At 41.9% G+C, this 57671-nt stretch carries 60 protein-coding genes and 1 pseudogene (2 of these 61 cut by a window edge); 2 read left to right on the forward strand and 59 right to left on the reverse strand.

Annotated features, from left to right (window positions below):
- From ACFRAK_RS05205 to flgB, 19 genes are all read right to left on the reverse strand, one after another.
- Positions 1–415: the 5' portion of a flagellar biosynthetic protein FliO gene (locus tag ACFRAK_RS05205; RefSeq protein WP_394571388.1), read on the reverse strand. 245 nt of this gene lie to the left of the window's left edge; 415 of the gene's 660 nt are visible here — the first part of the coding sequence; its start codon is at positions 413–415; its stop codon lies off the left edge, out of view.
- Between the two features lie 15 nt (positions 416–430).
- Complete coding sequence (gene cheY, locus ACFRAK_RS05210) at positions 431–793, reverse strand: chemotaxis protein CheY (RefSeq protein ID WP_387599900.1); 363 nt, start codon at positions 791–793, stop codon at positions 431–433.
- 17 nt (positions 794–810) lie between these two features.
- Positions 811–2028, reverse strand: coding sequence for a flagellar motor switch phosphatase FliY (gene fliY / locus ACFRAK_RS05215; protein ID WP_260284258.1), 1218 nt, complete (start codon positions 2026–2028; stop codon positions 811–813).
- Positions 2018–3016, reverse strand: a complete 999-nt coding sequence (gene fliM, locus ACFRAK_RS05220; RefSeq protein WP_260284257.1) for a flagellar motor switch protein FliM — start codon at positions 3014–3016, stop codon at positions 2018–2020. The genes fliY and fliM overlap by 11 nt, the downstream gene beginning before the upstream one ends.
- 52 nt (positions 3017–3068) lie before the next feature.
- Complete coding sequence (gene fliL, locus ACFRAK_RS05225) at positions 3069–3497, reverse strand: flagellar basal body-associated protein FliL (RefSeq protein WP_260284256.1); 429 nt, start codon at positions 3495–3497, stop codon at positions 3069–3071.
- Positions 3494–3709 (reverse strand): flagellar FlbD family protein, encoded by a 216-nt coding sequence (locus ACFRAK_RS05230; RefSeq protein ID WP_076367895.1) that lies wholly within the window; start codon positions 3707–3709, stop codon positions 3494–3496. Before ACFRAK_RS05230 ends, fliL begins: the two co-directional genes overlap by 4 nt.
- A 48-nt stretch (positions 3710–3757) precedes the next feature.
- Positions 3758–5023: a flagellar hook protein FlgE gene (locus ACFRAK_RS05235; protein ID WP_387599895.1), complete on the reverse strand. Its 1266-nt coding sequence runs from the start codon at positions 5021–5023 to the stop codon at positions 3758–3760.
- Between the two features lie 35 nt (positions 5024–5058).
- Positions 5059–5223 carry a hypothetical protein gene (locus tag ACFRAK_RS05240; protein WP_394571444.1) on the reverse strand — a complete coding sequence of 55 codons (165 nt, stop codon included), beginning with the start codon at positions 5221–5223 and terminating at the stop codon, positions 5059–5061.
- A 269-nt stretch (positions 5224–5492) separates the two neighbouring features.
- Positions 5493–6128: a flagellar hook assembly protein FlgD gene (gene flgD, locus ACFRAK_RS05245; protein ID WP_394571389.1), complete on the reverse strand. Its 636-nt coding sequence runs from the start codon at positions 6126–6128 to the stop codon at positions 5493–5495.
- A gap of 8 nt (positions 6129–6136) precedes the next feature.
- Positions 6137–7441, reverse strand: a complete 1305-nt coding sequence (locus tag ACFRAK_RS05250; RefSeq protein WP_387599887.1) for a flagellar hook-length control protein FliK — start codon at positions 7439–7441, stop codon at positions 6137–6139.
- 25 nt (positions 7442–7466) lie between these two features.
- Complete coding sequence (locus ACFRAK_RS05255) at positions 7467–8084, reverse strand: MotE family protein (protein ID WP_387705800.1); 618 nt, start codon at positions 8082–8084, stop codon at positions 7467–7469.
- A 4-nt stretch (positions 8085–8088) separates the two neighbouring features.
- Positions 8089–8535, reverse strand: coding sequence for a flagellar export protein FliJ (fliJ, locus tag ACFRAK_RS05260; protein ID WP_387599881.1), 447 nt, complete (start codon positions 8533–8535; stop codon positions 8089–8091).
- 2 nt (positions 8536–8537) lie between these two features.
- Positions 8538–9857, reverse strand: coding sequence for a flagellar protein export ATPase FliI (gene fliI / locus ACFRAK_RS05265; protein ID WP_387599879.1), 1320 nt, complete (start codon positions 9855–9857; stop codon positions 8538–8540).
- A gap of 2 nt (positions 9858–9859) precedes the next feature.
- On the reverse strand, positions 9860–10624 hold the full coding sequence (fliH, locus tag ACFRAK_RS05270; RefSeq protein ID WP_394571390.1) for a flagellar assembly protein FliH: 765 nt from the start codon (positions 10622–10624) through the stop codon (positions 9860–9862).
- On the reverse strand, positions 10617–11636 hold the full coding sequence (gene fliG, locus ACFRAK_RS05275) for a flagellar motor switch protein FliG (protein ID WP_260284247.1): 1020 nt from the start codon (positions 11634–11636) through the stop codon (positions 10617–10619). The genes fliH and fliG overlap by 8 nt, the downstream gene beginning before the upstream one ends.
- Positions 11637–11649: 13 nt before the next feature.
- On the reverse strand, positions 11650–13248 hold the full coding sequence (gene fliF, locus ACFRAK_RS05280; protein WP_387599873.1) for a flagellar basal-body MS-ring/collar protein FliF: 1599 nt from the start codon (positions 13246–13248) through the stop codon (positions 11650–11652).
- Between the two features lie 90 nt (positions 13249–13338).
- Positions 13339–13647 (reverse strand): flagellar hook-basal body complex protein FliE, encoded by a 309-nt coding sequence (fliE, locus tag ACFRAK_RS05285; protein ID WP_483878283.1) that lies wholly within the window; start codon positions 13645–13647, stop codon positions 13339–13341.
- Positions 13648–13670: 23 nt separating this feature from the next.
- Positions 13671–14129 carry a flagellar basal body rod protein FlgC gene (gene flgC, locus ACFRAK_RS05290; RefSeq protein ID WP_387599871.1) on the reverse strand — a complete coding sequence of 153 codons (459 nt, stop codon included), beginning with the start codon at positions 14127–14129 and terminating at the stop codon, positions 13671–13673.
- Positions 14129–14524, reverse strand: coding sequence for a flagellar basal body rod protein FlgB (gene flgB, locus ACFRAK_RS05295; RefSeq protein ID WP_192204018.1), 396 nt, complete (start codon positions 14522–14524; stop codon positions 14129–14131). Before flgB ends, flgC begins: the two co-directional genes overlap by 1 nt.
- A 1025-nt stretch (positions 14525–15549) precedes the next feature.
- Here flgB and ACFRAK_RS05300 point away from each other — a divergent pair.
- Positions 15550–15898, forward strand: a pseudogene (locus ACFRAK_RS05300) (transposase); the annotation flags it as partial.
- A gap of 306 nt (positions 15899–16204) precedes the next feature.
- On the opposite strand, the gene codY reads toward ACFRAK_RS05300, so the two are convergent.
- From codY to ACFRAK_RS05475, 35 genes are all read right to left on the reverse strand, one after another.
- Complete coding sequence (gene codY / locus ACFRAK_RS05305) at positions 16205–16984, reverse strand: GTP-sensing pleiotropic transcriptional regulator CodY (RefSeq protein WP_057278408.1); 780 nt, start codon at positions 16982–16984, stop codon at positions 16205–16207.
- 109 nt (positions 16985–17093) lie between these two features.
- Positions 17094–18503, reverse strand: coding sequence for an ATP-dependent protease ATPase subunit HslU (gene hslU / locus ACFRAK_RS05310; RefSeq protein WP_387599865.1), 1410 nt, complete (start codon positions 18501–18503; stop codon positions 17094–17096).
- A 12-nt stretch (positions 18504–18515) separates the two neighbouring features.
- Complete coding sequence (gene hslV / locus ACFRAK_RS05315) at positions 18516–19043, reverse strand: HslVU peptidase proteolytic subunit (RefSeq protein WP_048684874.1); 528 nt, start codon at positions 19041–19043, stop codon at positions 18516–18518.
- Between the two features lie 20 nt (positions 19044–19063).
- Complete coding sequence (gene xerC / locus ACFRAK_RS05320) at positions 19064–19966, reverse strand: tyrosine recombinase XerC (protein WP_394571391.1); 903 nt, start codon at positions 19964–19966, stop codon at positions 19064–19066.
- A 59-nt stretch (positions 19967–20025) separates the two neighbouring features.
- Positions 20026–21333 carry an FADH(2)-oxidizing methylenetetrahydrofolate--tRNA-(uracil(54)-C(5))-methyltransferase TrmFO gene (gene trmFO / locus ACFRAK_RS05325; RefSeq protein ID WP_394571393.1) on the reverse strand — a complete coding sequence of 436 codons (1308 nt, stop codon included), beginning with the start codon at positions 21331–21333 and terminating at the stop codon, positions 20026–20028.
- Between the two features lie 426 nt (positions 21334–21759).
- Complete coding sequence (topA, locus tag ACFRAK_RS05330) at positions 21760–23835, reverse strand: type I DNA topoisomerase (protein WP_387599861.1); 2076 nt, start codon at positions 23833–23835, stop codon at positions 21760–21762.
- Positions 23836–24099: 264 nt separating this feature from the next.
- Positions 24100–24966 (reverse strand): DNA-processing protein DprA, encoded by an 867-nt coding sequence (dprA, locus tag ACFRAK_RS05335; protein ID WP_394571395.1) that lies wholly within the window; start codon positions 24964–24966, stop codon positions 24100–24102.
- Between the two features lie 119 nt (positions 24967–25085).
- Positions 25086–25988, reverse strand: coding sequence for a succinate--CoA ligase subunit alpha (sucD, locus tag ACFRAK_RS05340; RefSeq protein WP_192204013.1), 903 nt, complete (start codon positions 25986–25988; stop codon positions 25086–25088).
- 18 nt (positions 25989–26006) lie between these two features.
- Complete coding sequence (gene sucC / locus ACFRAK_RS05345; RefSeq protein WP_076366553.1) at positions 26007–27167, reverse strand: ADP-forming succinate--CoA ligase subunit beta; 1161 nt, start codon at positions 27165–27167, stop codon at positions 26007–26009.
- Between the two features lie 475 nt (positions 27168–27642).
- Complete coding sequence (locus ACFRAK_RS05350) at positions 27643–27915, reverse strand: EscU/YscU/HrcU family type III secretion system export apparatus switch protein (RefSeq protein WP_387599854.1); 273 nt, start codon at positions 27913–27915, stop codon at positions 27643–27645.
- Positions 27912–29831 (reverse strand): hypothetical protein, encoded by a 1920-nt coding sequence (locus tag ACFRAK_RS05355; protein ID WP_394571396.1) that lies wholly within the window; start codon positions 29829–29831, stop codon positions 27912–27914. The genes ACFRAK_RS05350 and ACFRAK_RS05355 overlap by 4 nt, the downstream gene beginning before the upstream one ends.
- A gap of 12 nt (positions 29832–29843) precedes the next feature.
- Positions 29844–30626, reverse strand: coding sequence for a ribonuclease HII (locus tag ACFRAK_RS05360; protein ID WP_394571445.1), 783 nt, complete (start codon positions 30624–30626; stop codon positions 29844–29846).
- Between the two features lie 138 nt (positions 30627–30764).
- Entirely contained in the window at positions 30765–31637 is an 873-nt protein-coding gene (ylqF, locus tag ACFRAK_RS05365) for a ribosome biogenesis GTPase YlqF (RefSeq protein ID WP_076366559.1), read from the reverse strand.
- 17 nt (positions 31638–31654) lie between these two features.
- A complete protein-coding gene (gene lepB / locus ACFRAK_RS05370; protein ID WP_260284235.1) occupies positions 31655–32215 on the reverse strand; it encodes a signal peptidase I in 561 nt (186 codons plus the stop codon).
- Between the two features lie 218 nt (positions 32216–32433).
- Positions 32434–32781 (reverse strand): 50S ribosomal protein L19, encoded by a 348-nt coding sequence (rplS, locus tag ACFRAK_RS05375; protein WP_034313702.1) that lies wholly within the window; start codon positions 32779–32781, stop codon positions 32434–32436.
- 130 nt (positions 32782–32911) lie between these two features.
- Positions 32912–33646, reverse strand: a complete 735-nt coding sequence (gene trmD, locus ACFRAK_RS05380; protein ID WP_387599846.1) for a tRNA (guanosine(37)-N1)-methyltransferase TrmD — start codon at positions 33644–33646, stop codon at positions 32912–32914.
- Entirely contained in the window at positions 33646–34164 is a 519-nt protein-coding gene (gene rimM / locus ACFRAK_RS05385; protein ID WP_394571398.1) for a ribosome maturation factor RimM, read from the reverse strand. The genes trmD and rimM overlap by 1 nt, the downstream gene beginning before the upstream one ends.
- Positions 34165–34174: 10 nt before the next feature.
- Positions 34175–34561 carry a YlqD family protein gene (locus ACFRAK_RS05390; protein ID WP_034313711.1) on the reverse strand — a complete coding sequence of 129 codons (387 nt, stop codon included), beginning with the start codon at positions 34559–34561 and terminating at the stop codon, positions 34175–34177.
- Between the two features lie 221 nt (positions 34562–34782).
- A complete protein-coding gene (locus ACFRAK_RS05395; RefSeq protein WP_048684915.1) occupies positions 34783–35013 on the reverse strand; it encodes a KH domain-containing protein in 231 nt (76 codons plus the stop codon).
- Positions 35014–35026: 13 nt separating this feature from the next.
- Positions 35027–35299, reverse strand: a complete 273-nt coding sequence (gene rpsP, locus ACFRAK_RS05400) for a 30S ribosomal protein S16 (protein WP_034313715.1) — start codon at positions 35297–35299, stop codon at positions 35027–35029.
- 153 nt (positions 35300–35452) lie between these two features.
- Positions 35453–36793, reverse strand: a complete 1341-nt coding sequence (ffh, locus tag ACFRAK_RS05405) for a signal recognition particle protein (protein WP_192204007.1) — start codon at positions 36791–36793, stop codon at positions 35453–35455.
- Between the two features lie 11 nt (positions 36794–36804).
- Positions 36805–37137: a putative DNA-binding protein gene (locus ACFRAK_RS05410; protein ID WP_192204006.1), complete on the reverse strand. Its 333-nt coding sequence runs from the start codon at positions 37135–37137 to the stop codon at positions 36805–36807.
- Positions 37138–37357: 220 nt separating this feature from the next.
- Positions 37358–38374, reverse strand: coding sequence for a signal recognition particle-docking protein FtsY (gene ftsY, locus ACFRAK_RS05415; protein ID WP_394571399.1), 1017 nt, complete (start codon positions 38372–38374; stop codon positions 37358–37360).
- 27 nt (positions 38375–38401) lie between these two features.
- Positions 38402–41965: a chromosome segregation protein SMC gene (smc, locus tag ACFRAK_RS05420; RefSeq protein WP_394571400.1), complete on the reverse strand. Its 3564-nt coding sequence runs from the start codon at positions 41963–41965 to the stop codon at positions 38402–38404.
- 24 nt (positions 41966–41989) lie between these two features.
- Positions 41990–42730, reverse strand: a complete 741-nt coding sequence (gene rnc / locus ACFRAK_RS05425; protein WP_192208199.1) for a ribonuclease III — start codon at positions 42728–42730, stop codon at positions 41990–41992.
- Between the two features lie 265 nt (positions 42731–42995).
- Positions 42996–43229, reverse strand: a complete 234-nt coding sequence (locus ACFRAK_RS05430) for an acyl carrier protein (protein WP_034313729.1) — start codon at positions 43227–43229, stop codon at positions 42996–42998.
- Positions 43230–43286: 57 nt separating this feature from the next.
- Complete coding sequence (fabG, locus tag ACFRAK_RS05435; RefSeq protein ID WP_387599837.1) at positions 43287–44030, reverse strand: 3-oxoacyl-[acyl-carrier-protein] reductase; 744 nt, start codon at positions 44028–44030, stop codon at positions 43287–43289.
- Positions 44027–44974 carry an ACP S-malonyltransferase gene (gene fabD / locus ACFRAK_RS05440; protein ID WP_387599834.1) on the reverse strand — a complete coding sequence of 316 codons (948 nt, stop codon included), beginning with the start codon at positions 44972–44974 and terminating at the stop codon, positions 44027–44029. Before fabD ends, fabG begins: the two co-directional genes overlap by 4 nt.
- A gap of 27 nt (positions 44975–45001) precedes the next feature.
- Positions 45002–45988, reverse strand: a complete 987-nt coding sequence (gene plsX, locus ACFRAK_RS05445; RefSeq protein WP_387599831.1) for a phosphate acyltransferase PlsX — start codon at positions 45986–45988, stop codon at positions 45002–45004.
- A gap of 24 nt (positions 45989–46012) precedes the next feature.
- The gene (fapR, locus tag ACFRAK_RS05450) at positions 46013–46570 is read right to left on the reverse strand and encodes a transcription factor FapR (RefSeq protein WP_098371041.1); all 558 of its coding nucleotides are present in this window, start codon (positions 46568–46570) and stop codon (positions 46013–46015) included.
- A 118-nt stretch (positions 46571–46688) separates the two neighbouring features.
- Positions 46689–48740: an ATP-dependent DNA helicase RecG gene (gene recG / locus ACFRAK_RS05455; RefSeq protein WP_387599827.1), complete on the reverse strand. Its 2052-nt coding sequence runs from the start codon at positions 48738–48740 to the stop codon at positions 46689–46691.
- Positions 48737–49621 carry an L-serine ammonia-lyase, iron-sulfur-dependent, subunit alpha gene (gene sdaAA / locus ACFRAK_RS05460; protein WP_387599824.1) on the reverse strand — a complete coding sequence of 295 codons (885 nt, stop codon included), beginning with the start codon at positions 49619–49621 and terminating at the stop codon, positions 48737–48739. The genes recG and sdaAA overlap by 4 nt, the downstream gene beginning before the upstream one ends.
- Before the next feature lie 37 nt (positions 49622–49658).
- Positions 49659–50321 carry an L-serine ammonia-lyase, iron-sulfur-dependent subunit beta gene (sdaAB, locus tag ACFRAK_RS05465; RefSeq protein WP_387599821.1) on the reverse strand — a complete coding sequence of 221 codons (663 nt, stop codon included), beginning with the start codon at positions 50319–50321 and terminating at the stop codon, positions 49659–49661.
- A gap of 206 nt (positions 50322–50527) precedes the next feature.
- Positions 50528–52198 carry a DAK2 domain-containing protein gene (locus ACFRAK_RS05470; RefSeq protein ID WP_394571401.1) on the reverse strand — a complete coding sequence of 557 codons (1671 nt, stop codon included), beginning with the start codon at positions 52196–52198 and terminating at the stop codon, positions 50528–50530.
- 19 nt (positions 52199–52217) lie between these two features.
- On the reverse strand, positions 52218–52580 hold the full coding sequence (locus ACFRAK_RS05475) for an Asp23/Gls24 family envelope stress response protein (protein WP_048684651.1): 363 nt from the start codon (positions 52578–52580) through the stop codon (positions 52218–52220).
- A 253-nt stretch (positions 52581–52833) separates the two neighbouring features.
- On the opposite strand from ACFRAK_RS05475, the gene rpmB reads away from it, so the two are divergent.
- The gene (gene rpmB / locus ACFRAK_RS05480) at positions 52834–53022 is read left to right on the forward strand and encodes a 50S ribosomal protein L28 (RefSeq protein WP_034313767.1); all 189 of its coding nucleotides are present in this window, start codon (positions 52834–52836) and stop codon (positions 53020–53022) included.
- 185 nt (positions 53023–53207) lie between these two features.
- On the opposite strand, the gene spoVM is transcribed toward rpmB, so the two are convergent.
- From spoVM to pknB, 5 genes are all read right to left on the reverse strand, one after another.
- A complete protein-coding gene (gene spoVM, locus ACFRAK_RS05485) occupies positions 53208–53288 on the reverse strand; it encodes a stage V sporulation protein SpoVM (RefSeq protein ID WP_034313769.1) in 81 nt (26 codons plus the stop codon).
- Between the two features lie 122 nt (positions 53289–53410).
- Positions 53411–54064, reverse strand: coding sequence for a thiamine diphosphokinase (locus ACFRAK_RS05490; RefSeq protein ID WP_387599813.1), 654 nt, complete (start codon positions 54062–54064; stop codon positions 53411–53413).
- Between the two features lie 102 nt (positions 54065–54166).
- Complete coding sequence (rpe, locus tag ACFRAK_RS05495; RefSeq protein ID WP_342615354.1) at positions 54167–54814, reverse strand: ribulose-phosphate 3-epimerase; 648 nt, start codon at positions 54812–54814, stop codon at positions 54167–54169.
- A gap of 1 nt (position 54815) precedes the next feature.
- On the reverse strand, positions 54816–55697 hold the full coding sequence (rsgA, locus tag ACFRAK_RS05500) for a ribosome small subunit-dependent GTPase A (protein ID WP_394571402.1): 882 nt from the start codon (positions 55695–55697) through the stop codon (positions 54816–54818).
- 23 nt (positions 55698–55720) lie between these two features.
- Positions 55721–57671: the 3' portion of a Stk1 family PASTA domain-containing Ser/Thr kinase gene (gene pknB, locus ACFRAK_RS05505; RefSeq protein ID WP_260284225.1), read on the reverse strand. The gene runs 83 nt beyond the window's last position; 1951 of the gene's 2034 nt are visible here — the last part of the coding sequence; its start codon lies beyond the right edge, outside the window — the gene reads right to left on this strand; its stop codon occupies positions 55721–55723.

Genomic DNA, 57671 nt, shown 5'->3' on the forward strand with positions numbered 1-57671 from the left:
GAATGTTTTCGCCAACCCCGATCACCAATATTCGCCCGCCTACTTTAACAAGCTGGACTGAACGATTTGCCCCAAGGCCCGTACCGCCTAAATTCTCCACTGAATTTGCCTTTTGATACGATTTATTTTTTTTATTGATGAATTTCAATAGGATATATAGAAGGGCCACAACAAAAATAGTAGCAAATATCATCCTCAGAAACTCCCAAACGGTTATCCCCACTTTATCATGATTAGAAGCCTGTCCGGTAGATTTCGAGTCTATTGATTCATCTTTATCCACCTTTAAATCATCTGGCTGCTCATAAACATCCTTCACTGTTTTACCAGGGTCTTCCGCATGGGCCTGTATGGCCCCAGAGAAGAATACTGCTATCAACAGTGAGACCTGAAGCCATTTTTTTATTAAAAACAATATGAAGACACCCTCTTAACTTAATGCTTTATTTATGGCTTCCAATACCCGGTCTGCCTGGAATGGCTTCACGATGAAGTCTTTTGCCCCCGCCTGGATCGCATCAATGACCATGGCTTGCTGCCCCATCGCAGAACACATAATGACCTTGGCTTGAGGGTGTACCTTTTTAATTTCCTTTAACGCCGTAATCCCGTCCATTTCAGGCATGGTAATATCCATCGTTACAAGATCCGGATGGGTTTCTTTATATTTTTCCACTGCTTGGGCGCCATCTGCTGCTTCCCCGACTATTTCAAAACCATTTTTAGAAAGGATATCCTTTATCATCATTCTCATAAATGCTGCATCGTCCACAATTAAAATTCTATTAGCCATTATTCTCGTCCCCCAAATTATCTTATATTATTTAATCGTTCACTTTGACTCATGATATCCGTAACACGTACCCCGAAGTTTTCATCAATCACCACTACCTCACCTTTTGCTATCAAGCGGCTGTTTACCAGGATATCCACTGGCTCTCCTGCTAATTTATCCAATTCAATGATCGATCCGGAGGACAGCTCCAAAATATCCTTTACGGAGCGTTTCGTTCTTCCAAGCTCCACAGTTACTTGCAAAGGGATATCCATCAGCATGCTGAGGTTTTTCGTTTCAGACTCCTGAAGCTGATAAGGCTGAAAACTAGTGAAACTGGCAGGCTGAACATTTACCGGCTGTCCTGTTGGTACGGATGAAACTCCAAAATGTTGCGGAACATTCGGCATTTGGTTCGCAGGTTGGGTTCGGTGACCGCCTTGTCCATAAATTTCGTTTGCCGATCGATCTGGCCTGGTGTCCTGGAAGGATGCAGGCTCCTGATTTGGAATGTTTATTACTGGATCACTTAGTACTTGTTGCGTTTTAATATCGGTAGGCTGGCTTTCGCTCGTCCCATTTAATAATTCAGAAACTAACCCTTTAGCAAACTCTAACGGCAACAATTGCATAATACTGGAGTCAATTAAGTTTCCGACACGGAGGCGGAATGAGATTTTTGCAAATAAATCCTCGTCAGGTATCGCATTTTCACCTACACCATTTAAAAAATTAAGTAAGTCTATGCTAGGTGGAGAAATATCCACTTTTTTACTGAAAATGGTCGACATGGATGTCGCAGCAGAACCCATCATTTGGTTCATTGCTTCCTGAACAGCGCTCAATTGAATTTCCCCAAGCAGGTCAGAAGGATTCTCCCCATCTCCTCCAAGCATCAAATCCGCAATGATAGCAGCATCGCTCTGCTTGATGACCAGCATATTTATACCTGAAAAACCTTCTGTATATTGCACTTGAATCGCTACATACGGATGCGGGAATTCTTCCGCGATCTGTCCCCTTTCAATTAAAGAAACCGTCGGGGTGGTGATATCCACTTTCTGATTCAATAAAGTGGATAGGGCAGTGGCCGAACTTCCGAAGGAGATATTACCAATTTCACCGAGGGCGTCGAGTTCCATCATTGATAAATAATCGTCAATCGAGAGAGGGAACACCTCATCCTCTATATCACTTGTACCTTTTAAAAGGGCATCTATCTCGTCTTGTGAAAGCATTCCATCACTTACCATCTTCGTCTCCCCCTTTCAAAATATCAAGAATCTGGATAGCATGTTTTTTTCCTACTTTTCCTGGCTGCCCACTGAATTTTGGAATCCCCCCAATTGTAATCGTCAAAGGTTCATCGATTGCCTTATTCAAATCGATGACATCGCCAACATCAAGCAGCAAAAAGTCCTGAATGGTGATATCCGTAGAACCAAGTTCGGAAATAATGGGAAGATCTGCGTTTCGGATACGCTTTTCCAAAATCATGATTTCCTCTGGGATTTTTTCCTTTTGGGAATTTTCCATCCAATAATGAGCGGATAACTTTGGTATGATCGGTTCCAATACGACGTGAGGGATGCAAACATTAATCATTCCGCTCGTTTCGCCGATTTGTGTATTCAAGGAAATGACCACAACAGTATCGTTGGGTGAAACCAGTTGCAGAAATTGTGGATTCACCTCGAACTCTGTCATTACCGGTTCGATTTCAACAATCGTTCCCCAAGCCTCCTGTAAATTTTCAAAAGCCTTCTCGAATAAATTCGACATGATTTTCGTTTCTATTTCGGTTAAACTATCTACCTTATTCACGCTTATGCCCCGCCCGCCCAAAACACGATCCATCATGGAATAGGCGATATTCGGGTTGACCTCAATAATGATTCGGCCATCCAAGGGCGGTACCTCAAAAACATTCATGATAGTCATTTTTGGAACTGATCGGATAAACTCTTCATATGGTATTTGATCTGCCGAAGCAACGGATATTTGGACATATGTTCTAAGTTGAGCAGAAAAGTATGTGGTCAGCAGCCTCGCAAAGTTCTCGTGTATTCTGGTCAAACTGCGGATTTGGTCCTTTGAAAACCGAAGCGCCCTTTTAAAGTCGTAAACTTTCACTCTTTTTTCTACTTCTTCTTTTTTTAAATCATCTGCATCCATTTCACCTGTGGAAATGGCCGATAACAGAGCATCTATTTCATTTTGCGATAATATTTCCCCGGACATTAACACTCACCTCCAAAGCTTCCCCTTCTTATTTAATGAAGCAAGGATGTTCTTATTGCAGAATCGAGGAAGTAATATAAACCTTTTCAACTTTTCCTTCTTCCATTAATTCATTCATTCTGGTCTTCAAAGTTTCTTGAAGCTTTTCCTTGCCTTTTTTACCGGTTAACTCTTCCGCTTTCATTTCGGATAGTTCGGTTATAATTATATTTTTCACTTGAAAATTTCTTTTTTCCAACTCTTCTTTCGCTTTTTTGCTTTCTGTTTGGACCATAAAAGAGATTTTGATATAATCATTGCCGGCAAGATTCGTAGTGATTTCAGGAATCTCAACTGATGATTTGACAATTTCGTCAATGCTAGGTTTACCTTCAGCAGATGTGGGATCAGATAACTTTGTCACAACCACGACCGCTATGACACCTACAAGCGTTATAGCCACGAGTATAATCAACATAATAGTCATTAGTTTTTTTTTCATGAACTTTCCTCCACATCCTTACGAAAACCGAGAATATTGACGGTACGGTAAAATTGTATAATAGCTCCAACCAGTTCCTCTTCCTTCTCTAGCACAACGATTTTCTTACCATTTGTAAAAGTAATGGTCGTATCTGGCAATGACTCGACTGTGTCTATGTACAATGCATTGATATGAAAGCATTTTCCATTGAGCCTTGTGACTTTGATAATGATATTTAGGAGCCAGAGCAAAAGCACCTGGCTCCTCCCTCCCTTAACTTATCGTTTTAAGTTAACTAATTCCTGTAAAATTTCATCCGACGTCGTGATGATTCTGGAATTCGACTGGAAACCACGTTGTGCAACGATCATTTCAGTAAACTCTTCGGATAAATCCACATTGGACATTTCCAATGAACCTGATGCAATCACACCACGCCCCTCACCTGCGATATTGATGTTTGCCGTACCTGAATTGATTGATTCCTGAAAAGTGTTACCACCCGTTTTCGTCAAGCCTGATGCATTGGAGAACTTGGCGACGGCCAGTTGGCCTAAGGTTGTTATCAGACCGTTGGAATAAACGCCATTTATTTCCCCTGATGCGCCAATATTGAAGCTTTCCAGTTTTCCTTCTTTATTACCATCTGGATTGACAAGAGCTGTAGTGGAACCTTTAACTTGAGTAAGGTTCGAGAAATCAAAATCCAACTTAACTTTTTGCACGCTTTCATCAACTGTTGTATCCGAGTCATCCTCTTTGCCGCTTGAAATGTTAATGGTTTGACCTGCCTGGGTTTTATCGGCTGCCACTATCTGACCATTTGCATCGAATTTCACCGAAGTGAACGGTTTTGGTTTAGTTGTTGATGTATCCCCCAAAGCAGCAGGTTCTTCATCAAAAAGCTCCCATTTATCAACACCGTTTTTTTGAAAATAGATAGTAGCCGTTTGTTCTTTTCCGTTTTCATCCACAACTTTCATTTGCTGGCTAAATACGGTGCCATCAATTGCGTCAGCAGCTAGATTTCCACTTACTGATATTTTAGTAGTAGCAATAGCAGGTAAAATCGCATTGACGTTAACAGCAACGTCGCCAATCGTTTTTGATCGTTTACCGTTTTCATCAACCTTGTAAGCCTGTACTTTCAACCCATTCGCATTGACAAGTGTACCGTTATCATCCAGATAAAAGTTTCCTGCACGTGTATATGAAAGAGAATCGCCTTGCTTGACGACAAAATAGCCATCACCAGATATTCCTAAATCAAGATCGCGGCCGGTGGTTTGCAGGCTTGACTGTGTATGGATCGTATCGATTGTAGCTATCGTGGAGCCCAATCCAATTTGTTTAGAATTGGTTCCGCCTTTATTGGCTGTTGCTGCACTTGCACCAGATACCGTTTGGTTCATCGCATCGCTGAATGTCACACGGCTTTTTTTGAAACCATATGTATTGACATTGGCGACGTTATTACCGATTACATCCAATTTTGTTTGTAAGTTTTTTAATCCGCTTATTCCCGAATACATTGAACGAAGCATGTGAAAGCTCCCCTTTCATTTATCGACTGCTTCCGTCATTCCACAGTCCAGGCTTCCTGTTCCAGGTCCAGCCTATTTATTAAAATTATGGTTCCATTGATGTTCGTGAAGATTTGTGATGTTGCTACATCCCTGTCCATGACCGTAATGACCTTGTTGTTTTTTGTGCTTACTATGAGTGCCTCATTATCAATAATGATAAGAAATTCAGTTACACCCCTCTTTTTGGCCTAATTGGCTTTATCAGCTATTTTGTTCCAGGTTTTTGGTGCTATTTCTAAATTCCGTTGACTCATCCGCAATTGAGCATGATTACTAATGCTCAATTTTTCATTTGTGGAGACAGCAATTTGAAAAAACTGTCGTAAGTCGCTTTGGATTATCCGCCTTTGCCTTAACGGTAATTTTGTTTGTGGCAAAAGCTGAGCGGAATTTGCTTGAAAACCAAGTTCATTGATATTTCCATCCCTTAAGCTTTAGCGATCTTCATCAATTGCTCTGATGTTAACTTGGTGTTGTTTTCATCATCCACTTCAATTTCCAGCTTGCCATTACTCATGGATATCGAAATTACGACAGCAGACGACTCACCATTTTTATCGTCCATCCAGGAAACACGCTTGCCTATTAATTCACTTGCCGCCGTCAAACTATTCGACGTGGAACTTGGTTGTTTCATTGCTGAAATATTTGCGGGTTCAAGCTTTGTGCCATCTTCTAAAAGAAAATAAACGCCATCACCCTTATATTGGATCGATTTTACGATGCCTGTCCCTTCTTCTATCCCAAGCTTATCATCGCCTTCATCCAATTTGTGCCAAGTGACTTCCTTACCGACAAAAGAGTTATAGTTCATTAAACTATTTTGTTGATTGATCCCGATTATTTCTTCCATTTGGGCTCCCATATTCATCATCTGTTCCAGGGAAGAAAAGGTGGCCATTTGGGCGATGAATTCCGTATTGTCCATCGGACTTGACGGATCTTGATTTTGAAACTGGGTAAGCAACAATTTCAAGAAATCATCCTTTCCCAATGCATCCCCGGTTTTTCTATTTTCAGTTTGAGAATTTGATAATAATAGTGACGTATCGATGGTCGTCATTTTTTCACCTACACTTCAAGATTTAACAGAGCATCGGCAAGGGATCCCGTAAACTCGCTTTCCGTTTCCTCATTGCTTTCTTCCTTACTCTCCTGTTGTTCATTATGTTCATCCGCATCTTTATTGCTGAATTTCTCAGAGTTAAAAGCATTGAAGGCCTGTGATATTTCAATTCTTTCAATTTGAATGTTTTGTCCGCTAAAGGCTTGTTTTAAGCCATGAATCTGATTCTCCAGCATATCTTTGGCCTGAGCAGTAGAAGCCGTAATCTTGGCTGACAGCATACCATCCTTTTGAATCAACTCGATTCTTAAGGACCCTAAATGTTCAGGAGTCAATCTGATTAAAAGTTTATTTACACCGTTGGTTCCGTTAAAGTTCGCCTTACTCAAAATATTTTCAAATTGTTTAATAAACTCCTCTTGACTGACAGTTTGCTCACCCTTAGGAACTGCCAAGACGAATTGCTCTAGTTTTGTCATGAGAAAAGGCATACCAGTCCCTTGATGTTTACCACTATCCGAACTTTGCAAAGTCACACCGCTGCTGACTGTCCCATCTTTATTTACCTTGTCGCTCCCGGATAATTGCGAGAATGCACTTTTCAATGTTTCTATTGTATGAGTTTGCCCTTTCCTCAGAGCGTTGGATTGATCAGGTTCTGCTTTTGACTGATTGGACAGCCATTTCTCCAACTTTCCCGTCAACCCTTCAAGCAGGTGTTTCAATTGTTTCTGGATGGCCGCTTCATCTTGGGTCATATCCTTATTTTCCGAGAGAAGATCATGAGTTTTCACCAGTTTCAAAAGATTCACCACACCGGATAATGAGGGGTCATTCCATTTTTCTTCGCTTAAAACAGTAATTTTTTTCAGGATGGTATACAGATCCATGACATTGGCTGATAACAAACTTTGTGGAGTCAGGCTGAAGTCGTCGTCCACTTCTTGTTCTAAATCGAGATCCTCGATGCTCCCAAGGAAATCATCAAGAGCACCCTCATCATTTCCGGCTACATTTTTTAGGACCTGTAAAATAAGGTCGTTGTCTTGCTGGTTTACAGAAGGGGCTTCGGCAACTCTCTCTTCCCCTGTTTCACATAGCCTTTCAAGTTTCAAAAAACCAAGTAAATCCTTTATTACAGACATTCGTCCTTCAGTAATGGCGCCTATATCCGATGGAATGGGCGGTTCTGTCCCAATGGCTGATTGTAGGACTGAACCAAACCCTGAATCAGTTTGCTGATTTGGCTTAACTGGTACCTTTAGACCTAATGATGCCAAGGGAAGTAAAGAATTAATTGCTGAATTCATATATTCACCTCCTCACTCTTTCCACCTAAGAACTTTGTTCCGTTAGTTTCTTCGTTAACCTTGCAGCATCAGCCGTTGTCATTTGCTCCAAAACCTTAGCTAAAGTGGCCGCTTTCATACTTGAGAGAATCTCCACTGCATCTTCATCATTCATTTCCATAATGATAGGTGCAGCCTTCTTGGGAGCCATCGTTTCATAAGTGCGGATTATATCTTTAAACGCTTGTTTACTATTATTCTGACTATCCCTAAGTTGATTCTTTTCTGTTTGAAGCTGCTGTTTTTCCGCTTCTGCCTTTGCAATGGCCTTGTCACGTGAATCAATGATGCCCTCAAGCTTTTCTATCTCTTTTTCCTTGTTTTCAATCTCGGTTTCTAATTTTTCTAGTTTCATGGAAACTTTCTCATCATTCTTGGCAGGTTTCCCCTTCTCTTCATCCTTTTGATCCGATTCAATGAAGGGTATTTTCGAAGTCATTTCCTTTGCCTTTTCCACTACATTCACCCCTGCAACTGTAAAAACGATCAACGCTACAGTTACCGCAAAGATTAATGGAATGAAGATGACAAGAAACCATTGAAACTTACTTATCTTTCTTTCTTCCAATTCTTCCGATCCATTAGATTCACTTTTTTTACGCATTCCATCACCTTACGCCTTTGCTTAAGAATTGCCGGATAGATATTTCATCCATTTGTTTGTTCTCAGCTTCTTTAATGACATCGAGGAATTTAAGAAAACCATTTTCTTTCATTTTTTCGTACTTTTTAACCTCGATATTTCTTTCCATTAATATATCCCGTTGATTATTCATCTTGTATCGTGCTTCAATGACTTCCTGTTGACAGTGGCCTAAGAGTTTTTCCAAGTTGTCCATAAATAACTGATGATGACGAATTTCCTGAACGGACAATCCATTTCGCAGCTTTTCCTGTTGAAACTCAAGCAACTCTTCTTTTTTCTTTAAAAGCTTATATAACTTTTCTGCCACTTCTTCAAATTTTTTTAAAGCAGCATTATATTTAGCTAGTGCATCGGACTTTTCTTTTTCTTTGATGGTCAGGATCTTCTCGAATTTATATTGATAAATCATTATTAATCACCTTTCTCCATCAATTCGACAAGGGCGTTGATACTATTATCTTTGGAAGCTTTTTCATGGGTTCCTTGTTTCAAAAATGAAATGATTTCCGGATAGCGTGTAATCGAGTTATCAATTTGTTTGGAAGAACCCCTCTTATAAGCTCCTATATTAATCAAATCTTCCGACTCCATATAGGTTGATAAACTTGCCCGCAATTTTTCTGCAGCGTTTTTATGCTTGTCACCAACAATATTGTTCATGACACGACTAATGCTCTTTAATACATTGAGCGCTGGAAACTGTCCTTTATTGGCCAAGTTACGGTCTAGTATGAAGTGACCATCCAATATTCCCCTGACTGCATCAGCAATCGGTTCATTCATATCATCACCGTCGACTAGTACCGTATAAAAAGCTGTTATGGTCCCCAACTGATTTGTTCCCGTTCTTTCGAGTAACCTTGGAAGGATGGCAAAAACGGATGGCGTATATCCTTTGGTCGTCGGCGGTTCCCCGATAGCAAGCCCAATTTCCCTCTGGGCCATCGCAACCCTCGTAACCGAATCCATCATCAGCATCACATTCAATCCCTTATCACGAAAATATTCCGCAATGGCAGTTGCCGTCAAAGCCCCCTTTATCCTCATCAACGCTGGCTGGTCAGATGTGGCCACTACAACGATTGATCGTGCCAGCCCTTCTGGTCCAAGATCTTTCTCAATGAATTCTCGAACTTCACGGCCACGTTCACCAATAAGACCGATTACGTTTAAGTCAGCCGTCGTATTCCTTGCCACCATACCAAGCAACGTGCTTTTCCCGACGCCGCTCCCTGCAAAGATACCAACACGCTGTCCTTTTCCAACTGTTAATAAACTATCAATCACCCGAACTCCTACATCTATCGGTTCATTAATGGGGGGGCGTTTCATCGGATTCGGCGGATCTTGATCCACAGAAATTGTCGCGAGACCTTTTGGAAGCATTGAGTCATCAATGGGATGTCCCAATGGATCGACTACTTTGCCAATTAGCCTGCTTCCCACCTTTATCTCAAGGCTCCTTCCTCTCCCTTCCACGATACAACCCGGTGCAATGTCACTAACTGCTGTAAATGGCATTAAAATAACCATTTCATCACGGAAACCGACAACTTCAGCTAAAATTCGATTTTTCTTTTTTTGTATACCCGTATAGATATAACAAACATCACCTACAGAGCTTTCAGGGCCTTGGGATTCTATCATTAACCCCACAACACGTTTGACCCGTCCATAGTGTTTGAATGGATCAACTTCATCAACTAAGGGCAATAGGTCTCTAGTTTTCATCTTTACTCCCCTTCCAGCAATTCAGTTAGTTTCACTTTTATTTCCTGCAGCTGGCTGTCGACACTGGCGTCCATCCTTCCGTTTTCGGATTCGATGATACAGCTGCCTACTTCAAGCTCATCATCAGGAAAGATATACAACTCAGTATCTTTCGGAAAGATTGCCATCAACTCATCTTTGTGAGAAAGAATCGATTGATATTGGATCGGATGGGTATGCAATTGCACTTCACGGTAATCCCTTACCTCTTTGATGGCACTTTTGACGATGGATAAAAAAGACTCTTCATCTTTTTCAAGCTGTTGCCCGATAATTTTCTCTGCCACCTTCAGGGCAAGATTCAAAATAACGGTTTCAGATGATTCGATATTGTGCCGATAATCTTTTTTAGAGGACTCCACCACTTCTTTTGCGAAGGCTATTTCCGCTGCAATCTCGTTATAACCCTTTTGGATCCCATCTTCGACCCCCTGCTGATACCCTTCTTTTTGAGCTTGTTCAATAAACATTGATTTTTCTTGATTCTCCCATTGTTCTCTGTCTTGCTGGATTTCAGCAGCAATTGCTTGGGCTTTTTGTTTAGCTTCGCGCAATAACGTTTCCGCTTCCTGTTTAGCATCATTGAGCAATTGATCAGGTTGAATATAATGAAGTTTTTTCCGCTCATCTGCATCATCATTTTGAAGAAAGTCGAAAGGGCGAACTTTTATTACGATCTTTTTGCTTTTCTCCTGGTTAGCCTGCTGGGATTTGATAATCCTAGACAATGATATCATCCCCTCCGCCGCGGGCAATCACGATATCCCCAGTTTCCTCCAGGCGTCTAATGACGGCAACAATTCTTGATTGTGCTTCTTCTACATCACGCAATCGAACTGGCCCCATATATTCCATTTCTTCCTGGAAGGTTTCAACCATACGATTCGACATGTTTCGGAAAACGATTTCCTTCACTTCATCACTAGCCACTTTAAGAGAAAGTTTAAGATCTTCGTTATCAGATTCCCTGACTACTCGCTGAATCGCTCTGCCATCAAGGGTCACGATATCTTCAAAAACAAACATTCGTTTCTTGATTTCCTCTGCAAGCTCCGGATCTTGGATCTCAAGTGCATCCAAAATCGTTCTTTCCGTTGAGCGGTCCACACCATTCAGCACATCTACAACAGCTTCGACTCCACCTGTCTGTGTATAATCTTGGGTTACAGTCGCAGAAAGTTTCCTTTCGAGTATTTGCTCCACTTCATTGATGATTTCCGGAGAAGTGCTATCCATTAAAGCAATCCTTCTTGCAATATCTGCCTGCACCTCTTGCGGAAGTTCAGACAATATTTGTCCAGCCTGTGTGGGATCAAGATATGACAGGATCAATGCAATGGTCTGCGGATGCTCGTTCTGGATGAAGTTCAGGATCTGTCCAGGGTCTGCCTTTCGTGCAAAGTCGAATGGCCGAACCTGCAAGGATGATGTTAAACGGTTAATGATGGCGGTTGCCTGATCAGTACCTAATGCCTTTTCAAGTACCTGCTTCGCATATCCTATCCCGCCCTGCGAGATGTAATCCTGTGCTAAAGCAATATTATGGAATTCTTCCAGAATTTCTTCTTTATCATGGGAGTCCACTTTTCTCACTCCCGAAATTTCAAGGGTCAATCTCTCAATTTCCTCTTCAGAAAGATGCTTATATACGGATGCAGAAACATCCGGGCCTAAGGAAATAAGGAGGATGGCAGCTTTCTGTTTGCCAGTCAATCCGGCCTTTTTTTTTCTATCTGTCACTTTCAAAAGCCTCCTAGTCTTCCGCTATCCAGCTTCTTAATAATTTTGCAAATTCATCCGGCTTTTCTTTTGCAAGCTTTTCCAGTTGTTTTCTTTTTAAAGATGCTTCCGTTTCCTTCTCTTCGTTCAAATCCGGAACATCGAATACGACTTCTTCCTCTTCAACCACGTACTCCTCTTCCATTTCAGCTTGCTTTCGGGATCTGAGGAACAAGATTAAGAGAATGATAATGGCAAGTATTAGCACTCCGCCTACGATGTATGCCCAGATTGGTAACGAAGGATTCGTTTCACCTTTTTGCAACGTCATTTTTCCGTTAAACGGTTGAACGGAAATCGCAATTTTATTATTAAGCTCCTCGTCCGTCAGTTCTTCACCTTCAGCTTTTTTCTCGATTGTCGTGCGTATTATCGTACCAAGGATTTGTGTAATATCCTCCATACTCTGTTGAGATAAAGAATTCGGATCATCAGCGGTGGGCGGTTCGACCATGACCTGAATACCTAAATCTTTAACCTTATATGGGCTTTCGACTATCTCCTTCTTGATTCGGTTCACTTCACTATTTATCGTTTCATCCACTTTTTCATAATCACCGGATCCGTTTGTACCTTCAGCGTATTTTGATCCCAATGAATCTGAGGAATCCTCACTTTGCGGCACGCCTCCTGCACCTGCTGCATCCCCACTATACGATTCATTGATCCTTTGCGCAGAAATCTCAATTCCAGCCATATTTTCTTCATCGACCGGTTCAACTAAATTCTCTTCCCGGTTTTCTTGAGTGAAATCAATGTCTGTCGTGACTGAAACAACCACTTTGTCTCTCCCCATTAACGTTCCAAGCATATTTTGCACCTGTCTTTGAATATCACGTTCTATTTCCTTTTTTATTTCATTTTGGGTGGCAAATGCCGACGCGAAAGAAGTATTTTCATTTTCAAGATCGAAATACTCAAACTCTTGGTTCATTATGACGATATTATCTGTAGGGAGATTCGGAACACTTTTTGAAACCAAATGATAAAGGGAATTGATTTGACTTTCTTCAAATTTATAACCTGGCTTCGTATTCAATACGATGGATGCTGACGCTTCCCCAGCTGAATCACTGACAAAAACTCCTTTATCAGGAAGAGTGATCATTACACTGGCATCTTCTACTCCATCAATCTTTTTTATTAAACTGGACAATTCCGTTTGCATCGAGTCCAGTTTAATGACATTGAATTCATTTTCAGTCATTCCAATACCAGCACTTTGACTAAAAAAGGAATAGTCGATATTGCCTGATTCCGGAATTCCTTCAGCAGCCAGTTCCACTTTAAGTGAATCAAGTCTTTCTTCAGGAACTTTTATGGTCGTACCATTTTCAGAAACTTCATTTGTAATCCCTTGACTGTCTAAATTCTCTTTAATGCTACCCGTTTCCGATGGAGTTAAGTTGGAATATAAGGGCACCAGCGTCGTACGCGTGGTTAAAATTGAAACTGCCGTAATGATGATGATAATTAATGCCGCTGAACCAATCATCATGAATTTTTGTTTTTTACTGCGGCCCGTCCAATAAGCAGTTATTTTGTTTTTAAAATTCACTAGTACTTCATTCATTTAAATCCCCCGGTCAGTCTATGAATTTATGATTGGGGGATTTTTCCCCCTGGTCATTTTTCTCTATATAATGAGGTTAAAAAATGAATGCTATATACTCATTCTCATCATTTCCTGGTAGGCTTCCACAACCTTATTCCGAACCTCTAATGTAGCCTGCATGGTAATGCTGGCTTTTTGTGAAGCTATCATCACCGAGTGAAGCTCAACATCCTCTCCATTAACCAATTTGGTTGTAAGGTCATCAGATGCCACTTGTGTTTCGTTAACTTTATTCATTGATTCTTTTAATACCGACGCAAAATTTTGCTGTGCTTCGTATGGTGTATTAGTCTTACTTTGATCTTTTTTCTGCACATTGCTTGCATTGTTCATTGCAGAAAGAGAAATCCCCTCCATATCAACAATCCCCTTTCAAACTTTTATTTTCCAATTTCCAAAGCTTTCATCATCATTCCCTTTGATGCATTTAAAACTGTCACATTTGCTTCGTATGAACGTGTGACACTCATTAAATCAACCATTTCCCGAAGCGGGTCGACATTTGGCATTTCAACATAACCATCTTCATTGGCATCAGGATGATCTGGATTATAATCCAGTTCAAAAGGTGTTTTATCTTTAACTATTCCAGTCACCTTCACACCATTCCCTACCTCGCTCGTTTTTTGGGATGCAGCGTTCAAGAAACTTGAAAAACCGTTTTCCTTACTTTGCAGCACAACCGATTTTCTTGTGTACGGCTTCCATTTTTTAGATTCGGCGTCATATTCCGCCCTGGTCGTATCGGTATTAGCCATATTAGCAGAGATTACATCCATCCTTAGCCTTTGACTCGTCAGGCTGGATCCGGTCATGTTTATACTTTGGAAGATTCCCATCACTTACCTCCTCTAATTACATTCTGCAATGATTGAAACTTACCTGAAAGCCTGTCGGTTACTGCATTATAATAAATCTGATTGGCAGCAAGCTCCGTCATTTCCTTATCAACGTCCACGCTATTTCCATTATTGTTATATCGGACATTTTTCTGCGTCACGATCTGAGAAGCATGACTCCCTTCTGATTTGAAGGGGAAATGTCGTTCATCGGTACGATATGAATCCAGTGATGATTCCAGCTCTGTCTTAAAGGATTGTGTTTTGTCGACCTCTTTAGCTTTATAATTAGGCGTATCCGAATTGGCTATGTTCTGTGAAATGACTTTTTGTTTTACATTAGAATAATTAAGGGCATTTTCTAGTGATTGAAAAGTATTTGAAAATAACTCCACATCGATTACCTCTTTCTATAACTAACATTTAATTACAATATCAATAAATTAATCCAGTGCATTTACGTTTTAATTTTAAAGAAACATTATAACTATGTCCATAAACAACACATGGACTTTAGACCTATTATCGTCGAAAATTGTCACAAATTGCTCAAATTTGTCGTGATTATTAGTATGATTACATGATTAATATTACGAAATATTACATTTTAATATGATTTTCTACATATTAACCAAATTTTCCTTCCATTAGCTTTTATATCATATCGAAAAACAAATCTATATACCTGATACTTTAGAACTAATTTTCGCATTTACTTTCAATTTATTATTTCAATTTAGTTGATTTCACCCTTTAAAGTAAAGGATTCATAAGAAAACAAAGGATTACTTCCTTTTTTCTTTTTTGAAAAAAAAACGTTTTTTTCAAAGCGCTGATTCATTCGACAAAATCCCCTAATGGTTAAAAACCGTAATCCATAGGGTTTTAAAAATCAAAAAAGGTTACAACAACGTTCTTTTTCACTATTACAACAGTTATAATAATATAATTACCCTTTTAAAGAAAAATTTAACTATTTTTTCAATTCTAATAGAAAACAAGCCTATATTCACATTTCCATTTAATTCGAATGACCTCTTTTTCCTATCTCTCCCTGACGTTCACCTCCTTTTGCTGATTAGTCCCAGAAAGCAACAGATCCAAATACCACAAAAAAAAGCAGCCTTTTTAAAGGACTGCCCAGACTGTAGACAAACTCGATGAAAACTTAGTTTGTCTACAGTTTCTTTTGGGGTTTGTGCAATTTGAACGTTGATTGGAACGAAGGGCACTCGTTTTCATCGGGCGGTCCGATGAGCCTCTTCGGCGCCTTTGCGCCTGTGGGGTCTCCCCTGGACTCACTTTTCTAAGCAGGAGTCTCGTACCTTCCGTTCCAATCAACTTTGTTATAGATAGAACCCTTTTTCCTAAAGCCTTTATTGTTTTAAAAATAGAATTAATAAAGCTCGAGGTGAAGAGGATGCTTTCTAAATATGATTCTATTCAACGTGATCAACTTGAAATGTTACTTTAGATCAACTAGTGCCTGCGAACCATTTGGTTCGTAAAATTGAGGCTGCCATTGACTTCACTTTCATTTATGAGTTAGTGAAAGATATGTACTCCAGAGATAGGACGCCCAAGTATTGATCCAGTTATATTAGTCGAATTAACTTTCATTCAATATACCTTCGGTTTTCGTTCAATGCGTAAAAACAATTGAAGAAGTTGAAACAAATATGGCTTACCATTGGTTCTAAGGCTATGGTTTCCATGATAAATTGTCAAATGCTCATTTTAGTACAGAAAGCAAAGACTATCCAAAACGACACGGCATTTCTAGCAAAAAATGTGGAAGAAGCAGATCAACTGCGTCATCATCAAGATGTAAAACCTTTATAAGCGAAGCGTAAAGAAACGATTGGGCGTGTATTCGCAGATGCTAAAGAAAAATGCATGGTTACGTTGGACTACTTTAGACATAAAAAATTGTCGATGCCGGCGATGCTTACTTTCGCTGCCATAAATTTAAAGAAGATGGCCAATTGGAAATGGCAAGGTCCAAATAACTTTAGGAGAAAAATTAAAAGGAATTTCTAAAGGCAGCCCTTTTTAAAGGACTGCCTTTTTTTATGTTAATTATTTTTAAGCTTTTCTAATTCAAGAAGGAATTTATCGTTCAATACTTTGATATAAGTACCTTTCATTCCTAGTGAGCGGGATTCAATCACTCCGGCACTTTCCAGTTTCCGTAGGGCATTTACGATAACGGAACGGGTGATGCCGACACGGTCTGCAATTTTGGATGCTACAAGCAGACCTTCATTACCTTTAAGCTCCTCAAAAATGTGCTCAATCGCTTCCAATTCGCTGTAAGATAACGAGGAAATTGCCATTTGAACGACAGCTTTACTACGAGCTTCTTCTTCTATCTCTTCTGATTTTTCACGCAGGATTTCCATGCCGACTACAGTCGCACCATATTCAGCCAAAATTAAATCATCATCATGAAATTTTTCTTGTAATCGAGCAAGGACCAATGTTCCTAAACGTTCTCCCCCGCCCATAATCGGTACGATCGTTGTTAATCCAGTTGCGAAAAGCTCTTTGTTTTCGACTGGGAAAGCAGTATATTCGCTTTCGATATCAAGATTCGAAGAGGTTTCAGGAATATTGAAGAGGTTTTTTGTGTACTCTTCAGGGAATTGTTTATCTTCCAACATTTTGTACATGCGTTCGTTTTCAATTTGCTGACTTACCGCGATGCCAAGTAATTTCCCGCGGCGGCTGACGACGAATACATTCGCTTCGATAACTTCACTTAAACTTTCAGCCATTTCCTTGAAGTTAACTGCTTTACCTGCTGCTTTTTGTAGCATTGCATTGATTTTTCTTGTTTTTGCTAATAAGTTCATTTGATTTGTTCCTCCTAAAAATACCATGGTTCACAATAACTATGAAGTTGTATTTCCGTAATTTTATGTTTATTGCATAGGCAAATCATTGCCAAGATTGTTTCTTAAATTAAAGGATAAACTGGCTTAAATCTTTGTTCCGGGCGATAGAACCAAGCTTACCTTCGACATATTGGGGTGTAATTGTAATCTTCTCCATCGTTATTTCCGGAGCTTCAAAAGATAAGTCTTCAAGCAACCGTTCCAAAATGGTATGAAGTCTTCTTGCACCAATATTGTCTGTGTTTTGATTTACTTCGAAGGCCACTTCAGCTATCTTACGAACAGCATCGTCAGAAAATTCAATTTCTATACCTTCAGTTTCTAATAAAGCAACATATTGTTTTAACAAGGCATTATCCGGTTCATGAAGAATCCGTACAAAGTCGTCTACAGTCAGTTTGTTCAATTCTACACGAATTGGGAATCTACCTTGTAATTCAGGGATAAGGTCGGATGGCTTAGCCATGTGAAAGGCCCCTGCAGCAATGAATAAGACATGATCCGTTTTAACTGAACCATATTTAGTCACTACTGTCGAACCTTCAACGATTGGCAGGATATCCCTTTGGACACCCTCTCTTGAGACATCCGCTGATGAACTTCCTGATTGCTTACTGGCAATTTTGTCTATTTCATCGATGAAAATAATCCCATTTTGCTCAGCCCCGTATAATGCATCGGAAGTGACTTCATCCATATCAATCAATTTAGCCGCTTCTTCATTTGTTAAAACGGTTCTTGCTTCACTTACTTTCAATTTTCGCTTCTTGCTTTTTTTCGGCATCAAGCTTCCTAAAGCGTCCTGCATATTCATCCCCATTTGTTCCATTCCCGAACCTTGGAGCATATCAAACATCGAAGCAGTCTGTTCTTCCACTTCGACCGTTATCATTTCACTTTCCAACTCACCATTAGCCAGCTTTTCAGCGACGATTTTTCTTTTTTCCTGCAAACTTAAATCTTCGGAATTTTCTTCCGGATCCTGTTCGTCTTGATTGTTATTGCCTCCAAAAAAGACTTCAAGAGGATTCTTGAAATTACTCTGTTTTTTTGTTGATGGCACTAAAAGTTCTATTAAGCGGCGATTTGCATTTTCTTCTGCCCGCTCCTTTACGCTGGCCATCTTTTCTTCCTTCACGAGGCGGACGGAAGTCTCCACCAAATCACGAACCATCGACTCAACATCCCTGCCGACATACCCGACTTCCGTAAATTTCGTTGCTTCAACTTTTACAAAAGGAGCACCTACCAATTTAGCCATTCTCCGAGCTATTTCTGTTTTCCCAACGCCTGTCGGTCCAATCATTAATATATTCTTCGGAACGACTTCATCACGAAGTTGATCCGAGAGAAGGGAACGTCGGTAGCGATTCCGAAGAGCCACTGCCACTGCCCGTTTTGCCTCACGCTGCCCTACGATATACTGATCCAGTTTTTCAACGATTTGCCTCGGTGTTAAATTAGCTTTTTTTGACATTTGCGCTCCTCCTTACAACTCTTCCACGATTATATTCGTATTCGTAAATACACAAATTTCCGCTGCAATTTGTAAAGATGATTGAGCGATTTCCTTTGCCGATAAATGGTCACTGGAAAACCGCATTAATGCCCTGCCGGCAGCAAGGGCATAATTCCCACCCGATCCTATGGCGAGAATCCCGTCATCCGGTTCAATTACTTCCCCGGTGCCAGAAACGAGCAGTAAATGATTCTTATCCATTACGACCAGCATGGCTTCCAGTTTTCTCAATACATTGTCACTTCTCCATTGCTTTGCCATTTCGACGGCAGCGCGCTGAAGATTGCCATTATACTCTTCAAGTTTAGCTTCGAACATCTCAAATAAGGTGAATGCATCTGCAACAGAACCTGCAAAACCTGCAAGGACATTACCATTAAAGATTTTCCTTACTTTCCTCGCCGTATGCTTCATCACTACTGAATTTCCTAAAGTAACCTGCCCATCACCGGACATGGCACATTCACCTTTATGATGCACTGCAAATATCGTTGTCATAAAGTGTCCCCTTTCAACATTTAAGGCCGCGGATGTGATGCATTGTAGACTTTTTTCAATTGGTCTTTTGTAACATGCGTATACACTTGCGTTGATGAAATTTTAGAATGACCAAGCAATTCCTGAACTGTGCGAATGTCCGCCCCATTATTCAATAGGTGTGTAGCAAACGAATGCCTTAGCATATGGGGATGAAGACTTCCATCTGCGGCTGACTTTTTAATCAATTCATTCAATATATAGCGAACTCCCCTAGGTGTCAGAGGGTCTCCACGAAAATTAACAAATAAATAAACATGCGCCTTGGCGTCAGACGAAGTCAATTCCATCCTGGCTGTACGTATGTATAAATCTATCGCTTCCTGTGCATAACTGCCAACCGGAACGTAGCGATCCTTTTTTCCTTTTCCATGGATCAGTACCGTTCCTAAGGAAAGGTCGATATCCTGCAGTTTAATCTCACAACATTCACTTACACGAATTCCTGTAGCATACAATATTTCCAGTAAGGCATTGTTCCTTATTCCTATCGGTGAATCTTTCTTTAAAGTAGAAAACAACTGATTCATTTCCTTCTCATAAAGAAAACGTGGCAGTCTTTGATCCTTTTTAGGTAAAGAAGCCAAAGAAAAAGGGTTATCCTTCACATCACCTTCACGTAGTAAAAATCTATAAAGGCTCCGCAAGCAAGAAGTTTTTCTTGCTACAGTGCGCTTAGAAAGGTTTTTCTCATATAAATTCGTCAAATATAACCGGACATCCAAATATTCAACGGACGTGATATCCTCAATGCCCTGTTCATTAAGGAACAGAAAAAATTCGTGAATATCACGTTTATAATTTTCAATGGTGTATTGTGAACTGTTTTTTTCAATCTGTAAATATTCGATGAAGGATGATAATGCCTTTTTTTGATTAATCATGGAAACACCTCGCAAAGGCTAATAAATAGTATCATACTTTAAAACAGCAGGCAAATATTTTACAAATTTTTCACAAAGTTCTGAATTGTGTCCAAAGCGCGTTTAGCATGCGTTTCGTTCCGCTCTTTTTTTGATTTGATTCTCACTTCTAGGTCTGGAAGCAATCCAAAGTTGGCATTCATCGGTTGGAAGCTCTTACCATTCGTCGAAGTTATGTACCTTGCCATGCTTCCCATCGTCGTCTCCGCAGGGAATATGATAGGCTCCAATCCTTGGACGATCCTTGCAGCATTGATACCTGCAACAAGTCCTGATGCAGCAGATTCTACATACCCTTCGACACCAGTCATTTGACCGGCAAAGAATAAATCATCCTGATTCTTGAATTGATACGTTGGTTTCAATACATTAGGTGAGTTTATGAATGTGTTTCGATGCATGACTCCATAACGCACAATTTCCGCATTTTCCAATCCAGGTATGAGCTGCAATACTTCTTTTTGCGGCCCCCATTTCAAATGTGTCTGAAAACCAACAATATTGTAAAGTGTTCCTGCCGCATCATCTTGACGCAATTGAACTACAGCAAAAGGACGTTTTCCCGTTTTTGGATCTTCTAAGCCAACTGGCTTCAATGGACCAAATAACATCGTTTTCTTCCCACGTGATGCCATCACTTCAATTGGCATGCAGCCTTCAAAAAAGATTTCCTTTTCGAATTCTTTAAGTGGTACTGTTTCTGCAGCGATCAATGCTTCATAAAAGCGGTCAAACTCTTCTTCTGTCATCGGACAGTTCAAATAAGCTGCTTCCCCTTTGTCATAACGGGATTTCAAATATACTTTATCCATGTTTATGCTGTCTTTTTCAAGAATTGGTGCGGCGGCATCATAGAAGTACAAGTATTCTTCATCCATGATTTGCTTTAAGCTGTCAGATAGTGACTGACTTGTAAGCGGACCGGTAGCAATGACGGTAGGACCTTCCGGAATTTCCGTCACTTCTTCATTAATGACCGTCACATTTGGATGATTTTTAACCCTTTCCGTAACAAGACCGGCAAATTCATGTCGATCAACAGCTAAAGCGCCGCCAGCCGGTACAGCACAAGCATCTGCTGCCGACATGATGACCGAATCCAGAATACGCATTTCTTCTTTTAAAACACCAACTGCATTTGTTAAAGTATTTGCCCGAAGTGAATTGGAACAAACAAGTTCAGCGAATTTATCGGTATGATGGGCTGGCGTTTGTTTTACAGGGCGCATTTCATATAGATCGACTTTAATTCCTCTTTTAGCTAACTGCCACGCCGCTTCACTTCCAGCAAGCCCAGCACCGATTACACTTACTTTTGTTTCTTTCATTTTTCGAACCTCCATGTATAGATATGATAAGACAGGAGCATTTATCATTAAAACTGCTTTTATTAACGTTTCATTTTTAACGATATCTATGTATTTATACCCGAAATACTCATTCCTGCTAATGATAATTTTAAAGCATATGCCTCAAGCCGGCATTCTTCCTGCAATCCATCTTTTCTAAAAAGGGTAACGGACACAAATAGGAATTATATCTTTAAAAGAATGTACTTGTCCACTGAATTTTACATCACATGGCCTAAATAAAAAAGTTTCAAGCTTTATCCATTTTCTTCTTGGAACCGAATTCACATATTATCATGATATCATACTTTCCTGAACATAAAGAAACCCGGCAGATGCCGAGTCAATTTATATCTAGGTTTTTTCGATAGCTCACAGGGAAAGTAAACGATTTCACGGTCTATTCTATGCTTGGGGCATTTCCTTGAAATCACAATCCATGCACTGGACCTGGACGCCTTTTTTGAGTTTCTTTTCAACAAGTGTACCTTCACATTTTGGACAACTCCGCGGAAGCGGTTTATCCCATGATATGAAGTCACATCCAGGGTAGGTATCACACCCGTAAAATATGCGGCGTTTTTTACTTTTCCTTTCAATGATGTTTCCTTCTTTACATTTTGGGCATTTGACACCGATTTCTTTAACGATTGGCTTTGTGTTACGGCAATCCGGGAAATTGCTGCATGCCATGAACTTTCCATAACGCCCCATCTTAAAGACCATTCCATGTCCGCATTCCACGCAATCTTCACCGGCAGGTTCATCTTTAATTTCAATTTTCTCCATCTCGACCTCAGCTTTGGCCAGATGAATTGCAAACTCTTTATAAAATTCATCAATGACCTTTATCCATTCGATACTGCCTTCCTCGACGCTGTCGAATTCCTGTTCCATTTTGGCAGTGAACTCTGCATCAAGAATATCCGGGAAGAATTCGCGTATCAATTCAAGAACGATCTCACCAAGCTCTGTTGGGATGAACCGTTTATTATCCAAGGTAACATAGCCCCGTTTTTGAATCGTATCCAAGGTAGGAGCATATGTAGAAGGACGGCCTATTCCCAGTTCCTCTAGGGTTTTGACAAGACGTGCTTCAGTATATCGGGGCGGAGGCTGTGTGAAATGCTGCTTCGGCTCGATATCTTTTGAAAAGAATTGATCTCCTTTTTTTACATCCGGAAGTGCATTTTCCTTTTCTTCTACCGAGTCATCGGACCCTTCAACATATACCTTCATGAAACCCGGAAATTTTATTTTTGAACCATTTGCCCTGAAGATGACATCCCCGTTATGCAGGTCGATGCTCATCGTATCCATGACTGCCGAAGACATTTGACTAGAAACGAATCGTTCCCATATCAATTTATAAAGACGGAATTGATCTCTGGATAAGAACTCCTTGACTATACCCGGTTCACGTAATGTGCTTGTTGGCCTGACTGCTTCATGGGCGTCCTGGGCATTAGTTTGTTTTTTCTCTTTGCGCTGTTCAGCCTGAACATAATCTTTACCATAATTATTTTGGATGAAGGTATGGACTTCCTCTTTCGCAACATCGGAAATCCGGGTTGAATCGGTTCTCATATAAGTGATTAACCCGACTGTACCTTCCTTGCCAAGCTCGATTCCTTCATAAAGCTGCTGAGCAAGCATCATGGTTTTCTTTGCACGGAAATTCAATTTACGTGCCGCTTCCTGTTGCAGGGAAGAAGTTGTAAAAGGGGCAGCTGGATTGCGCCTTCTTTCCTTTTTAGCCACGGCTCCTATCGTAAATTCGCCGCCATTTAAAGAAGCGAGCACTGTTTTGACGTCCTCTTCGGTATTTAATTCCTTCTTCTCGCCGCCAAGGCTGAAGAAGGAACCTTCAAACTGTTCTTTTCCTTTTACAAAATCAGCCTTGATTGTCCAATACTCTTCCGGGATGAAATCTTTGATTTCCTTCTCCCGGTCAATGATCATCCGTACAGCAACCGATTGGACCCGTCCAGCACTTAAGCCTTTTTTCACCTTTTTCCACAAAAGCGGGCTTATATTGTATCCGACTAAACGATCCAAAACCCTTCTTGCCTGCTGGGCATCAACCAATTTCATATTTATTGGTCTCGGCGATTTAAATGATTCTTTGATGGCCTCTTTCGTGATCTCGTTGAATACCACACGGCAATCAGAGTTAACATCAACATCAAGACTGTGAGCCAAATGCCATGCAATGGCTTCCCCTTCCCTGTCGGGGTCAGCCGCGAGATAGATTTTTTTCGCTTTTTTCGCAGCGGTTTTCAATTCTTTTAAAACCGGGCCTTTGCCGCGGATAGTTATATATTTAGGCTCATATTCATGTTCAACATCGACACCCATTTGACTTTTAGGCAAATCTCGAACATGCCCCATGGAAGCCTTTACTTTATATTTTTTTCCCAAGTAACGTTCTATTGTTTTCGCCTTTGCGGGCGATTCCACAATCACTAAGTATTCTGACATCCAATAAATCCTCCTCAAAGAGGTAATATAAATCTTCACTATTATTAATCATTCAAAAATCATTTGTCAACACCTCTTTACTTTTCAAAGCATGCTGATTCATTTATTAATAGGTATTTTGACAAGAGGTGCCATTTGCAAAACTTATAACAGTTTTACAATATTTTCAACCTTTTTGTCTAATAATTCAACCCATCCATCTAAAAAAGCACTTTTTTTCTATTCTCCTGTATGATTCTCCGTCTATCTTCTATATTATATTGTTCAAAACTCTTCCTCGATCTGCCTGGAACTCAAAACAAGTTTGGCACCATCGGAAATCAATTGATTGGTCCCCAGTGATTCAAGGCTTGTAACATTTCCAGGAAGTGCAAACACCTCCCTGCCATGTTCCAAAGCAGATTGTGCCGTAATGAGGGAACCGCTCCTTTCTTTTGCCTCGACCACGAATACTCCCTGTGATAATCCACTGATGATTCGATTCCTAAGCGGAAACATCCAAGGTTCCGCCTTCACTTCCGGTGGAGTCTCAGATATAAGCAGGCCTTTATTGACGATTTCTTCAGCAAGGGTAACATTGGATTTCGGATATATTTGCATAAGCCCTCCTCCTAAAACCCCAATCGTATCTCCGCCTTCCCTTAATGTGATCTTATGTGACTCTGCATCGATTCCAGCCGCCACCCCGCTTATGATCACGAACTTTTTCTTTACTAGCGGTAATAGAATCGATTTTAAGGCCTCCAGACCATACGAGGTTGGCTTACGTGTTCCAACAACACCTAGCGTATTCTTCCTTGTTAAAAGCTTCTTATCACCTTTATAATAAAGAACCCACGGAGGATCGAATATTTGCTTCAGCAAAAAAGGATATTCATCATCGAAGATCGTCAAACAATGGATTTTGCTATCTTCGTAATTTTTAAGTTTATCGATGGTATTGAGTGAATGTAAATCTTTGAGAAAGAGGTTGAGCTTATTTGAAGGGATAGGGAGCATTTTTGCCCATTCAACGTAACCCGTCGTGAATAGGGAAGATAATGACGGGTCTTTTGACATGATTGTTTGGATTGATTTCCATCCTGCCCCGCGGCAATGATGGAGATGGATTAACTTTTGTTTTTTATTCAATTTGAAACGCCCCTAACCGGATATTTTTAAAGGTAGGTTGATGGTGATGTACTCGGTATCTCCCGAGGAAAATGGAGGAAAATAAGACCGACCCCAAAAAAAGGTCGGCCCAGCTTAAATTAATGTGTTTTACAAGGTTCGTAAATCTCTTTTTCTTTCAAGACGGAAATCAATGTTTCACCCATTACGGATGGAGTTTCGGCAACTTTAATTCCACATTCGTTCATAACGCGGATTTTCTCGTCAGCTGTTCCTTTTCCTCCTGAGATAATGGCTCCGGCATGTCCCATGCGTTTACCGGCAGGAGCCGTACGGCCACCAATGAAACCAACAACTGGCTTAGTCATATTTTCCTTCACCCAGATTGCTGCTTCTTCTTCTGCCGTTCCGCCGATTTCCCCGATCATGATCACAGCATGTGTTTCCGGATCTTCATTGAATGCCTTCAATACGTCAATGAAATCCGTTCCATTAACTGGATCCCCACCGATACCGACAGCCGAAGATTGACCGATGCCTGCTTGCGATAATTGGTGAACGGCTTCGTACGTTAAAGTTCCTGAACGTGAAACTACACCTACATGGCCTTTTTTGTGTATATATCCTGGCATGATACCAATCTTACACTCTTCAGGAGTAATGACACCTGGGCAGTTCGGTCCGATCAAGCGAGTTTTTTTGCCTTCCATGTACCGCTTAACCTTGACCATATCCAGGACAGGAATATGTTCCGTGATACAAATGACAAGGTCAAGTTCTGCGTCTACAGCTTCCAGAATTGCATCGGCAGCAAATGGCGCCGGTACATAGATAACGGAAGCATTCGCACCGGTTTCGGTGACAGCTTCGGAAACTGTATTGAATACAGGTACCCCTTCCGCTTCTGTTCCACCTTTACCCGGAGTGACTCCTCCAACGATTTTCGTGCCGTATTCCAACATTTGTTTTGTATGAAATAATGCTGTTGCACCAGTGATTCCCTGAACGATCACTTTCGTATCTTTATTAATATAAACGCTCATTATGTTCCCCCCTGCCTATTATCCTACAAGTGATACTATTTTTTGTGCTCCATCAGCCATTGATTCAGCAGCCGTAATATTTAAACCTGACTCTTTTAGAATCTTTTTGCCAAGGTCCACATTCGTTCCTTCAAGACGAACAACAAGAGGGACATCCAAGCCAAGCTCTTTAGCAGCAGCCACGACGCCTGTTGCGATGATGTCACATTTCATGATTCCTCCGAAGATATTAACGAAGATGCCTTTAACATTTTTATCGGAAAGGATGATTTTGAAAGCCTCTTTCACTTTTTCCTCAGTGGCGCCGCCACCAACGTCCAGGAAGTTAGCCGGATCTCCCATATAGTGTTTAATGATGTCCATCGTAGCCATAGCAAGCCCGGCACCATTAACCATGCATCCGATATTTCCGTCAAGCGATATGTAACTAAGGCCATGCTTTGATGCTTCAATCTCTTTTGCATCCTCTTCATCCAAATCACGGAATTCCGCGATGTCCTTTTGGCGGTAAATCGCATTATCATCAAAATTCAATTTAGCATCAAGTGCCATTACATTTCCGTCGCCCGTAACCACTAATGGGTTGATTTCTGCGATTGAGCAATCTTTTTCAACGAAAGCAGTATATAAGTTAACCATCAGCTTGGAAGCTTTATTTATAAGTGAGGCCGGAATATTTATATTGAATGCAATCCTCCGTGCTTGGAAGCCAGTCAGGCCGACAACCGGATCGATTACTTCTTTGAAAATTTTCTCTGGCGTCTTTTCGGCCACTTCCTCAATTTCCGTTCCGCCTTCTTCAGAAGCCATCAACACGACACTATTCGTAGCACGGTCAAGGACCAGCCCGATATAATACTCTTTCGTTATGTCGCAGCCCTCTTCTATAAGTAAACGCTTAACTTCCTTGCCTGCAGGTCCTGTTTGATGGGTCACCAACGTTTTGCCAAGAATCTCTTCTGCATATGTACGAGCTTCATCAAGATTCTTCGCTACCTTGACTCCGCCGGCTTTCCCGCGGCCGCCCGCATGAATTTGAGCTTTTACGACAACAACTTCCGTACCTAACTCCTTCGCTGCTTCCACTGCTTCATCAACAGTAAATGCAACCCGGCCATTTGGAACGGATACCCCGTATTGTCGCAATATCTCTTTCCCCTGATACTCATGGATATTCATTTCCCATCCTCCTTATCTACTAAAAAACAACCTCGAAATTTAATGCGTGTTTTCTCTACCATATTACAACAAAATTCTCCTTCGTGCATAATTTTCTTTCTCGAAATTTTTAAAATATTATTATGATATACTTCTATTCCTCTTTGTAAAATGGAAAAAACCTTCTTTTCCGTAGATTTTTTCTTGTTAAAATCATTTATTTTTGCTCTTAAATTCTATTGTCGTTACAGTTAAAATCTAGAGAAAATGCTACTATGAAAGCCTTTTCAACATATTGAATCAGAGTTCTTTTCATGAGAATCCACGGTTATCCTTGCCTGACCCTAAATAAAAGCAAAAGGACAAAGCCATTGCCTTGTCCTTTTGTAAATAGTTTAGTATTTTTTTAATATAATGAAAATACAATAGTGATTTCCCTAATATTCTACATAAACCAACATAACTCCATTTGGTGAAATCACAGATAACTAGGATCCTACCGATTCATGTCCTTGTCAACTTTATAAATGAATGCAAATACCTCTGCAACTGCTCCATATAATTCTTCCGGAATCGTTTGATTTATATCCAATTGACCTAAAAGTGCAGCAAGCGATTCGTCCCTCTGGACCGGTATATTCAGTTCCATGGCCGTTTTCAGAATATTTTCAGCAGTTTTACCTTTCCCCTTCGCCAATATGACGGGCGCTTTGGACCTTCTTTGATCATACTTTAAGGCAATGGCTTCTTTTCGTTGATCATTTATCATATTCGAATATCCAATCCGCTATATGAACCGGCTTCCGAAAAAGGAATCGGTTTCACCTCTAGGTCCCGCTCTTTTTCATTCACGGGTTTTACAAATGAAACCCCTGATAATCTGTAATCCATTTTTCCGAGATTCTCTCTTAGGATGTCAAGATATTGATCGGCTTCCTCTTCAAGGGCCGCACCATGCCCATTGATGACCGTCACTTTTATGATACGGTTTTGAACCTGCATGTCGATGACCGTTTCTTTAAGACGTTCCAATTCTAAATAAAATAGGACTCTGCAGTAATCCGGGTCTATTTTGCCATCTTTTGTTTTCCTTCCGCTCCATTGTAAAGTTAGGTCAGTTTGAATCGATCCCAAATTGAGTGGAAGTGTCAGGAGCAAATTCTGGATCGGCCCATTTTCCTGTGAAAGGATCTGTTGCGCAGTAATCCGATTCAGGATTTGTTCTGCCATCTCCTTGATAGATGCCGGAATTTGCTCATTCAGCAATTTAAGCAGCAGCGGTTTAAGTGTCTCTAAATCATTCGGGATCTCCTTCGTATCATCTCCAGAAAGATTAAGGAGTGCATGTTCCAGCTGAAGGCCAAGGACCTTGGTCATTTCTTTTAGTTGGTTTGCAACGGAAGGCCCGCTGGTGAAATCGATTGTTTGAAACTCAGCTTCCAGTACATGTGAAAGGACAAGCCTCTCATTATTCCTAACGTATTTGGCCTTAGAAAGCTTATTAAGCGACTGAAACAGTAATTCAGCCACCTTACCCTTCGACTCCTCTATTTGCTCTGTATCCGTATTCAAGTAGCCTATAAGGTCATTCACTTCTATTTTTCCGCCAATTGCCTTTTTAGCTGTTGCTTCGGTAAAAGCACTCTGTAGTAAATGAAAGACAAGAGGGGAAAGTTTTTCTGCAGAAATGTTTTTTCTCTGGATCGAGTGAAGATCGGCTGGCAGGTTTGCCCCCTTATGATCATGACCGGTAAATATGCGATCAATGGTCGTTTCGGCCTCTTCAACTTTTGCAAATGCACCGCTTTTTGTCCCGGAAAGCAACTGTAATCCTTGGTGTAATTTATCAATCACTGAATTCTTGGCCATACCGGACCTTGCCTCAGCTCCATCCATTAAGTTTTCCAGAAAGACAGCTTCTGTAATTCCCTTTGGAATTAAACCCGTCTTTTGAAGCAGGGAAAATGCACCAGATTTCATTTCTGGCGTTGAATCGGGATTCAGCCAAGTGGTCACTAGGTTTTGCAAACCATTTTGTTGAAGCTGGTTCTGTTTAACAACATGTAAAGAGTCCAATACATCCCTAAGCTTGACGGCAGTCCTCGTTACTGCTCCGAGATCTTGCAGCTGTTGCTTGAAGGCACTGAGTAGTTTGTGGAAAGGTTCACCTTTGGACTGCGTAAATAATGCATCAAATACATCTTTTACAAATGGCAGTTGCTGAATGTACATCGATTTTATTACAGGCAGACCAGCTTCTGCAGCATCAGCAGCTTTTAACCATTGTAAAGCGGACTGAAAGGTTTCCTTTGTTATCGGAGGCCTATTTGCCAAGAGGTATTCGGCAAGCTTCGAAGCGGCCGGTTCAGGCGTCATGTCAAGATGAGCGATCAATTGTGCAGCCTTTCCCTTTAAGCCGGAAACACTCATATCGGGGGAATCTAAAGCTTTTAACACGATCCTCCCCTCTATTGGGTGCTTCACTTGAAACCAGTACCTTTCTCCTGCCCGTAGCGGGATTTCGAGATTGGCAATCATTTTTTGATGGCCAATCTGTACTTCGGCCGTTTGGTCAGGAAAAACCTTATTCACCTTCCCGATAAGGATTTGTCCATTTTTCAAACTCACAGATCCTTTTACTTCAATGGGTGAAGAAACGGGTTGCCCGCTTGTTATGGATTGCACCCTCATCCCCCCTTAGCTCTTCGTTCTTGCAGCGATTTCCTTAACTGGTGCAAAACTTCTTCTATGCCAAGGTGTAAGCCCGTGCGTGCGGAGTGCTTCTAAATGTTGGCTCGTCCCGTATCCCATGTGCTTTTCGAAACCATATTCCGGATATTTTTCACCATATTCCTTCATCATCCTATCACGGGTCACTTTCGCTATTATGGAGGCCGCAGAGATGCTAACGCTTCGTGCGTCCCCCTTTATGAGTGAAAGCTGCGGAATCGGCACATCCAGTTCCATCGCATCGATCAACAAATGATCAGGAAGTTCTGACAAATCGTTCACTGCGGCCACCATTGCCTTTTTCGTGGCTTGATATATATTGATTTCATCAATAACTTCGCTATGTACAACACCCACACCTATGGATAGTGCTTCCTTAAAAATCATCTCATAAAACCGTTCCCTTTTTGACTCTGGAATTTTTTTAGAATCATTAAGACCTGGCAAATAAAAAGATTCAGGCAAGATGACTGCACTCGTCACAACTGGTCCTGCAAGCGGTCCTCTTCCTACTTCATCGATACCAGCCAAAATGGAAAACCCCTGTTTTCGCAATTGCCGTTCAAACTCTGTCATTTCCGTGAAAGCATCCCTTACCTTTTGTTCTTTTTCATAGGTTCTTTGCCATTTGCCTGCTAAGTCGGTTACTCCCTTTCTTCCATCCTCCCGGCATTCTTGTAAAAAAGGATCTTCGGGTTCTCTTATTGTCATTAATTTTGAGGAGATTTCCTTAATGCTCATTGCAGTTATCATCTTTTATCACCCATCATATTAATTATCGGCAGTCTTGCTTCCTTTCTTCAGTTCAGACAAAAATACGGAGCGGAAAAGAGACATCAAAAAGAAATACCTTTTCGACATCCAGCTCCAGCTCCGTATCACTTCAAGTTAATCGGGAATATCAACCTCTTCATAATCCAATGGGACCTCGAACGTAAGCGGGCCCATCTTTTCTGAACGGATTTCACGTACGACCAACTCCGCGGTTTTATCATAATCGATGAAGCCCCCAGATGCCAAACAGCCCCTGAACTTTCCGACCGCATCGAACAATTCGAGCGTTTCCTGCGGAATTACATCCAGGTTATAACGGGATTTCATTCGATCCGGATATTCTTTTTCCAAAAAGCGAAGACCGTATAAAGAGACTTCGTGCAAGTTTAAAATCGTATCCTTGATCGCCCCTGTCAATGCAAGCTTCAAACCAACTTCTTGATCCTCGAATTTCGGCCAGAGAATCCCCGGCGTATCCAGCAATTCCAGTTCCTTACCAACTTTTATCCATTGCTGCGCTTTCGTGACGCCAGGAGTATTCCCTGTTTTGGCAATGTTCTTTTTGGCAAGTCGATTGATTAGTGTCGATTTCCCAACGTTCGGAATGCCGACTATCATGGCACGGATCGCTCTCGGCTTTATTCCTCTAGATTCCATCCGCTCATACTTCTCTTTTAAAAGTTTTTTGGCAGCAGCCGTAATCTGGTTTAAACCGTTTCCTGCCTGCGAATTAATGGCAATCGCCGTTTTCCCCTGCGATTTATAATGCTCAAGCCACATATTGGTTTTTACCGGATCGGCCATATCCGCTTTATTCAAAAGGATAACCCGCGGTTTATGCTGAATGATTTCATCGATCATCGGATTTCGTGAAGATGCCGGAATCCGGGCATCCACAAGTTCAAAGATGATGTCGATCAGTTTTAATTTCTCTGTTACTTCCCGTCTTGCTTTGGCCATATGGCCAGGGAACCACTGTATTGTCAATGGAATCCACCTTCCTACTATTCCGCCAATCGAAAGTCTTCAATCGGCCAATAAACTAATTTAGTTTTTCCTAACACTTTATCGTAAGGAACGACACCTACGCCAATATGGCGGCTATCCTTACTAAAACGGCGATTATCCCCTAGGACAAAAAGGGTGTCTTCAGGTACCGTTCCTTGTTCTATGACATCACTTAATGTAAAAGATTCCGTCAAATCCCCGCCATCAATCAATTGTTCTTTATATTCATCCAAGTATGGCTCATCATAAGCTTTTCCATTCACGTATAGAGTATCATCTCTATATTCCACTTTTTCCCCTGGCAATCCGATGACCCTCTTTATGTAATCTTTACCTTCTGGAGCTTCGAAAACGATAATATCGAATCTTTTCGGTTCGCCGATCGAATAGGAGATTTTATTAACGATCATGCGGTCCGTATCCTTTAATGTCGGCATCATGGAATTACCGTCCACAACAATAGGTGCCAGGAGGAAATAACGAATCAGCGTCGCCGCTATAACTGCGATTATGACCGCCTTCGTCCATTCCCACAATTCATTTTTCTTTTTCGCCATCCTTACCCACCCTTTTTGAAGCATATCAACAATTATTTTAACATGTTGCGGACGCTATAGCGAGCAGGATTCTCTATAGTTTTCACCGTTTGTGTATTCATCGTTTCTTAAAGTGCAAAAAGGGAGCCTGATAAACAAGCTCCCTTTTTTTGCATGATACTGTTTGGTTATTCACCTTATGTGGATCATGGTAAACCCGCATGAAGATATTCGAAGGATTAACGACGAATTTCTTTAATACGTGCTTTTTTACCACGAAGTTCGCGTAGGTAATAAAGTTTCGCACGACGTACTTTACCGTGACGGATAACTTCTAGTTTCGCAATTTTTGGTGTGTGAACAGGGAAAGCACGTTCTACTCCAACGCCGTAAGAAATCTTACGTACTGTGAAAGTTTCACTAACTCCGCCGCCACGACGTTTGATTACAACGCCTTCAAACAACTGGATACGTTCGCGAGTTCCTTCAATAACCTTTACGTGTACACGTACTGTGTCACCAGGTCTGAATGATGGAAGATCTGAGCGAAGTTGTTCTTTTGTGATTTCGTTAATAAGATTTTGCATCGATTTCAACTCCTCCTGGACGCTCTTGCAAATACATATTGTTTGCAGCGGAACATCGTTATAAGACTGAGCATTTTGCCCAAGTCACAAGTTATATCCTATCATACTCTAAACGTCGATGCAATAGACATCAGTCTTCTTTTTTAATCTCGGATAATAATTTTTTTTCAACTTCCGATAGTTCATAACTATCGAGCAAATCCGGACGTCGAATCCAAGTTCTGCGCAGAGATTCCTTCATCCGCCATTCATCGATTTTTTTATGATTCCCGGATATTAACGGATCGGGAACCTTCATCCCCCGGAAATCTGCGGGTCTAGTATAATGGGGATGCTCTAACAAACCAGAAGAATAGGAATCAAGAATCGGGGAGTCAACATTTCCCAGAACGCCAGGCAGCAAACGCACAACGCTGTCAATAATGACCATCGCACCCAATTCCCCGCCTGTAAGCACAAAGTCTCCAATCGATATTTCATCAGTGACGACATGCTCCCGGATGCGCTCATCATATCCTTCATAATGCCCGCAAATGAAAATGAGATGTTCCTCTTCGGCAAGCTCTTCGGCTTTTTTCTGCGTGTAACGCTCTCCCTGGGGACAAAGCAGGACTACCCTTGGGGTTAGCTCACCTTGCCCTTTCAGAGCTTCCACAGCATCAAAGATTGGCTGTGCCTTCAATACCATTCCGGCACCGCCGCCATACGGATAATCGTCTACCGTCGAATGTTTATTATCTGCATAATCTCGAAAATTGGTCACCTTAAAGCTGACAGCCTGCTTTTCCGCGGCCTTTTTTAAAATTGACGAACCAAATACCCCTTCGAACATTTCTGGAAAAAGCGAAAGCACATCTATTTTCATCAGTCCAAAAGTCCTTCCATCGGTGTAATGATGACCTTTTTAGCGGAAATATCCACTTCTTTTACAATTTGTTCAATATACGGGATCAGGATGTCCTTACTGCCAGCTTTCTTAATGACCCAAACATCATTGGCACCAGGCGTAAGAACCTCAATGATTTCCCCAACTTCCATGCCTTCATCCGTAAATACCGAACAGCCGATGATTTCATGGAAGTAGAACTCACCTTCGTCCAATTTGCCAAGCTGTGCTTCCTTGACTTTCAGGACCCCGTTTTTAAAAGCCTCGACCTGCCCGACGTTATAATAATTCTCGAACGTCAATAGGTTAAAGTTTTTATGGGTGCGATGCGACCTGATGACAAGCGGCAAAGGTTTTTTCTCCGTGTCCCTAAACAAATACAGAATATTTCCCACTTTGTACCGTTTTTCTGGAAAGTCTGTTGAAGAAATAACACGGACTTCTCCTAAAAGACCATGTGTATTAACAATTTTACCTACATTAAACCATTTTTCCATTCTTTCACCTCTAACGAATTTCCGAGACGATTCCATCTTTAATGACAATGGTCTTCGTTGCCATAATTTCGTCCCAATCTGCCCCAATTTCCACATCAATGATACTTTGAACTTCCCGTTCCTTCAATTCGCTTCCTGCGGGAAGGATCTCCAACTGCTCCATTTGAAATTCAAGCAGTTTAATTTTTTCTTGCCTCTGGTTTATTTCTTTTTCAAAATGAGCACGGAGACTAGCAGGTTGGAGAGTTCTTGTTTTTTCAAGTTTTTTCAGTTCAAAGCGAAGCTGTTCACTCTCTTTTTGAAGCTGAAGGCGTTTTGACTTGTATTTCTCGAGGAGCTGATTCTTGCTGGATTCCGTTAATACTTGGTTAACGATTACATTTTGGAGAATTTTCATTCCAGCACCTCCTATTATCTATGATTTCTTATTTCCTTCAAAAAATATGTATGATGGGGTAATCTTTTTGAAATGGGGGTCATTCTCTTAAGTATAACGTAAATCGGTAAAAGATGCGTCTTAAAAAGGCGTAAAGTTTAAAGTCCTGGTCTATTCGATTAGGATCCAAGTCGGAATTTCACTTTCTTGAAGTACAAAAAAAGGAGGGGTATTAACCCTCCTTATTCGGAAATCTCCAAATAGATTTTCTTCTGCTGTGAAGATCCTGCTGCATATACCACAGTCCGAATCGCCTTAGCAACACGCCCTTGTTTACCGATCACCTTGCCCATGTCCTCTTTATGAACGGAGAGGATATAAACAATACGGTCGGATTCTTCCTTGGAGGTCACGATGACCTCTTCCGGATAATCCACAAGTGCTGAAACAATCGTTTCAATGAGTGCTTTCATCAACTACCGTCGATTACTTGCTGTTTTTTGCAACATGGAATTTTTCCATGATGCCTTGTGTAGAGAATAAGTTACGAACTGTATCAGATGGTTTAGCTCCATCTTGTAACCATTTAAGAGCAAGCTCTTCGTTGATTTCAACTTTAGCTGGTTGAGTCACCGGGTTATAAGTTCCTACTACTTCAATGTAACGTCCGTCACGTGGTGAACGGGAATCTGCAACTACAATACGATAGAAAGGAGATTTTTTAGCTCCCATACGTTTTAAGCGAATTTTTACTGCCATTTTAAATAAGCACCTCCGAATAGTTTCACACAAGATAGTATAATATCAAATGTCTTGCATGTTTGTAAAGGTTTTTTTCTTAACAGGTAAAAAAAGTGTTGAAATACATGGTTTCGACCCGTATTTCACTTCAGTTTCGACCTGAAATAAACCTTACATGAACGGGAATTTGAATCCCTTTTTCTTTCCTTTTTGCATGTTCGTAACCTGTTTCATCATCTTTTTCATTTCTTCGAATTGTTTCAGTAGACGGTTCACTTCTTGAATCGATCTGCCGCTTCCCTTGGCAATCCGTTTCTTGCGGGATGCATTCATGGATTCCGGATGTTCCTTCTCATGCGTAGTCATTGAACGGATGATAGCTTCCACATGACCGATCTGTTTCTCATCGATTTGAAGGTTGTCCATCCCTTTCATTTTATTCGCACCGGGAATCATTTTCAGAATATCATCAAGCGGTCCCATATTCCGCACCTGACCAAGCTGATCAAGGAAATCATCAAAGGTAAAAGTGGCTGTACGCATCTTTTTCTCTAATTCTTTCGCTTTTTCTTCATCTACATTGGCCTGTGCTTTTTCGATAAGGGTCAATACATCACCCATGCCGAGAATCCTTGACGCCATCCGTTCTGGATGGAAAGCTTCAAGTGCATCCAACTTTTCCCCCATACCGACGAATTTAATCGGCGTGTCGGTGACTGAACGAATGGAAAGTGCCGCACCGCCACGTGTATCCCCATCAAGTTTCGTTAAGACGACTCCTGTCAGGCCTAGCTGTTCATTGAAGCTTTGGGCTACATTGACCGCATCCTGACCTGTCATCGCATCGACAACCAGGAAGATTTCATCAGGTTTTGTCAACTCTTTGATATCCTTCAGTTCACCCATCAAGTTTTCATCAACATGTAGGCGGCCTGCGGTATCAATCAACACATAATCATGATGTTCTTCTTTTGCTTTTTCAATTGCCTGTTTGGCAATTTCAACAGGGCTGACCTGGTCCCCAAGGGAGAAAACAGGCATGCTTAATTGTTTGCCAAGTGTTTCAAGCTGCTTAATCGCCGCCGGACGGTAAATATCAGCCGCAACGAGCAATGGCTTGCGGTTGTATTTTTTTCTAAGAAGATTGGCAAGCTTTCCGGTGGTCGTCGTTTTACCAGCACCCTGAAGCCCTACCATCATAATGACAGTCGGTGGTTTCGAGGCAACGGCAATCTTGCTTTGTTCGCCGCCCATCAGCTCCGTCAATTCTTCCTTAACTACTTTAATTACCTGTTGACCGGGGGTTAAGCTTTTCAGCACTTCCTGACCTACCGAACGTTCACTGACACGTTTTACAAAATCCTTCACGACTTTAAAGTTAACATCCGCTTCAAGCAGGGCCAATCGAACTTCACGCATCATTTCTTTTACGTCCGCTTCGTTGACCTTCCCTTTTCCGCGGATTTTTTGCATCGTGCTCTGCAGTCGGTCGGCCAATCCTTCAAATGCCATATTGCCGCCTCCTAATCCAACTTCTCAAGCGTTGTGATTGCTTCAAGCAGCTCCTCTTTTGAAAAGGAATCCTTTTCTATGAGTCCCTTCATATTCGCAATCCACTGGTTACGCTCTTGAAATTTTTGAAATAACAAAAGCTTTGCTTCATATTCCTCAAGCATCGCTTCCGTTCTTTTTATATTATCATAGACTGCCTGCCTACTGACTTCGTATTCTTCGGCAATCTCGCCAAGAGAGTAATCATCCAGATAGTAGAGGGACATGTAGCTCTGCTGCTTCTCTGTTAACAACGATTGGTAAAAGTCATACAAATAATTAATCCGCGTTGTCTTTTCAAGCATCTTAGCAAGCCTCCCTGCTGTTAAGTGAAAACCCTTTACAAGTTTATATTGTAAAGCCTTGTTTATTTGATGTCAAGTTAAACTCCTTACCACATGTTTGCAAAGCATTATTTTTTTCTTTTTTCATCCTCTTTTTTGGACCTTTCTGCAATTGTTCCTCCAAATAACCACTGTGAACAAAAAACCAGAAGAGAATTATCTCTTCCGGCTTGCATTTTTTCTAAACCTCTTCTTTATCGATGATATCAGCAAAAAGGCCGTAAACATATTTCTCAGCATCGAATTCCTGTAAATCATCCATTTTTTCACCTAGCCCGACAAATTTAACGGGAATGGCCAATTCATTGCGAATTGCCAAAACAATCCCACCTTTTGCAGTGCCATCAAGCTTTGTTAAAACAATACCGGAAACATTGGTCGCTTCCTTGAATGTCTTGGCCTGAATAAGGGCATTTTGCCCAGTTGTAGCATCAAGGGCAAGCAACACCTCATGTGGTGCACCTAGTACTTCACGTTCGATTACACGTTTCACCTTTTCCAATTCCTTCATTAAATTCACTTTATTCTGTAAGCGGCCGGCCGTGTCGCAGATAAGTATATCCGCTTTTCGTGCCTTGGCGGCCTGAATGGCGTCGAACATGACCGCTGCAGGGTCAGAGCCTTCACCCTGTTTGATTACACTGACACCGACACGCTCTCCCCAAACCTCAAGCTGTTCAATCGCACCGGCACGGAAGGTATCACCGGCAGCCAATACGACAGATTTACCTTCTGTTTTGAATTTATGGGCAAGTTTACCAATGGTTGTCGTTTTACCTACCCCATTAACCCCTACAAACAAAATGACCGTCAAACCTTCTTCTTGTATATTCAGGCTTGAAGTCGCTTCACCATCACCTTGGTAGATTTCAACAAGCTTTTCGGAAATAACGGACTGCACTTCCCTCGTATCAGAGATATTGCGAAGCTTGACTTCCATTTTTAATTGATCAATCAGTTCCATCACAGTATCAAAGCCTACATCAGCCTGTATCAGGATTTCTTCAAGTTCTTCAAAAAAGTCCTCATCCACTTTCCGGTAACGGGCAACAAGTTCATTAACCCTTCCCGTAAAGGAATTCCTCGTCTTTGTCAAACCTTGTTTGAATTTTTCCCCTATGGATATTTCTGCTTCAACTGATTTTTCTTTTTCTTCCTGGGTCGTAAATTTCTCTTTTAGCTTTTTGAAAAAACTCATTGTCCCACTTCCTCTAATTCATGAATTTTAAACTTCAATAAAGTTTTCTGATTCTTCCATCCGGACGGAAACAAGTTTGGAGACACCTGACTCCTGCATCGTAATGCCATATAGGACATCCGCCTCTTCCATCGTGCCTTTGCGGTGAGTGATCACGATGAACTGCGTTTCCCTGCTGAACTTCCTTAAAAATTGACTGAACCGGACGACATTCGCCTCATCAAGCGCTGCCTCGACCTCATCAAGGATACAGAAAGGCACAGGACGCACTTTTAGAATGGAGAATAAAAGGGCTATGGCTGTCAATGCTCGTTCTCCCCCGGATAAGAGGCTCAAATTTTGCAGTTTTTTTCCGGGAGGTTGTGCAATGATATCTACTCCTGTATTTAGTAAATCATCCGGATTTGTCAGCTTCAGCTCCGCTCTGCCTCCGCCGAATAAGGCTTTGAAGACTTGTTCGAACTCTTCACGGATTGAATAGAAGGTATCCGCAAAGCGCCGCTTCATTTCATCATCCATTTCATCGATGACTTGGAATAATGTATCTTTCGCCTGTTGAAGGTCTTCCTTTTGACTAAGAAGGAATTCATAGCGTTCAGCTACTCGTGCGTATTCATCAATTGCACCTAGATTCACCGTCCCCAGTTCCTCGATTGCAAGCTTGATCAGCTTGACACTTTTTTGAGCTTCTTCTGCAGGCATCATCAATGGATACTGTTCTTTAGCCCCCTCAAAGGAAAGGGTATATTCTTCTCTCAAGTGGGCAAGGCGATTTTCCAGTTCGACATCCAGACGAGTTAATTTCACTTCTTCATCCTTTATCACTTCGACAATGCCTCTATAAAGCCTATTTTCCTCTTTCAAGGACAATTCAAGAGTTTCAACTTGCGTTAGAAGCTCGTCTTTTTCCTGTTTTTTCATGGCGATTTCTTCAATTGCCCCATTTTTATCGAGCAATTTCTGCTGAGCCATATCTTCCAGGGACTCTTCCCCGCTTGAACTGTCTGTCATTTCATTGGTCAGGAGCCCTAAATCATCTTTGTTTTCGGCAAGCCTGCTTGATTCCTTTGAAAGATCCGATTCAATGCGTTCCATCTTCTCTTTTTGGTTTTGCAGCTGGCCGCGCTTAGAGGCAAGCATTACCCTCAGTTCATTCGTTTCTTCAGCAAGGCTCTCTTTTGAGGATTGTTGAGATTGCTTTTGTTCGGTCATTTCTGAAATCAACCGGTCCAGCCCTTCAATCTCAGTTTTACACGATTCCAAAAGTTCTTCCAGCTCTTCAAGTCTTGCAGTTTTTTGCTGTTGTTCTTCCAAATATGAATTTTTATCCAAATCATAAAGATGCAGCCGTTCATTCACATTTCTTTCCTGCAGCTCCACTTCACGGAGTTCGCCCTTAAGGGTTTGTTCTTGTAATCGAAGTCTCTCTCCTGTTTTTCTGGTTTGTTCAAGCGTTTGCTCTTGAACACCCAGATCCACTTTGAGCTGTTTGACTTGCTTTTCTAGCTGATTTGTTTTAGCTTCCATTGCAGCAAGTTTTTGATGGAGCTCTTCCAATTCCGTTTTCCTTGAAAGCAGGGAGGTCGTTTTTTGCTTTAAGGCTCCACCAGTCATTGAACCACCTGGATTGACGATATCTCCTTCAAGTGTTACGAAGCGGAAACGGTGCTGCATCATTTTGGCCAGGTCATTTGCACCTTTTAAATCGGTGGTGATCATCACGGTTCCTAATAGGTTTTCAGCAATCGCTGCATGCCTATCATCATATTGGATCAATGAGGAACCCGTCCCCACAAAAGCTGGATGACTCTTCAGCATCGATAGTTGGTTAGCTGATATCTCTCTTGCCTTTATGACTGATAATGGCAAGAACGTCGCACGCCCATACCTATTTTTCTTCAAGAAGGAAATGGCTTCCCGTGCATGCTCTTCGCGTTCCACGACAACATGCTGCATCGCTCCGCCCAAAGCCGTTTCGATAGCCGTTTCATATTCCTTTGGAACCTTTATCAATTCCGCAACTGCCCCTTCAATGCCTCGAAGGGTTTCTTTCGCTTTCAAAACCTCTTTTACCCCTTGAAAAAAGCCTGCATAATCATCTTCCATTTCTTCAAGAAGTTCCTTACGAGATTTTGCCTGTTGAAGGAATTGATAGGCCTTATAAAGGGTGGTTTCTTGTTTTTGATACGTATCTTTTGCAGCATTCAATTTATTCTGCTGATTTCGGAAATAAGTGACATGCTCTTCAAGCTGCTTGGTCATATTTTCCATCAGCTGTGAATATTCCATTTTTTTAGCAGCAATTTCCATTCTTTCGGTTAAGAACTTTTCATTTTCCATATCCAGTTTAGCATTTTTATGTTCCTGCTGCGTTAATTGCTGGAGCAGGTATTGTTTTTCGTTTTTAGCCGATGCCTGCTTGTTCAACCACTCGATATAGTCACTCTTTTTCGCTTCGATCATCGCTTCAATATCACTATTGAATAGGCCTAGGCTTTTTTGTTTTTCATGTAAGGTTTCAGAAATCCCTTTCACTTCCATGTTCAGTGCATTCAGGATTTCCGTTTCTCTTTCCTTTTGCAAAGACAACCGCTCGACGGCAGCCTCACCTTCCACAATCGCTTTTTCTAGCTGTGACTTGTTTTGGGCAGCATTTTTTTTCCGTTCTTTCAAAACCTCTTTACGGCCTTCAAGCTTTTCAAGTTCTTCGCTGGCATTCAGGAGAATTTCCTGAAGTCCATTGATCGATGTCTCAAGCGCAGCAAGACTATCCCTTAGTTTTTTGAGATGCACTTCCCTGTCATGAAGCTGTCCTGCCATTTGCTGTTCCATTTCATTATGTTTTTCAAGTTCTTGAGAAAGTTGTTTCCATTTCTCATAAAGCTCTTCTATTTCAAAAACGGTTAAAGCCACTTCTATTTGCTCAAGCTCTTCTTTCTTCGCCAAAAATTCCTTGGCGAGGGAAGACTGAATTTTTAACGGCTCCACCTGTCCCTCCAATTCATGGAGGATATCATGGACACGGTTTAAGTTATCCTGTGTTTCCGTCAGCTTCGATTCCGCTTTTCGTTTTCTAGTTTTATACTTAAGGACACCGGCTGCCTCTTCAAAGATCACTCGTCTTTCTTCAGCCTTACTGCTTAGGATTTCTTCCACTTTCCCTTGGCTGATGATGGAAAAGGCTTCTCGCCCAAGACCAGAATCCATGAAAAGGTCTATGATGTCTTTCAGACGGCAACCTTGATTATTAATGAAAAATTCACTTTCTCCCGATCGATATACACGTCTTGTCACACTGACTTCATGAAAGTCGATCGGTAGGGAATTGGTCTCGTTATCAAGGGTCAATGATACTTCCGCAAAATTCAACGCCTTCCTCGTGTCACTTCCCGAAAAGATGATATCTTCCATTTTTGCTCCACGCAGTGATTTCGCAGACTGCTCTCCAAGTACCCAACGGACTGCATCGGTCACATTACTTTTACCGCTTCCGTTTGGTCCAACCACTGCCGTGACACCAGGTACAAAATCAATCGAAATTTTCTCTGCGAAAGATTTAAATCCTACAACGTCCAAACGTTTGAGGAACATGACCTTTCCCCCTCTACTGTTCAACTATCTTGTTGATTTTTTATCTTTTAAAACGATCAATGCATGCTCGGCAGCATGCTGCTCCGCTTCTTTTTTGGACTTTCCTATTCCAGTGCCCAGCTCTTCCCCATTTAGGGAGACGGTCGAAACAAACTCCCGATTATGAGCCGGTCCTTTTTCCTGCAAGATTTTATATTGCAGGACACCGATGGCATCCCGCTGGATCAGCTCCTGAAGCTGGCTCTTATAATCCATCACATGAGAAAAAGCACCCTCGTCTATCTTCGGAAACACGACATTCGTCAAAAACTGTACAACCGGCTCTAATCCTTGATCAAGGTACAAAGCACCAATGTAGGCTTCGAATACATCCGCAAGCATGGCAGGACGTTCTCTTCCACCTGTCATTTCTTCACCTTTTCCGAGTAATACATATTCCCCGTAAGAAAGGCTGTTGGCAAAAGCAACTAGTGAAGGCTCACAAACAATGGCTGCCCTTAGTTTGGTAAGTTCACCTTCGCTCATCATCGGATATTTTTGATATAAGTATTTAGAGATGGTCAATTCAAGTACAGCGTCCCCTAAGAATTCAAGCCTTTCATTATCTTCATAAGGCTTACGGCGATGCTCATTCACATAAGATGAATGCGTAAAAGCTTGTTTTAATAGATTTTCATCTTTAAAATGAAAACCCAGATTTTCTTGCAACTGTTTAAAATTATTATCCTTGATTGATGGTTTACGATTGTTTCCGTTCCTACGCATCACACAAAACCCTCCACAACGGTTCAAAAAGCATATTTTTCCAATATATATAAAAAGAAACCTGGCAGGAACTCCTGTCAAGCTTTCCTATGTACCATCATACATTATTATCCCCTTAAAGAAAACTAATGGCAAAAGGCCACTGCCATGCAGCGGAACTTACCGTGTACATGCTCATTTCCTTATCTGCCGATGCAACAAACTTCTTTAAGCAATAAGAGAAAGCCCCGTTAAAAAACGGAGCTTTTAGTCAAATGACAATTCATTACATAGTACTTTGTATGTAATTCACAGCATCACCTACTGTGGCGATTTTTTCAGCGTCATCGTCCGAAATTTCCATATCAAACTCGTCTTCGAATTCCATGACTAGTTCAACTACATCAAGGGAATCGGCACCAAGATCTTCTTTGAAAGAAGCTTCAAGTTTTACCTCTGATTCTTCTACGTTCAAACGATCTACAACGATTTTAGTTACTCTTTCTAATACATCTGCCAATGTGTTCACCTCCCCTCAAAACATTATAAATTAATTTCGAAAAAAATCAAAGAAAACTTACATGACCATGCCGCCATCTACATGAAGAGTTTGCCCAGTCATATATTTGCTGGCATCAGAAGCGAGGAAAGACGCCACTGCAGCAATATCTTTAGGGTCACCGAACCGCGCAAGCGGAATTTGGTCCAGCATGGCTTTTTGGACGTCCTCAGGCAATTCACCCGTCATATCCGTTGAGATGAAACCTGGGGCAATAGCATTGACCGTAATGCCTCTTGAAGCAAGTTCCTTTGCCGTGGTTTTAGTCAGACCGATCACACCAGCTTTAGCCGCTACATAATTAGCCTGCCCAGCATTTCCGCTGACGCCGACGATCGATGCCATATTGATGATCCTGCCGCTACGCTGTTTCATCATTTGCCTTGTAACCGCTTTGGTGCATAGGAACACGCCTTTAAGATTCGTATTGATCACTGAATCCCATTCATCTTCTTTCATACGCATCAATAGGTTATCACGTGTGATGCCAGCATTATTGACCAGGATATCCACTCTGCCAAACTGTTCGATGACCTCTTTGATCATACTTGTCACCGATTCACTATTTGCAACATCGCATTGTATGGTGAATGCATTACGCCCCAATGCCTTGATTTCTTCAACCACTTCATTCGCTTTAGCTTCACTGCCAGAATAGTTGATGGCAACATCTGCTCCCTGACGGGCAAGTTCCAATGCAACTTCCTTGCCTATACCTCGTGAGGCTCCCGTTACAAGTGCCTTTTTTCCTTCGAGGATCATGATTGTACCCCCTTCAATGTTTCAATTGTTTTAGTTAGAGTATCTAAATCGGATACCGAATGAATTTGAACGGAGCGATCAATTTTCTTTATCAATCCGCCCAATACTTTCCCAGGGCCCACCTCGATGAACGTATCCACGCCCAATTCAAGTAGATTTTTCACACTGTCCTCCCAAAGGACCGGTGAATACAGTTGTTCGATTAATTTTTCTTTTATTTCGGCAGGCGCTGTAATGGGCTTAGCCGTTACGTTTGAAATAACAGGAATTTCTGCCTGTTTGATGCTTACTTCATCGAGGACACCCTGTAATTTTTCTGCTGCCGGTTTCATCAATTCCGAATGGAACGGTCCGCTAACCTCAAGAGGAAGAGCCCGTTTAGCGCCATTTTCCTTGGCTTTTGCACTCGCAAGTTTAACCCCTTCCGAGGTCCCTGAAATGACGATTTGCCCTGGACAGTTAATATTGGCCAATTGAACGGATTCCCCTGTGGCCGTAATTTCAGAAGTGACTTCAGATAGGGCTTCCCGGTCCATTCCCAAAATCGCAGCCATTGAGCCTTGACCATTCGGTACCGCAGCTTCCATGAATTCACCACGCTTACGCACTGTATATACAGCATCCTCAAAAGAAATTGCACCAGATGCCACTAATGCCGAATATTCACCTAAACTGTGCCCGGCTGTATAATCGGGTTTGATTCCCGCTTCTTCCAACTCCTTGACGAAAGCATAACTCGTGGTCAATAAAGCAGGCTGTGCATTATAAGTCACCGTTAATTCTTGTTGTGTGCCATTAAAGATCAATTCGGAAAGTGGAAAATCAAGTTTTTCATCAGCTGTTCGAAAAATTTTCTGAGCACGCTCGTTTTCCTGAAATAAGCCATGCCCCATTCCTATTGATTGTGAACCTTGTCCTGGAAAGACAAAAGCAATTTTACCCATCTGTTACTCCCCTGCCTCTATGATTTATTATTGTTTTTCTATCGTCTCCGCAATTGTCGATATGACGTCATTTCCAACCATATTGCGAGTCTGGCGTATTGCATTATAGACCGCATTCGCATCTGAAGAACCATGAGCCTTAATGACAGGGGCCTTCAAACCGAATAGGCCCGCACCGCCATACTCCGAATAATCCATTTTATTTTTAATGCCTTTTAGTTCAGGTTTTACCATTGCTGCAGCCAACTTACTCTTGAGATTGCTCATCAAGGCCGTTTTCACCATTTTGAATACGCCCATAGCAGTACCTTCAAGCGTCTTTAATACCATATTTCCCGTGAAGCCGTCCGTAACGACAACATCTGCCGGCCCGTTCAGGAGGTCCCTTGCCTCTACGTTACCTATAAAGGATATCTCCGATGATTGCTGCAGTAATGTAAAGGCATGCTTTGTCAGATCATTCCCCTTTTTTTCTTCTGTGCCAATATTAAGTAATCCGACACGGGGCTTTTCGATTCCCCGCACTTTTTGGGCATAAACAGACCCCATTATGGCGAATTGAAGGAGATGCTCCGGTTTCGCATCGGAGTTCGCACCTACATCCAGTAGCACAAAACCTTTACCATCGATTGTCGGAAGGGTGGGAGCCAATGCCGGACGTTCAATTCCTTCTATCCTTCCGACCACAAACAAGCCCGCAGCCATTAGCGCCCCGGTATTGCCTGAGGAAATGCATGCATCTGCTTCTCCGTCAGCCACGTGCTGTGCAGCCAACACCATCGAGGCGCTTTTCTTGCGCCGGACCGCACGAACCGGTTCGTCGGTACTCAATATTTTTTCATCAGTATGTATAACCCTTATACGGTCATGTTTCGCTAAGTATTGGTTTATTTCAGCTTGATTGCCTATCAAGGTGATTTCCACATCGGAAAAATTCTCGACAGCTTTCATCGCCCCCAAAACCTGCGCCTCGGGAGCATTATCGCCACCCATGGCATCTATCGTAATCTTCATTTTCTTTCATCCTTTACTAGAAAGTTAAGAGCGATACATTTCGAACTCGCCTTTAAAAACCAGTTCATTACCCACGTAGCTTCTGACTTCCACCACGGAACGATCGTTGGTGTGATCCACGCTTTTAACCCTCGCTTTAGCTACCACTCTTTCATTTTCCTTTACAGAACGAGTAAATAAAATGGATGCTTTTGCAGTCAATGCCAGTTCATCATTTATGACTGCTACAGCCAATGAATTCGCTTGGGCAAAAAGGTGATGCCCCCTTGCAATTCCATTCCGCTTAAAGACATGCTCTTTATTTATATCCAAAATCGAAATTGCATTATCATCTAAATTAAGGTCAATTACTTCCCCGATGATTTCATCCAAAGGCAATGCCCTGATCTCGTCACTGAATTTTTTCTCGGCCACGCTTTTAATACGCTCACGCAGTTCCGGTATCGATAATTCAAGACGGTCAAGCCTAATGGTCTGGACGCTCACCGAATATTTTTCAGCCAGCTCCTCATCCGTTACAAAAGGATTCTGTTTAATCGTTTCGATTAATAACTGCTGGCGTTCCTTCTTATTTCTTCGCATTTGAAGGTCACCATCCGTAGTATTATGACTAGGTACTAATAGTAGTATATATATTTTAAAAACAGATTGCAAGATATTGCGTGAAATCTCACAATCTGCTATTGGTTTTTCATTCAGTTCAGTCCAGCTTTTCGCCCGTGAATACACCCGTCCCCTCTAGATAGTTCCGAAGCGGAGCATACTCCGGGGAATGCCAAAAGCTTTGGGAGGCAATCAATTTTGCTGCATCCATCCTTGCCACTTCCAGGGTCCTGTAATCATGGACCATGTCTGCTACCTTGAACTCGGGAAGGCCGCTCTGTTTTTTACCGAAGAAGTCCCCGGGGCCACGAAGTTCCAAATCTTTTTCGGAAAGGGCAAATCCATCGTTTGTCTCGGTCATGATTTTCATCCGTTCTTTCCCGACTTCCGTTTTCGGATCAGCCAGCAGTATGCAAAAGGACTGATCACTCCCCCGTCCGACCCTTCCGCGTAACTGATGCAACTGTGAAAGCCCAAAGCGCTCCGCATCATAAATGACCATTACCGTTGCATTTGGAACATTCACCCCAACCTCGACAACCGTCGTGGAAACAAGGATTTGTGCTTCATTGGCACTAAACTGCTGCATCACTTCGTCTTTTTCTTCCGCGGGCAGCCTTCCATGCATAAGACCTACTTTGTACCTGTTCGCAAAGTATTGTGTCAGCATTGCATGAACATCGAGAACATTCTGTAATGAATCGAGTTTCTCCGACTCTTCAATCAATGGACAGATGACGTATGCCTGTCTCCCTTTCTTTAGTTCCTTTTCGACAAAGGCTAAGATCCGATCAAGCATCTGGTGTTTCGCCCAATAGGTTTCTATCGCTTTTCGCCCGGCAGGCATCTCATCGATCGTGGAGACGTCCATTTCCCCAAACACTGTAATTGCAAGCGTTCGCGGAATTGGTGTAGCCGTCATGAAAAGGACATCTGGATTCGTACCTTTTTCACGGAGGATGCGGCGCTGTTCCACTCCGAAACGATGCTGTTCATCCGTTATGACAAGACCTAGGTTTTGAAAATTCACTTCATCCTGTATCAATGCATGAGTTCCTATCAAAAGATCTAGCTCCCCGGATTCCAGCATTTGCAATAGTTCCTTGCGTTTTTTGCCTTTTACCGAACTTGTCAACAATGCAACCTTTACTCCACTCGGTTCCAACATTGCCTTCAGGGATTGTGCATGCTGCTCAGCCAAGATTTCCGTCGGGACCATAAGTGCACCTTGGAAACCTGCTGTAATCGTCGCCTTTAGGCATATGGCGGCAACCACCGTTTTTCCAGACCCGACATCCCCTTGAAGTAGACGATTCATCCGGTAAGGAGATTTCATGTCGTTCATTATTTCCTCGACGACCCTATTTTGAGCGTTCGTCAAAGGAAAAGGGAGAGTTCCAATGAATGCTTCCAGCTGCTTCATATCAAACTCCTGCCCTATCCCTTTTGACTGCTCCCTCTGCACTTTACGAATTGCCTGCATTTTAAGTTGAAACAATAAAAACTCTTCATACACAAATCGGCGTCGAGCCTTTTTCACCTCATTGGCCGATAGAGGGAAATGCATGGTACGAAGAGCATCGTTACGAGGCATCAGTTTGTATGCCGCCAGTAATTGCGGGGGGAGATTCTCTTCTATCATTGCCCCATATTCAGAAAATGCATTGGAGATAAAGCGTCGGAGACCCTTGACAGTAATGCTGCCTTTCACTGAGTACACCGGTTCGAATTCTTTCTCCCTGCTGCGATCACCAACGTGGCATTCCGACCCTGTAATGGTTTGGCGATGACGATCCCACTTCCCTGTAACCGTTACGGTTTCACCTATAGCAAGCTTGGGCTTCAGGTATGGCTGGTTAAAAAAAATGACATTTATTAAATATCTCCCAGTCAATACTTTAATCGTAAGCCTGGATTTTTTCTTTCCGAAGTATCCTAAAGTGGGCACCGTATGAACCTTGCCCTCCACGGTAACCCGCTCATCGTGCTCGACCGTTTCCAAATCCCTCAACCGGTAATCTTCATAGCGAAATGGGAGATGCTCAAGGAGATCCGCGACGGAATGGATCCCCATTTCCCCCAACGCTGCCGCCGTTTCGGCCCCAATTCCTTTTACTGCTGTTATGGGTTCCTGTAAAGTTGCTTTCACTTCTTATTCAGCGGCAAGCCAAAGATTTTCGCTTCCAACTCCCGCCCAGTCGGTGTAGCCGCTAAACCTCCTTGTGCAGTTTCCCTAAGTGCCGATGGCATCGTTTGCCCGATTTTATACATCGCATCAATTACTTCATCACACGGTATCCGGCTTGTGATCCCCGCTAACGCCATATCTGCGGCAACCATTGCATTGGCTGCACCCATGGCATTCCGCTTCACACAAGGCACTTCCACAAGCCCAGCAACAGGGTCACATACAAGACCAAGCATGTTCTTCAATGTGATTGCCATCGCCTCTGCACTTTGTGCTGGTGTCCCTCCTGCCATTTCAACGATAGCTGCCGCTGCCATGCCCGAGGCAGAACCGACCTCCGCCTGACAGCCCCCTGCGGCTCCAGAGATCGAAGCATTATTCGCTACAACAAAACCAAAAGCCCCTGCTGTAAAAAGGAACTCGATTTTTTGTTCCCGAGACGGTTTTAATTTATTTTGCAAAGCAAAAAGCGTTCCAGGCACAACACCAGCAGATCCGGCAGTCGGTGTCGCACAAATCGTTCCCATGGCTGCGTTCACTTCGTTTGTTGCCACGGCTTTGCTTACCGCATCCAACAGCAGCTCACCGGATAAGGAGTTTCCGGATTTAATGTAATTCTGAAGTAGAACTGCATCCCCACCCGTCAGGCCGGAAACGGACCGTACACCTTGAAGTCCTTTTTCAACTGCCTGTTCCATTACATCCAGGTTGACTCCCATCTGGCGGATGATTTCTTCACGGCTTTTTCCCGTTACTTCCATTTCCTGCTCTATCATCAGCGTTGAAATTCTTTTCTGCTTTGATTCAGCTAATTCTACTAATTCCGCTACATTTCGAAACATGATTCATTCTCCTTCCTAAGTGGAAACGATTGCCCTGTCAATCCACAATCCTTGCTACTTGAGTGATGTTGGGGAGTGCCGTAATTTCAGCGATGACTTGATCCTCCAGGTTATGGTCCACTTCAATCGTCATCAAGGCCATCTTCCCTTTCTCTTTTCGGGAGACTTCCATCTGGCCAATATTGATTTGATGCTTGGCTAATATGTTTGAAACATTGGCAATGGCACCATATCGATCATCATGAACGACGAGTATGGCAGGATTGTGACCGGAGAGCCTCAATTTAAATCCATTCAGTTCGACGATTTCGATCTTTCCTCCGCCAATCGATATTCCGACAAGTTCCAGTTCACCATCATCATCACCAACGGTTATTTTTGCTGTATTGGGATGTTCCGGTACTGCTTCTTCTTCCCGAAAAGTAATTTTCATTTTCTTTTTCCGGGCTAGTTCCAGCGATTCCTTGATTCTCTCATCAAATGTATCAAAATCAAGTAAGCCTCCTACAATGGCTACATCCGTTCCATGGCCTTTATAAGTTTTGGCAAATGATCCGTAAAAAGAAATATGGGCCCATTTCGGTTCCCGGTCGAATAAACTCCTGGCAACCCTACCGATCCTTGCAGCTCCTGCTGTATGGGAACTAGAGGGGCCGATCATAACAGGACCAATTATATCGAATACACTTCTAAATTTCATGATTTGCTCCTCCTTCTTCACACTGGGAGTAGTTTAATAATAAAGCCTGGTATATTGTAATTACAATCACGCTGTCCGTAATCCTTCTTTTCAAAAAAATAAAACTGCATAGCCTAATGACATATGCAGTTTATTGCCTTTTATTTTTTTCAGGATCCTACCAAAATCATGACGAATAAGTTTCCCATATCTTCCTGATCCTCTACTTATTCAATTGAAAAAATAAAAGAATATAAAGGTTGTTTCCCATTATGGACTTCAACTTCAACGTCTTCAAAATTCTCATTACAAAACGCAACAAGACTTTCGACATCTTCAGCAGTGGCATCTTCTCCATATAAAATGGTAAGGATTTCCGAATCTTCGTCAATCATATCTGTTAGAAGATCTTTTGCCGCCTGAGTCATGTCTTTATCCTTCACTTTGATGGTGCCTTCAGCAATTCCCATGAAGTCCCCGGTCTCGATTGCTAGACCGTCAATGTTTGTATCCCGGACAGCATAAGTGATCTGTCCCGTTTTCACATGCGAAAAGGCTTCGATCATCGCTTCTTTATTCGCTTCAGCATCAAGTGAAGGGTTGAACGCCAACAATGCAGCCATTCCCTGCGGCACTGTTTTCGTTGGAATGACAGTCACATGATCCCCAAGCACATCTGCAGCCTGATTGGCCGCCATGATGATATTTTTATTATTAGGCAAGATGATGACATGATCTGCATATGCCTCTTCGACAGCCTTAACGATATCTTCCGTGCTAGGATTCATCGTTTGTCCGCCTTCGATGATGGACTTAGCTCCGATGCTTTTGAATAATTCGCTGATGCCAGCACCCATCGCCACTGACACAATAGCGTACTTCTCTTTGGTGGACGGTTTAGTTTGAAGCGGTGTATTCGTCTCACCGACAATCGCAGTATGCTGTTCACGCATATTATCGATTTTCATTTTAATTAAACTGCCAAATTGCTGTCCATAATTCAGGCACGTGCCAGGGTGTTCAGAGTGAATATGTACTTTGACGACTTCATCATCTGAGATGACCAATAAAGAATCTCCGTATTCACTTAAATCATTTCTGAATTTTTCTTCATCAAATGGTTTATTGGCAAGTTTTTCACTTTCCAATCTGACCATGAATTCCGTACAGTAGCCATACACGATATCTTCCGTATTCATATGCCCTTGTACATTCATGTGATGTTCGGCACTGATCATGTCGTCCATGCTTGGGCCATTTGAAGATCGGACTGGTAGGGCTTCACCTTTCAGCTCAGCAAGGAAGCCTTCATAAACGAACACCAACCCTTGCCCACCGCTATCAACGACTCCGACTTCTTTTAAGACTGGAAGAAGATCAGGTGTGCGTTTTAATGATGCATTGGCCTCCGTAACGATTTCTTCCATTACTTGAATAAGGTCTTGGTGCATTGCTGCTGATGAAACCGCTTGCTTGGCCGCATCTTTTGCAACCGTTAAGATGGTTCCTTCAACTGGTTTCATTACTGCTTTATAAGCTGTCTGTACCCCTGCTTCAAAAGCTTGGGCAAACTCTTCACTATTGATTTCCGATTTATTTTCAATCGCTTTAGCAAAACCGCGGAACAGTTGCGATAGAATTACTCCTGAATTGCCACGTGCGCCCATTAGCAGACCTCTTGAAAGGGACGTACCCACTTTCCCGATGTGTTCCTGGACGTTATTTTGCACTTCCTTCGCTCCCGAAGTCATCGATAAATTCATATTCGTTCCTGTATCTCCATCTGGAACAGGGAAAACATTCAACGCATCAACCATTTGGGCATTAGCCGCTAAATGGTTGGCACCTTGAATGATCATTTCTGCAAAGCGCTTTCCGTTTAAACTTGTAATTGACACAAAACTTTCCTCCTAATATTTAAGGGTTCGTTACACGAACTCCCTGTACAAAAATGTTGACCGAATCAACAGCTAATCCTACAGTTTTGTCCAGAGTATACTTTACCTTTGATTGCACATTATGTGCAACTTCCGAGATTTTCGTTCCATAACTTACGATAATATACATATCGATATGAACCTCTTCCTCTTCTTGACGGACTATTACACCCTTAGTAAAGTTTTCTTTTCTTAAAATTTCGGCAATGCCGTCTTTAAATTGTTTTTTGGAAGCCATTCCTATAATTCCGTAGCAATCCACGGCTGCTCCGCCTGCTACAGTAGCGATAACATCATTAGAGATGTCAATTTGTCCATACTTCGTTTGTAATTCGATAGACATTTTCTTTTCCCTCCCAAAAAATCAAATCAACTAAAGACATTTTACTATAATGTCTATGGTTTTAAAAGTAAATGTCATACGGTAGTATATATAATTCAATTTTGAAGGATGTATGTCAAGGTTTTTTTCTTGAAAGTAATTAACTGAAGTATTGCATTCTAACGGTAGGTATGATAAATTATTAAAGTATTTTACAAAGACTTAAGACGACTGCGAAAAACTTAAGCTTGTTGTAGTTAGGAGGGAATTTAACATGGCACGTAAATGTGTAATCACTGGAAGAAGAACTCGTTCTGGTAACAGCCGCTCTCACGCAATGAACGCTAGCAAGCGTACATGGGGCGCTAACCTTCAAAAAGTACGTATTTTAGTTGACGGTAAACCTAAACGTGTATACGTTTCTGCAAGAGCTCTTAAATCGGGCAAAGTAGAACGCGTATAATGTTACGGCATCCTCTTAGGATGCCTTTTTACTTGTAATGGCCGATATTAATGGGGATGGTTTCAATTCGGTGATCAAGGCTGGTCTGCATCAAGGAAGAAAGCCTTCACCCATTAATGGATGGCTGCCCCTTTTTACCAAAAATAACACCTCCCTGTATTTGAGAGGTGTCATGGAGATAAGTATCAGCCTTTTTTAAACGCTCCGAGCATAGCCCTTACCAAACTGCCCAGAACTTTTGGCAATTTAATCGTATAAAATTTCATCATGCCCCTCCTCTTTGCATCCCACAATTAAAGATGAAGTGGAATTTTTCTATTACAACATAAGCTTTTAAGCGGATATAGGATGATCGTAATTATATCCGAATCTGCTCAAAGCATGAATTTTAATCACTGCTTCTTATCACCATTAATATGCCTTTCCCAAATGAAACATTCCCAGATTCGGAAATTAGTTCATTGCTGATGCAAAGCGTCGAACCTATTTCCACACTTGCATCATTCAGTGGGTATTTAAAGCCCGAAAGTGTAATGCCGGTGACTTCCGCCGTTACAGGAAGCAATGACAAGTATTTCTTATCTTTCAAAGCAGTGACCTCATATGAACCCGCTGTCTTTACTGTGAATATATTTTGCCGATCGACTATGTATATTTCTATATCGCCATGATAAGGGAGGACACTTTCTTTTTGCAGCAGCTGGATATTTCCAAGAAAATGGTCCATTCTTCCCCCTGTAGCGCCCAGGATATGAATTTCACTTGGCTTTTGCCCTATTGCCCAATTAAATGCGATCTCTAAATCCGTTTCATCCTTTTCCGAAGAATATAGATTGATTTGTTCCAGCCTTTGCTCAATCTTCTTGTATTCGCCTTCCGAAACTGAATCAAAATCCCCAAAGCCGTACTTAGGTTCGATACCTTTTTCAAGCAAGGACCATACTCCCCTATCAACCCCTACCCAAAGATCGGTCTTCTCCTCATACCATTCCAGATCCGGCCAAAAACATTCCGGACCTCCAGCCATTATACTAATAATCATTGAAATCATCCTTTTCTATATCTAATCATATCCAAGGTGCCTTTGTTTAATTGCTAAAAAAAGCCGACCACCATCATACGGATATGATAGTGTCGGCTTATATCACTTTCCCCGGATCTTTTGAATCGCTGCGTGTCGATCTTCTTGATTATATATTGCCGAGCCGGCCACCAGGACTGTCGCCCCTTGTTCAATACATAGTTTAGCCGTTTCTTCATTCACTCCGCCATCAATCTCTATTTCGAGGTTTTGATTATACATTTCTGCCATCGCCTTCACTTCGGCAATTTTCGGCAGAACGGATTTAATGAACTTTTGCCCGCCAAAACCCGGATTGACCGTCATCAACAATACCATGTCAATATCTTCGATTATAGGTTGGATCATGGAAGCCGGAGTGGCTGGATTAAGCACCACGCCTGCCTTTACACCAAAAGATTTAATCAATTGTATCGTCCGATGCAAATGAGTGCATGCCTCTACATGTACAGTTATATAATCGGCCCCCGCTTTCGCAAAGGCCTCGATATAACGATCAGGCTGTTCAATCATTAAATGAACATCAAGCGGAAGTTTTGTCACCGGGCGGATAGCATCAACAATGAGTGAGCCTATCGTTATATTCGGCACGAAATGCCCATCCATGACATCCACATGGATTAAATCCGCTCCACCCCTTTCGACATCAAGAATTTCTTCTCCCAATTTTGCAAAGTCAGCTGATAAAATGGATGGTGCTATTTTAACCATTTTAATACCTCGGCTTTCTATCTCTGATTTCTTCTAAGAATTGCATATAATGCTCATATCGATAGCGTGGAATTTCCCCGGCATCAACCGCTTTTTTCACTGCACACTTCGGTTCTTTATCGTGCAGGCAGGCACGGAATTTACAGTCTTCCCCATAATTATGCATTTCCGGGAAGCAATAAGATAACCGTTCAGCTTCCATTTCCATGAATTCAAGGGAACTGAACCCAGGGGTATCTGCGACAAGTCCAGAGCCAATATGAATCAATTCAACGTGGCGGGTGGTGTGCTTCCCACGTCCCAGATGTGATGAAATATCATCCGTCTTTAAAGCCAAGTCAGGATTGATTGCATTCAGTAAAGACGATTTCCCAACGCCTGACTGACCGGCAAATACACTGGTTTTTCCTTCTAAATATGGCACTAGTCCTTCAATTCCTCCAGCAGTAACTGAAGATGTTTCCAGTACAGTATAGCCAAGTTTCTCATAGTCCTTGATATACTGAGACAATTTCTTTTGGTTTTCAGCCGTAACCAAGTCAAGTTTCGTCACGACGATAATGGGTTCGATTTCGTTATCTTCAATCAGTACGAGGAATCGATCAAGCAAAGCCGGACTGAAATCAGGCTCTACTGCTGAAAAGACAAGGATTGCCTGGTCTACATTCGAGATTTGCGGACGAATCAATTCATTCTTTCGTGATTTTATTTCGGTCACGGTCCCGTCCGTTTTATTTTCCGCTTCAAAAACCACATAATCACCCACAAGCGGCGTCACCTTGTTCTTCCTGAACACGCCCCGTCCGCGGCATTGATACACCTCTTCACCATCAAGGACATAATAAAATCCACTTAATGCTTTGATAATTTTTCCCTCGGGCATAACCACACTCCTAATTATTAAATTTATTCTGGATATGAGACGGATTCGTCAATGATGACCTGATTGTCCCGCATGACTTTATATCCTGCTTTCTTATCCGGGGAAACCATTAATTCGATCGTTCTTTTGGCATCATCCAAGATAAAGAACGTTTCTTGAGGCTCCGTCATGCTATTGTTGATATCCTCGATGAAAATTTGTATTTTTTGCGTTTTGCCTGGCTCAACCGGATCATACTCGATTTTGATTTCCTCCGTTACACTCTTGGGAGGAATCTCTTCTTTCCCTTTTGAAATGACCACTTTCACAGTACTGCCCTTTTCCACCTTCGTAGCAGGTTCGGGTGACTGGGAAATGACAAGCCCCTCTGCTACGGAATCATCATAGATTTCTTCTTCGACATCGATCTTTATTCCACTCTCATTGGAATAATCATTAAGGCCTGCTTCATTGAACCCTGTTAAGTTCTTCAAGCTCAGCAGATCTGCCCCTTTGCTGACCGTTAGCTCAAGCTCCGTTTCGGATGGTACGACCTCAGTCGCACCCGAAGGCGATTGTTCTATGATCGTGCCGGCAGCACTGTCATCATATTTTTCGGTCACGCTTATGTTTTTGAATCCCATTTTTTCAAGCAGGGATTTAACATCAGAATAGTCTCGACCTTCATAATTGGACAATGAAATCGTCTCTTTGCCAATGCTTTGATAAATATCGATCACTGCACCTTCCTTGACAGTCTTACCTTCTTTAGGGTTGGTTTTGATTACAAGACCAGCTTCAACCTCTTCATCTTCAATATCGATCGTTTCTCCAATTTTCAAATCCAATTCAAGCAATTCAGTAATGGCATCATCCAATTCTTCCCCTTTGAGGTCCGGGATCGTCACTTCCTTCGAAACAAGGAGGGGAGGTAAAACAGTGACAGATAAAACAGCAAGCAGTGCGAGAACTAAAAAGGTGGTCACCAAGATCGCAGGGATGTTCTTTCGTTTTTTACCTTTATGTTCCGACTTGATTTTTTGTTTTTTCTGTTTCTTTTGTTTTTTCGGTTTCTTTTTCGATTTACTCTCTGCTTCTGATTCACTTTCTTCATCGTCCGCATAGACCAATGTATTTTTTTCCGGACCCCTTATGATTGTCTCATCGACGCTTGAAATCTGATCATCCGTTATGACGGGGATGGCTTTTGTTGCATCATGATCTTCAGGAATGGCAAAAGGCAGTTCATTTGAACGCTCAGGATTAAGCGAAGTCCGCATGTCATCTTCCATTGAGTCCACGCTATCATAGCGGTAATATGAATCTTTGGCTGTCGCTTTAAGGATAATATTTTCTACACTCTGAGGTATTTCAGAGTTCCAGCGTTTTGGCGAAGGAGTTTCCGATTGTAAGTGTTTAAGCGCTATCGAAACGGCTGATTCACCCGAAAAAGGCAATCTCCCCGTCAACAATTCAAACATGACGATACCCAGTGAATAAATGTCCGATTTCTTATTGGCCATACCGCCTCTGGCCTGTTCCGGGGATAAGTAATGAACCGAGCCCAAGACTGCGTTGGTCTGCGTTATGTTTGTTGCACTTAGTGCCAATGCAATGCCGAAGTCCGTAATCTTGACGGTTCCTTCTTTATCAATCAAAATGTTCTGTGGCTTGATGTCACGATGGATGATCCCATTATGGTGGGCATGGGAAATCGCTGCCGTGATTTGCTTCATGATATCCAGGGCTTCATCAACTGGAATTGGATAATATTTTTGTATGTATTGCTTTAGTGTAAAACCGTCCACATATTCCATTACAATATAATAGATTGAATCTTCTTCACCAACATCATAAATACTTACGATATTGGGATGGGCCAAACTGGTTGCCGATTGGGCTTCCCGATTGAAGCGCTTGATGAACTCTTCGTCATTATTAAAATCCATGCGAAGGATTTTCAATGCAACGTCCCTATCCAAGATCATATCCCTT

This window comes from Peribacillus sp. NPDC056705 (assembly GCF_043656335.1).

Bases quoted from the DNA above. Each gene is read 5' to 3' on its own strand.
- trmD (WP_387599846.1), bottom strand. From the start codon at position 33,646: ATGAAAATAGATGTGCTTTCGCTTTTTCCAGAAATGTTCGAAGGGGTA.
- fliF (WP_387599873.1), bottom strand. From the start codon at position 13,248: ATGAATGAAGTACTAGTGAATTTTAAAAACAAAATAACTGCTTATTGG.
- trmFO (WP_394571393.1), bottom strand. From the start codon at position 21,333: ATGAAAGAAACAAAAGTAAGTGTAATCGGTGCTGGGCTTGCTGGAAGT.
- fliE (WP_483878283.1), bottom strand. From the start codon at position 13,647: ATGGAGGGGATTTCTCTTTCTGCAATGAACAATGCAAGCAATGTGCAG.
- fabD (WP_387599834.1), bottom strand. From the start codon at position 44,974: ATGGGTAAAATTGCTTTTGTCTTTCCAGGACAAGGTTCACAATCAATA.
- xerC (WP_394571391.1), bottom strand. From the start codon at position 19,966: ATGATTAATCAAAAAAAGGCATTATCATCCTTCATCGAATATTTACAG.
- flgC (WP_387599871.1), bottom strand. From the start codon at position 14,129: ATGGGAATCTTCCAAAGTATAAACATGACCGGATCCAGCCTGACGAGT.
- spoVM (WP_034313769.1), bottom strand. From the start codon at position 53,288: ATGAAATTTTATACGATTAAATTGCCAAAAGTTCTGGGCAGTTTGGTA.
- ACFRAK_RS05490 (WP_387599813.1), bottom strand. From the start codon at position 54,064: ATGATTATTAGTATAATGGCTGGAGGTCCGGAATGTTTTTGGCCGGAT.
- sucC (WP_076366553.1), bottom strand. From the start codon at position 27,167: ATGAATATCCATGAGTATCAGGGGAAAGAGATATTGCGACAATACGGG.
- fliJ (WP_387599881.1), bottom strand. From the start codon at position 8,535: ATGATTTATCAATATAAATTCGAGAAGATCCTGACCATCAAAGAAAAA.
- hslU (WP_387599865.1), bottom strand. From the start codon at position 18,503: ATGTCAAAAAAAGCTAATTTAACACCGAGGCAAATCGTTGAAAAACTG.
- hslV (WP_048684874.1), bottom strand. From the start codon at position 19,043: ATGACAACGATATTTGCAGTGCATCATAAAGGTGAATGTGCCATGTCC.
- ACFRAK_RS05390 (WP_034313711.1), bottom strand. From the start codon at position 34,561: ATGAAAATTCTCCAAAATGTAATCGTTAACCAAGTATTAACGGAATCC.
- ACFRAK_RS05255 (WP_387705800.1), bottom strand. From the start codon at position 8,084: ATGCGTAAAAAAAGTGAATCTAATGGATCGGAAGAATTGGAAGAAAGA.
- rimM (WP_394571398.1), bottom strand. From the start codon at position 34,164: ATGGAAAAATGGTTTAATGTAGGTAAAATTGTTAATACACATGGTCTT.
- ACFRAK_RS05475 (WP_048684651.1), bottom strand. From the start codon at position 52,580: ATGTCTATCGAATTACAAACGAAGTATGGACAAATTGACATCTCTAAT.
- flgD (WP_394571389.1), bottom strand. From the start codon at position 6,128: ATGACGACCATCGATACGTCACTATTATTATCAAATTCTCAAACTGAA.
- cheY (WP_387599900.1), bottom strand. From the start codon at position 793: ATGGCTAATAGAATTTTAATTGTGGACGATGCAGCATTTATGAGAATG.
- rplS (WP_034313702.1), bottom strand. From the start codon at position 32,781: ATGCAAAATCTTATTAACGAAATCACAAAAGAACAACTTCGCTCAGAT.
- ACFRAK_RS05350 (WP_387599854.1), bottom strand. From the start codon at position 27,915: ATGATAAATGATCAACGAAAAGAAGCCATTGCCTTAAAGTATGATCAA.
- fliI (WP_387599879.1), bottom strand. From the start codon at position 9,857: ATGAAAACTAGAGACCTATTGCCCTTAGTTGATGAAGTTGATCCATTC.
- rpe (WP_342615354.1), bottom strand. From the start codon at position 54,814: ATGGTTAAAATAGCACCATCCATTTTATCAGCTGACTTTGCAAAATTG.
- codY (WP_057278408.1), bottom strand. From the start codon at position 16,984: ATGAACTTATTAGCAAAAACAAGAAAAATCAATGCAATGCTACAAAAA.
- rpsP (WP_034313715.1), bottom strand. From the start codon at position 35,299: ATGGCAGTAAAAATTCGCTTAAAACGTATGGGAGCTAAAAAATCTCCT.
- plsX (WP_387599831.1), bottom strand. From the start codon at position 45,988: ATGAAGATTACGATAGATGCCATGGGTGGCGATAATGCTCCCGAGGCG.
- sdaAB (WP_387599821.1), bottom strand. From the start codon at position 50,321: ATGAAATTTAGAAGTGTATTCGATATAATTGGTCCTGTTATGATCGGC.
- rnc (WP_192208199.1), bottom strand. From the start codon at position 42,730: ATGCGTAGGAACGGAAACAATCGTAAACCATCAATCAAGGATAATAAT.
- ffh (WP_192204007.1), bottom strand. From the start codon at position 36,793: ATGGCATTTGAAGGATTGGCCGACCGACTGCAGAGCACGATGCAAAAA.
- fabG (WP_387599837.1), bottom strand. From the start codon at position 44,030: ATGATCCTCGAAGGAAAAAAGGCACTTGTAACGGGAGCCTCACGAGGT.
- fliL (WP_260284256.1), bottom strand. From the start codon at position 3,497: ATGAAAAAAAAACTAATGACTATTATGTTGATTATACTCGTGGCTATA.
- topA (WP_387599861.1), bottom strand. From the start codon at position 23,835: ATGTCAGAATACTTAGTGATTGTGGAATCGCCCGCAAAGGCGAAAACA.
- ftsY (WP_394571399.1), bottom strand. From the start codon at position 38,374: ATGAGTTTTTTCAAAAAGCTAAAAGAGAAATTTACGACCCAGGAAGAA.
- fliM (WP_260284257.1), bottom strand. From the start codon at position 3,016: ATGTCCGGGGAAATATTATCGCAAAATGAAATAGATGCTCTGTTATCG.
- lepB (WP_260284235.1), bottom strand. From the start codon at position 32,215: ATGGCGAAAAAGAAAAATGAATTGTGGGAATGGACGAAGGCGGTCATA.
- sdaAA (WP_387599824.1), bottom strand. From the start codon at position 49,621: ATGTTTCGAAATGTAGCGGAATTAGTAGAATTAGCTGAATCAAAGCAG.
- fliY (WP_260284258.1), bottom strand. From the start codon at position 2,028: ATGGTAAGTGATGGAATGCTTTCACAAGACGAGATAGATGCCCTTTTA.
- smc (WP_394571400.1), bottom strand. From the start codon at position 41,965: ATGTTCCTCAAACGTTTGGACGTTGTAGGATTTAAATCTTTCGCAGAG.
- sucD (WP_192204013.1), bottom strand. From the start codon at position 25,988: ATGAGCGTTTATATTAATAAAGATACGAAAGTGATCGTTCAGGGAATC.
- ACFRAK_RS05235 (WP_387599895.1), bottom strand. From the start codon at position 5,023: ATGCTTCGTTCAATGTATTCGGGAATAAGCGGATTAAAAAACTTACAA.
- ACFRAK_RS05395 (WP_048684915.1), bottom strand. From the start codon at position 35,013: ATGAAAGCACTCATTGAAACGATTGTTTCAGCACTTGTGGATTATCCG.
- rpmB (WP_034313767.1), top strand. From the start codon at position 52,834: ATGGCACGTAAATGTGTAATCACTGGAAGAAGAACTCGTTCTGGTAAC.
- fapR (WP_098371041.1), bottom strand. From the start codon at position 46,570: ATGCGAAGAAATAAGAAGGAACGCCAGCAGTTATTAATCGAAACGATT.
- rsgA (WP_394571402.1), bottom strand. From the start codon at position 55,697: ATGCCCGAGGGAAAAATTATCAAAGCATTAAGTGGATTTTATTATGTC.
- ACFRAK_RS05410 (WP_192204006.1), bottom strand. From the start codon at position 37,137: ATGCTTGAAAAGACAACGCGGATTAATTATTTGTATGACTTTTACCAA.
- ACFRAK_RS05250 (WP_387599887.1), bottom strand. From the start codon at position 7,441: ATGAATTCAGCAATTAATTCTTTACTTCCCTTGGCATCATTAGGTCTA.